The sequence below is a fragment of the Agromyces sp. PvR057 genome, from assembly GCF_040547485.1.
In the GTDB taxonomy this organism is placed as follows: Bacteria; Actinomycetota; Actinomycetes; order Actinomycetales; family Microbacteriaceae; genus Agromyces.
On sequence record NZ_JBEPPT010000001.1, the window covers coordinates 737459 to 792479 of the forward strand.

A 55021-nucleotide genomic window follows, 5' to 3' on the forward strand; every position below is an offset into this window, starting at 1 on the left:
CTGGCGGTTCGTCGACGCGTCGGCCGGTCTCCGCACAGCCGACGGCCGCTTTCTCGAGGGGATGTCCTACGACGGACTGCACCCGACGGAGCAGGGCGCGCAAGTGCTCGGCGAGGGGATCGCGGCGGTGCTGCCCGGGTCGTGAGTTCGGATGGGCGTCGCCGTCATCCCCGCGGTGCAGCGCAGGGCTCGGCCGACGACCCGAGGACCGCCGAACGCAGCACCGGTCCCAGCGCATGCAGGACCGTCGTCGTCGCGTCGCCGGTTCCGCCGTCGCCGTTGCCGAGGATCGCGAAGACCGCTCCGGTCGCCGGGTAGTACGCGAGGTTCGAGCCGTACCCGGGCTCGGCGCCGGCGTGGGTGACGCTGATGACGCACCCGGTCTCGACGTCGAGCTCGAGACCCGTGCCGAGGCCGTACGCAGCACTGGCCTGGCCCGGGATCGACGCGACATCCGCGTACCGCGCAGCCTGCAACTCGGGGGTCACGCCCGCCCCCTCGCCGAGGGCCTCGCCCCACGCGTGGAGATCGTCGAGGGTCGACACCATGGCGCCGCCGGCCCAACTCTCGCCGTTCGACCAGTCGACGGTGTCGACCGGGTCGCCGAGGTCGGGGCAGAAGCTGGAGTACCCGTGGGTCAGCGGGGCGGCGACCTTGCCGTCGGGCGCGAAACGGCTGCGGTCCATGCCGAACGGCTCGGTGATGCGGTCGTGGATGAGCGTCGCGAGGTCCTCGCCCGTGACCTGCTCGAGGATGCCGCCGAGGAGGAAGTAGTTCGTGTTGGCGTACTCGAAGCCCTCACCTGGAGCGAAGTCCGCGCGGGGCGTCGCCGCGCCGACCGCGATGAGCTCATCGGATGTCGGGATGGCGTGCGGCGCACTGCAGATGCGGTCGACCTGAGCCCGGCCGGCCTCGCCGGTGCCGCTCGAGTGGTTCAGCAGCATCCGCACCGTGATGGCGGATGCCTCGGGGAACTCGGGATACCAGCGGTCGAGGGTGTCGTCGAGGCTCACGTCGAATTCCGGCTCGCCGATCACCTGCAGCATGACCGTCGAGACGATCGTCTTGGTGATGCTGCCGATCTTCTGCTGGTTCTCGCGGCTGATCGGCTCGCCGGTCTCGACGTCGGCCACGCCCCGCTCGGACACCCATTCGTCTTCGCCTGGGATCCACACCCCCACGATGACACCCGGCATCCCGGATGCCTCGAATCCCTCGTCGAGCGCGGCCTCGAGCTGGGCGCGCAGTGCCGAGTCGATGGCCGGGGCGGATGCCGCGGGCTCGGCCGTCTCGCTGACGCTCGACGCCGTGGCGGCGCATCCGCTGAGCACGAGGGTCGTGACGGCCGCGACGGCTGCGACCGCCCATTCGGATCTCCGCATGATCAGCCTCTCGGCGTCGCGCAAGGTGCAGTTCTGGAGCCCCGTGCCCCAGTCGCGACCCTACGCCCGGGGGTGAGCGCCGCTGCCGAACCGGGACTGCCCCACTTCAGGGGGCGGCATTCCCGAGGATCCCGCCGCTCGTTCGAGTGAGCAGGATGTCCGCAGCGGCTGGGATGCCCCCGCGACGCGGCTAGCATCCTCTGGTGCCTCTTGAGATCCGCTCCACGCCCACCGTTCGCGACCCCCAGTGGGCTGACGCGTTCGAGAGCGCTCGCAACAGCCCTCGGGCGGTGCTCGGGTGGGGGTGGCGAGAGAAGCCCGTGAACGCCGTCGCCGACCCGCGCTACGACGGCCCGCTCGAGCCGCTCGACGCTTCCCAGTTGCGCGACGAGCTTCGCGCCCGAGCGGCCGCTGGGGAGGTCGGTCAGCTGGTCCTGTCGGGCGTGCATCTCACCGGGCAGCTCGACCTGCTCGACGTCAGGCTGGGCCACGATCTCACGTTCATCAACGTTCGCTTCGAGAACCCGCCCGCGTTCGTCGGCCTCACGGGCACGAGCGTTCACTTCGACAACTGCTGGATTCCGAGCGCCAACTTCGACGGCGCCACCTTGAGTCGCGGGCTGTACGTCAGCGCATCGTGGATCATCGGCACGATCCAGACCGTGCGCGCCGAGCTCGGCGAACTCCGCATCAGCGACTGCACGTGGTACGACGAACACCTCGACCCGGAGTGCGCCGACCGCGGTATCGAGCTCAGCAGTGCGCGCATCGCGGGACGGTCGCGGATCGAGGGATGCCGCAGCACCGGCCGGATCGTCGCGAACACCACCCGATTCGAGTCGGGTATCGATCTCGTCGACCTCGAGGTCTCCTGCTGCCGCGGCCCGGTCTGCACGACGCCGAGGCACGCCGCGATCGAGATGGGTGGGATCAACGCCGCGTACCTCTACGTCGCCCTGGTGTTCGCCGACGGCGAGTGCCGCTTCCCCGGTGCGAGGATCACCGAGTCGCTCGTCATCCAGGAGCTCTCGATCGAGCGGGAGCGTTACGACCCGACCTCCGGGTACGGCATCGCACGTGAGCTCGACGAGCAGTTGGATGCTCCGTGCACGCTCGACCTCAGGGAGTCGCGTGTCGATGGCCGCGCCGAGTTCGTCGACACCATCGCCCCGACGATCGACCTCTCGCGGGCTCGAGTGAGTTCGGCGCGGTTCGAGTCGGTCACCGTCGCCGGTGATCGGCCGAGCGAGGGTTCGCTCGTGGCCACCGAGGTCGAGGTCGAGAAGGCGCTGGTGCTGACCATGACGAGCGTCCGCGGCACGCTCGACCTGTCCCAGGGCAGGATCGGCGGCGACCTCCAGCTGTCGCTCGACGAGCACCGGTCGATCGGCAGCCTGCGCCTCGCTGACGCGCACATCGCAGGCGACATCCGCATCAGCGACGCGCGCGTGCAGCGCGGAGTCGACGCATCCGCCGCCGCCATCGCGGGTGCATTCGACCTGACCGAATTCACGACGATCGGCGCCGATGACGACGGCGTGGCCCTGAAGCTCGACGAAGCCGTCGTCGGCACCCTGCGGCTCGGCGATCTCGGGAACGTGACCGGCGAGGTTCGGCTGCATCGGGCGGAGGTGGGCCTGCTCGACGCCCGCACACCCGTGAACGGGCGGCTCGCCTCGAGGCAGCTCACGGTCGAGGTGCTCGACGGGTCGATCGCCGAAGACGTCGATCATGCGAGGGAATGGCTGGATGCCGCGACGGTCGACGCTCGACCGAAGACCGGGGAGTTCTGGATCCAGCCCTGGGTCGCCATCGCCGATGCGTTCGAACGTTCGGGGAGGGACTCGGGCGGGCGACGGCTGCGGTTCGAGGCGACCGATCGGCTCTACGCCCGGCGGCGCTGGCTCTTCTCCCGAACGGTCTGGCGTTGGGTGACGAAGGTGACGATCGGCCACGGGTACTACTCCCAGTTCGCGATCCTCTGGCTGGTCGCGCTCTGGCTCGGTGCGACGCTGCTCACGGCCGTCGCGGCCCCGATGTTCACGCCGACCGACCACGACGTGGCAGTGCCGACCGCGAGCACTCGGACGGTGACTGCCGTCTCGACACCGGTGCCGGAGGGATACCCGGCATTCTTCGCCCCGCTCTACGCGGTCGACGTGGTGCTCTCGCCGATCGGCACCGGGCAGGCGGAGGCGTGGCGGCCAAGCGGCCCCTGGTGGTTCGACGCCACGCTCACGCTGATCAAGCTGATGTCATGGGGCCTGCTCGGCCTCTTCATCACCGGTGTGTCGGGTTTGCTCGGCCGGCGGTAGTCGGGAGCAGGCTCCGCGAACTCAGCGCAGGTGGGCGAGCTTCGCCGGGTTGCCGATGCCGTGGATGACCGAGATCCGGTCGCCGGCGAACTCGAGGGCGAGCACCGAGACGATCCGGCCGCGGCGGCGCGCGATGATGCCGGGCTCGGCGTTCACCTCGGCGACCTCGAAGGCCAGGCCCATGCCGCCGACGTTGGCGATCAGCTGCCGGGCGACCAGCTCTGCGCCGACCGTCACTCCGGTCGGGGCATCCGGGAAGATGCCGCCCGAGTCGAAGTGGCCGCGGGCGTCTGCGGCGAGGGCCGTGACGAGCCCGTCGAGGTCGCCGTCGGTCGCGGCCGCTGCGAACCGCTCGGACAGGCGGCGGGCGACCGCAGGCTCGACGGTGTAGCGGGCCTCGCCCTGCGCCGTGATCCGCCTGCGTGCGCGCGACGCGGACTGCCGCGCACTCGCCGGGCTCACGCCGAGGATCTCCGCCACGCGGCCGAAGTCGAGGTCGAAGACGTCGTGCAGCAGGAACGCCGTGCGCTCGGCAGGTGACAGCTGCTCGAGCACGACGAGCAGCGCCATCCGCACGGAGTCGTCGAGGGTGACGCGATCCTCGGGGAGGGTCCGCTCATCGGTGACGATCGGCTCCGGGAGCCACGGCCCGACGTAGGCGCGGCGGGAGTGCTCGTGCGCACGCAGCCGATCGATCGAGAGCCGGGACGCAACCGTGATGAGCCACGCGCGCGGGTCGTCGAGCGGCTCGTCGCCGCGGGCGAGCAGCCGCACGTACGTCTCCTGCGTCACGTCCTCCGCATCGGCGACGGAGCCGAGCACCCGGTACGCGACGTCGCGGACGACGTACCGGTGGGCGGTCCAGAGCTCGGCGAAATCGGTCATGTCAAGAGAGACGATCCACCCGGGTCGAGTGTGACGGCAAGTGTGAATGTCATCCAGATGGTCACGATCCCGATCCCTCAACCGTCCCCTTGGCATGAACGAGAACACGACCTCAGCACGCAGCAGCGCGGATGCCGCCGGCGGGCCGCCCCGCCGGCTCGTGAACGCGACCGCGCCCGTTGCCCGCGCCCTGGCCGGGCGCAGGTGGATGCCGGTCTGGGGAGTCATCCGTCATCGTGGACGCAGGAGCGGCACGGCGTACGAGACGCCGATCGCGGTCGTGCCCACGAAGGACGCCGCCATCGTGATGATCGGCCTGCCGTGGGGTGCGAAGACCGACTGGGCGCGCAACGTCATCGCGGCCGACGGCGCCTCGCTGCGCTGGAAGGGGCGCGACGTCACGCTGGTGCAACCGCGAATCGTCGATGCGGCCGCGGCGGAACGACTCGCGAAGGGGCCGTTCGGGGCGGTGCTCAAGCGGTTCCCGGCTGCGATCGTGCTCACCCGCGCCTGACCTCGCGTTCGTCCCAGTGGGCCGCTGATCCTCCAAGTGCTCAACCCGAGTGAGCATTCAATCACCAATAATGATCACATATGATTGGAAAGGTCTTGCTATTGACATGATCGATCATGGCTGGCAAGTTCTCCAGTGAACCCGGATCACCTGACCGCAGATGCTCGAGGAGAATGCCGATGTCCAGAACACCCCGCGCCGCGCTCGTCGCCACCATGACGGTGTGCACGCTCGCGTTCATCGCCACGCCCCTGTCGGCGAATGCCGCCGACGGCTCGGCGGGCGACGATCCACTCGCCGACCTGGCGCTCATCCCGCAGCCGTCGCACGTCGCCGCGACGGGCGCGGCGCCCGTCGAGTTCGGCCCAGGCACCGTCATCAAGGTGCACCCCCGTGACGACGGCTCGGCCGCCGTCGGCGAGGGCCTGGCGGAGTTGCTGAGGGACGCCACGGGCTACCCGATCCCCGTCGGCCAGCGGGCCGCCGGGGCGTCCAAGGGGGCGACCATCGAGCTGTCGACCCGCGGCGACGCAGCCCTCGGCGATGAGGGCTACACACTCGAGACCAAGGGCACGCGCATCTCGCTCGAAGCGCACAGCGCCGAGGGACTGTTCCGCGGCGTCACCACCCTGCGACAGCTCCTGCCGCCCGAGATCGAATCGGCCGGGGCATCCGACGTGGCCTGGGCGATCCCCGCGGTCGACATCAGCGACGCGCCGCGCTACGACTACCGGGGTGCGATGCTCGACGTCGGCCGGCGCTTCTATCCGGTCGACGACGTCAAGCGCTTCATCGATCAGATGGCGCTCTACAAGTACAACGCACTCCACCTGCACCTCACCGACGATCAGGGCTGGCGGCTCACCGTCGATGCGCGACCCGAACTCACGCAGGTCGGTGCCTCGACGCAGAGCGGCTGGAAGCCGGGCACCGGCGGCCCCTGGTTCTACACGAAGGCCGACTACCAGGAGATCGTCTCGTACGCCGCCGAGCACTTCATCGAGGTCGTGCCCGAGATCGACGGACCGAGCCACGCGATGGCTGCCAAGGCGTCGATCCCCGAGATCAACTGCGACGGGAAGGCCGTCGCGCCGTACTCCGGGTTCGACGTCGGCCTGCCGACCATCTGCCTCACACCCGAACGCCGTGAGGAGGTGCGCGCCTACCTTCAGGATGTGCTCACGGAAGCCGCGCAACAGAGCTCGTCGAACATCGTGCACATCGGCGGCGACGAGGTGCCGTCGACCACCCAGGAGCAGATGGACTGGTATGTGAAGACCTCGTCGGAGATCCTCGCCGAGCAGGGCAAGCGCGTCATGGGCTGGCACCAGATCGGCGCCTCGCCGCTGCCCGCCGGATCGATCATGCAGTGGTGGGCCGACGCCGGCGACCAGGCCTCGATCGGCACGGCGAACGAACGGCCCGACGTGCGGGAGCTCCGCAACGCGCTCGCGCAGGGAGCGACCGTGGTGGCCTCACCGGCCGACCGCTCGTACCTCGACATGAAGTACGACTCGACGGTGCCCTATGGTCTCAGCTGGGCCGGGCTCGTCGACCTCGAGCGCTCCTACGACTGGGATCCGATCTCGGTGACCTCGAGCCCGGACGGCCGCGTCTCACTCGCGACCGAGGAGCAGATCGAGGGCGTCGAGGCGGCGCTCTGGGCTGATCGCGCATACTACGGCTCGACCAAGCTGCCGACGTCGCTCGACCAGTTCATCCCGGTCTCGCAGTACGCCGACTTCGTGAGCTTCCCGCGCATGCCGGCGATCGCCGAGGTCGGGTGGTCGGCGCCCGAGGTGCGCTCCTTCGACGACTTCGATCGCCGCATCGTCGCCCAGGCCGACCGGTGGGACGAGATGGGCATCGGCTTCTACCGCGCGCCCGACGTGCCCTGGGAGGGGTAGGGCTTCACCTTCACGAGGCGTCACCGGTTCTCCGGTGGCGCCTCGTCGACGACGCGTTCGAGATTCCGGTGGCTGTCGAGCAAACCGGGGTGTTCGGCCAGTGCAGCGGGCCGTTCCGGTTCGAACCGCTGGTGGTCTCGCTCGACGACTGACTCCGGGTGCGGCGAGCCGCGGTGATCTCACCCGCTTTCAGTCTGGAACGGCGACGACTCCCTGCTCGGGCGTGACCGTCACGGTCGATCCGTACTCGGGAGCGACGAGCGTCAGCGAGTACGACAGCCCGTCGGCGCTCGCCGTGTAGGTGCCCGTCGTACCGTCCGGCAGATCGGCGATCACCACACCGGCATCCGTCACCAGCAGTGCGTCGCCCGGCGTGATCGTCATCGCGGCAGGCCGGGGACCGCCCGCTGTCGCCTCATCGAGAGTGGATGCAGCGTGCTCGGCCGCCGCGGTCAGCTCGACCATCTCGGCTCGTGCATCGGCCTGAGCTTGGCTGTTGGCCGCCAGCCCTCGGAACACGGCCGGAAGCACGACCGTGACGCCGAACAGCATGACCGCGGCGACTGTCATCGCGCCGAGGAGCGCGAGCACTGCGGTGCCGCACCCGGAACCGGATCGAGTCGGCGTCGGGCGGGGCCGGGCTGTCTGCGGACGGGCTGCGCGCTGGGGTCGCGGGGCACGCCGCTCAGCGGCGACTTCGTGGAGGATGCGCGCTTCGATGGGCGCGAAATCGGCGAGCAGCGCGGTCGTGTCGGGCTGGCGCGATGGCGCCCTCGAGGTCCAGGTCTCGCGCTTCGTCGCGGCTGCGACGATTCGTGCGATCTGCTCGTCGCTGTAGGCGCGGCGCACCTGCACGGTCGAGAGCAGAGCGGATGCGGGCACCACTCCGATCTGCGCGCTGTCGCTGTGCGGCGGCGCCTTGACCGTCACCGTCGCGCCGACGACCGCGATGATGCCGACGACCTCGACCGAGGTGCCGCTCGCCTTCGTGAGCACCCGTTCGGCTCGGGATGCTTCGTGTGCCGCGTTCGTGAGGTAGTGCTGCTGCTGGTTGTTGACGCGCAGACCGTGCCCGGCGACCCAGACGCGGCCGCCCGGATGGTGTTTCGTGTTGATGGTGAACACGCCCGGCGGGCCGATCAGCACGTGGTCGATATCGCTGCCTTCCGTGCCGACCGGCACGGAGTGGAGCACGGTCCACTCGGGGCCGAGCTGTGCGAGGAGCCCAGCGACGTGGCGTTCGCCCACGAGCCCGGTGTACCAGGAGCGTTGTTCAGGTCGGCGCCCTTGACGCTCGAGGTCGACCAGCTTCTCGATCACCGACTGGCCGGGAACGTTCGCCCGAAGATCAGCAGCGCGCGATGGCGCGTCGCGCGGCAGCGTAGCGGGGAGCGGCAGCACTCCGCCCTCCGACACATACTGCAGCGCATGGGCCGGATCGCGCGGATGCCGGAACTCCGTCCACTCCGTGCCCGACCAGAAGCGCCACACCGCCGCCGACCGCGCGTCGCGGTACCAGCCCCGAGGTGGCGGCGGGGGCGGGGGCGATTCCGACGACGCCGAGCGGAACCCGAGATGCGCCCTGCTCTCACTGACCGCGTCGCCGGATGTCACGCGCTCACGCTACTGACCAGCAGGTCAGCGGCGATGCCCCCAGTGCGTGGGGGAGCGCAGCCGCAGAGACGTGCGGACACGGCACCACCACCACGCGACGGCCGACGACGGATGCCACGCGCCGCACGCCCTTGGACAGCAGCCGTTGCTCGGCGCGGACGACCGAGACGGTCTCACGCGGCATCCGCCCGTCGATCGCCCCGACGACGTACCCTCAGGGAAGGACGCCGGTTCGACGGACGGCGGTTCACCCGTGGTCTACACCTGCCATGACGGATGCCGGTGAGCGAGCTCGAGCCGACACCGGCAGCCGCACAACTGGAGCCCACATGAACACGCCGACACCCGCTCTCCTCAAACTCGGGGTGTTGGTCACCTCGCGCAAGACCGACGAGCGGCGACTGCCGATCCATCCCTCCCACCTCGAGCGGATCGACGCCGACCTGCGCGCGAACATGATCCTCGAGCGCGGCTACGGCGAGCGTTTCGGCTTCTCGGACGAACAGCTCGCTCCGCTGGTGGGGGCGATGGCCACCCGCGAGGCCATCATCGCCGAGGCCGACGTCATCGCACTGCCGAAGCCGCTCGCATCCGACCTCGCCGAATTCCGCGACGGACAGGTGCTGTGGGGCTGGCCGCACTGCGTCCAGGACCGGGACATGACCCAATACGCCATCGACAAGGGCCTCACGCTCATCGCGTGGGAGGCCATGAACCACTGGAAGGCCGACGGCGGGTTCGGGCTGCACGTGTTCCACAAGAACAACGAGATCGCGGGGTACTGCTCCGTGCTGCACGCCCTGCAACTGTGCGGCTCAACAGGGGACTACGGGCGGCGGCTCAACGCGGTGGTGATCGGCTTCGGCGCGACCGCGCGCGGCGCCGTCACCGTGTTGAACGCGCACGGCATCCACGACGTGCGCGTGCTGACCAACCGCGACACGGCTGCCGTCGGCTCCCCGATCCCGTCCGTCGACATCATCCAGTTCGAACACGACCCGGAGGCGCCGTTCGCGAGCACCGTGAACACGGAGGACGGCCCGGTCGCACTCGCCCCGTTCCTCGCCGCGCACGACATCGTCGTCAACTGCACCCTGCAGGATCCGAACGCACCGCTCACCTACCTGCGCACCGAGGACCTCGGGGCCTTCCGCCCCGGCAGCCTCATCGTCGACGTCTCGATCGACGAGGGCATGGGATTCGAATGGGCGCGGCCCACCTCGTTCGCCGACCCGATGTTCACGGTCGGTGATTCGACCAACTACTACGCCGTCGACCACAGCCCGTCGTACCTGTGGAACTCGGCCACGTGGGAGATCAGCGAAGCCCTGATGCCGTTCCTCCGCACCGTGATGGAGGGCCCTGGGGCGTGGGCCGAGTCGGACACCATCAGCCGTGCGATCGAGATCGAGGGCGGTCGCGTGCGCAACGAGGCGATCCTGCAGTTCCAGAGGCGCTCGGCCGAGTACCCGTATCCCGCGCTCGTGTGAGCGTCACCGGGTGATGGCGGCAACCACCGCGGTCGGGTGACAGGATCAGCGGCTGACCCGTAGGTCCTTCCATCCGAACCCGCCAGGTTCGGGCAGGCTCGCACGGATCTGCTCGGCGGTGAACATGCGTCGCGGCAGCAGGTCGTCGGGCACGGATGCCGCGGGCGGCGCGACATCGGTCACGCCCTCGGCGAGCATGCGCACCTGGGCCTTCGCGACGAGCGGTACGGTCATGGTCCACTCGGTGACCTGCGCGAGCGCGTACTGCGCCCACACCGGCCACGGCACCACGACCACGCGACGGCCGACGACGGATGCCACGCGCCGCACGGCCTTCGACAGCAGCAGTTGCTCGGCGCCGACGACCGCGACGGTCTCACGCGGCATCCGCCCGTCGACCGCGGCGACGAGGATGTCGGTGAGGTCGTCGATCGGGATGGGCCGGATCGCCTTCTCGCGGAAGCCGACGGTCGCGAACACCGGCAGGGTCTGCACGGTGTGGCTGAGGTGGTCGATGAGGTGGTCGCCGCGACCGTAGATCATGCCGGCCTTGAGGATCGTGTGGTCGAGGCCCGAGTCGCGGACCAGCTCCTCGGCCGCCCACTTCGACTCGTGGTACGCGGACCCGCAGTCGGGGCGCGCCCGCAGAAAGCTCAGCATGATGACCTTGCGCACCCCGGCGCGCTTGGCCGCCTCGATCACGTTCGCGGTGCCCTCGATGTGCACCCGCTGGTAGGTCTGGTCGCCGATCTCGCGGTTGATGCCCGCGCAGTGCGCGACGACCTCGCACCCCTCGAACGCCCGCGCGAGCGCGTCGACGTCACTGGTGTCGACGCCGGTGCGCCTGGAGATGATGACGGATGCCTCGGGCCCGAGCCGTTCGGCCAGGTGGCGTCCGACGAAGCCGGTGCCGCCGGTGATCGCGGTGCGGGGGTGATTCAAACGGCGTCGAGATCAGTCGGTTCCGCGGCCGTCGCTGGGCGCCGAGCCTCCGCTCGCCGCCGAGCTTGGAGATGGATCCTGATGAACTGGATCTCGATGAAGACGCCCACGGCCGCCACCAGAAAGCCCATGGGCTCCTGGGTGAAACCGATGATGAGGCCCGCGACGATCAGCACGGGGCAGAAGATCATGTTGATCAGAGAACCGGTGGTGCCATACGGGCTGAAACGGGCGTCGGGGTCGATGTTCACGGGACCGAGTATGTCGCCTGTGCGCCCGGAGCGGAAACCGCGAGAGTCAAGCCCGCCCAGATGTCCGCGTCGCGTGATCGCGTTCCGGCTCGCCTGCGCCTGCGCCTGCGGCCGCGCCCGCAGGTGGCAGCAATCGATATGCCGGTTCCGCCTCATCGTGAGGGGAGCTGGCATACCGCCACATGCAGCCGTGGCGGTGGGCGTGCTCGATACGATTCGGCTGTCACGGTTGGCGAGGCTCACGCCCGGAGGGCGCGACGACGCAGGGATCGTCGTGGCAGACATCCGTGCTGGGGCGCGTATCGACGACGTCTCCCTCTACGGCACCATTCCAAGGACGACGTTGACGTATGGGATGACTCTGGGCTCCACCGCGTTCGAGTGGGGCGATCTTGCCCAGTCAAGACGTTGTGTGGGCTCCTCGAGGCGCGGGGGTTGGCAGTAGCGATTTCGTTCCAATGTCACATTGGGATGCCCGATAGTTGATCCGCGATACTGCGATTCATCTGACGGAGCACGGACTTTTCCCGCTCCAGCAAGGCCGTATCGAAGGTCGTTCTGTTTCGATGCATTCGTCGCTCCCACTCTTCAAGTTGCTCCTTGGCGACATTCTCGCGCTGCCAGATATTTGCCAGTTTCACGTGGACTTCCTGGTGGCGGCGGCGAAGCGCATACGGCCAGCCGAATCGATCCGCTTCCACTTCCAGCGGGACGATTTCCATGTAGACGTCTGCCAGGAGAATAAGCCGTTCGATACGGAGGCCCCGCGCATGTCGAATCTCTGCCGCGTACAGTAGGTCGCCCTCATTTGCCAGGCGTTTCAAGCGTCGCATCTTCGACCATGGGACCCTGTCGCCGACGCTCTGGGCTAGGTCATACAGGGCGACGGTGATGAGCTGCCACGCTGGAATGTAGGCAACTAGGAATAGCCCTGCGACTACCCAGAGTAGAACGAAGAAACCCTCCCAGCGTGAAGTCGTGCTGACAGACGTGTTTATGATGGCCGTCATTGCTGCGAACGGCAGTGAAATGACCACGATGCCGTATGCGCCGGCTAGGAACCACCTGCTCGCACGGTGCTTTCTGAACTTCTTTCGCCGCCATCGCGCTACCAGCACCCGCGTCTCAATTACGATCGCTAGCGCGATGATTGGAATGATCTGCGCCACCGCGCTCCAATAGGCGCGACTCTCATCGCCAGTCAACTCCACGTCCGGATGGTATCGGTCTGAGGGCCCTAGCGGGGTGAGGCTCAAAGTGAGTTCGAGCGCACCCATAGATCCAGCCAGATTGTCCAGTAGCGCGCCGACCGCAACGGCGTTTCACAGTAGAGATCAAGGCCCCTTTTGGGGGGGCGGCGCGTCTGTATTGGTCTGGCTAACGTTGCTGTAGGCGACTAGGCAAGCGCCGCCGCAGCCGAGGCTCAAGTATCGCTCGGATCCGGAGCCACGGCGGGAGAATGCGTGTCCTTGGTAGACGACCTTCGTACAGCGAACAAGGTCGAGTTGGCTGAGTGTCTCGCGATGATCGAGACTTCAACGCAGCGATGGTGGCGTGTGCCACATCTTTGGTGGTTCACCGACCACACTGAAAGACATTCCCGGCGTGTAGCTGAATACTGTGAGCTACTGGCGGCCGCTCGTACCTTGCCCGAGGGTATGGAGCTGAACGTAGTCGAGCGGTTCATGTTGGCAGCGGCGGCCTGGTTGCACGACATTGGTATGCAGGCGGCAAGGGCTCCACTCGGAGACGACGAGGCTCTGCAACTACGGAAGCAGCATCCCGAGCGATCGCGTGAGATCATCGAGTCTGGCGGGATCGACACTGGTATTCAGAATGATGCGGCGCTCTCGTACATCGCGCAACTCGCGCAGGCTCATGGAACGGAATACTACCGACCTACTGTGGACAGTCTCCCTGTCACGCGATCTCTCTACGGCATGCCGGTTCGACTTCGTCTGCTTGCGGCGATACTCCTCCTTGCCGATGAGCTGGACCTTCACAACGAGCGAACGCCTACGCCCACGACGAACACCGAGTATGCGCCGCTTACGGCAGCTCATTGGCTGAAACATCAGATAATTTCGGGTGTTCGCCTTTCTGAGGCGGATGGACTGGTGAAACTCACCCTTGAGATCGTGCGACCTGTCAACGTAGATGACGACGCGCTAGCTGAGTTAGTCGAATGGATCACCACAAAGCTCCGTGTGCAGTTCGGCCTCGTTGAGGCTGAGATCTCGCTGGGCTTCAACGGTCACTATGAGTTCGACCGCCAGATCGAGGTCCTAATCGACCCGATCGGCGTTCCGAATAAGCTCGTAAGCAGCGATGTTGAATCCATCATCCGAGCTGAAAATGCCCGATCGGCGCTGATCAACCACGACTCACTTCTCAAGAGTGCCAATAGCGCACTTGCTGAGGGGCGTTCAGTAGCACTCGTTGGACCTCTTGGGCCCTCCCGACATGACACAACGGGACGCGAAGACGTTCTGAACTGCCTGTTCGAGGCAGCGCGCGCTGCTGGCACCTCAGTTGGACGCCATTGGATGCCGGAGGACGGCGTGATTCAGACGGCTGCGGATGTGTTGTTCGCCTGGGCGATTGACCTCAATCTGGATGTCGAGAGCGTGCAGGCCGAGGCTCGTGAGGAGGAGACTAGGGCGACCTTGCTGGGGGCCCTTGTCTCCTACGTGTCTGAGAAAGGGGTCGTTCTCTTGGTGCTGTCAGGCTTCGATGAGCTTCCAAAGGCGTCCCGGGAGTGGCTCGTAGGAGCCGCGCTGCGGCCGCTGGTCGCTGCTGGAGCACAGCTCCTATTAACAACGACCGCCAAAGAAGATATAGACGGCCGCCTTGTTGACTGCGACACTCTTGACGTGGGGTCGGTAGCTGAGGAAGCGCGAGTTCGGTATCTCAACCGCTACATAAATCGTCGATCGGCAGCAGTGGTTGCGCGGGCGTCGGAGACGTACGCAAGCGTAAAAGCGTACGCACTCAATCAGCGCTCAAGCGGACTAGTGATCTGATGGCTGCACGTTCCACTGAATTGTCGCCCGCTCAGGTCGCGGTCAATCTGCTCGGTGTTGTGCCCTACTTTGATATCGCGACCGGCAAAGAGATCGTGCAGCTTGTTGAATCCGAGCTGGATCGCGACGCTTCGGATCAATGGGTGGATGATTTCTTCATTGATCTGCTTGTCAGCGGATCACTTGAACGAGTTCGTAACCTTCACCGAGTTGCCGCGCCTGTACGCGAGCAGGCACTGGAGATAGCCCGCCAGAACTATCCGGAACTCGCTATCAAGACCGTTGATATTTTTGTCCGCAGGTCAGAAGCCGAGCTAGGCCTCGCGATCGCAGCGGTGTTGGGGTACCGGGCGCGGACAGTTCTTATCCAGGCGATCGATTCTGCCTCCCACCCAGCCGATCAAGTTAAATTCGATTCCCTCATCGAAACCGTGCACAGGTCCAAGCGACTTGGCCGCGGAACAGACTCACAATCTGCGCTTGAACTCTTGAGGGCCTATGGGGCTGCGGATCGGCAACTAGCCTTCATGGAAGGGCTGGCCCATTGGCAGGCGGGTGAGCGAGCGGAGGCAGCTCGCCATTTTCGACACGTGCTCGAGTTCGACACGGTAGATAAGGCTGAAGCAATTGCAGCGCATCTCTTGGGTGTTCGTCAGCATGAACTCCGAAACACCGACGACGCTTTGAAACTTTTTGAGCGCGCTGAATGGGTCGGGCGTGAAATCTCTGATTTCCGCGGCCTCGCCATCACTACTACCTCGCATGCAAGGGCGGTGCGAGATCTTGGCGAGCTGAATCGCGATCGAACCTTGCTCGAGCGTTCGATTGAGCTCTTCCAGAGCGCTCGCGTGGTGCTGTCCGAGCAAGCCTCAAGCGATGGTCTCGACGTGTTGAACTCTTTGTCGCGCATAGACATAGGAGAAGCGCAAGCGATATTTCTTCTTGGCGACTACGAACGCGCGATCGCGCTTGGCCGATTGGCGGTGCAGCGAAGGCATCTGCGGAGCGATGAAGAAGCCTGGGCGCGAATCGTGCTTGCCGGTATGTTGCGCGACACGAACGAGCTTGGCGAGGCGCGATCGGTTCTTGCCCCGGCACTAGACGATCGCGATGGCCGGTCGGACCATATCTCTGCCGTGCTGTTCAACGTGGCCGCGAGTATCGCGCGACGAGCTGATCTTGACGCCGAAGCTCTAAAGCTCGCGCGTCGGAGCGTTGAGATCGGCGAACAAATTGGTGACTCGTCTCATGTCGCTCAGGCACTCGTTACGCAGGCGCTGATTCAAATCGACCTGCTGACCTGGACGGACGCTATAAACGGACCGGAGGTCCGAGCTATCAGAAGCATGTTGTACCGCGCTCGAGCTATTTTCTACGAGGGCCGCAATGCTACTGGGCTATCGATGGTCGAAGACGCGTTTGGGCGCCTGCCGTAGATGTATTAGCCAATCGGGAATGCGTCGGGAATACGCCAGCCCCCTCCGCGTTGAACTTGAGCGTACGCCACTCAAGTTCCAGGAGGATTGGTGCCCGAAGACTTCAACCCCGAAGCCGGTGCGAGCTCGTTCGACGAGTTTCTGAGCCGGTATCTCGCGGGTGAGCAGGCTCGCCAGGCTCGGTCGATCGACCTCAGCCGGTTCCTGACCGCCCGCACGCAAGGCATCCTGCAGAAGGCAGGACGCTTCGCGCTCGAGCGCGGCCAGACCGAGCTCGACGCCCTGCACATCCTGCGCGTGATCGTCGAGGACGACAGCGTGAAGCAGGCCGTCGCCCGCATCGGCGTCGCCCCCGAGCGGCTCATCACCGCGACCGAGGCACGCCTGCCCGCGGCATCCGATGTCGCCGACATCAACGCGGCCACGATCACGCCGAGCGCCAGTCGCGCGCTGTTCCACAGCTACCAGGTGGCGCGTTCGGCCGGCTCGACCTACATCGACCCCGAGCACCTCTTCTTCGCGCTCGTGCTGGGGCAGGACGCCCCCGCCGGCCAGGTGCTGGCGCGCGCCGGCGTCACCGCCGAGGCCCTCACGCAGGGGATGCGCGAGACGGTCGAGGCCGGGTTCGACGGTGACGAGGCCGAGCAGTACGGCGCGAACGGCGCCGGCACAGAGGCATCCGCGACCCCGATGCTCGACAAGTTCGGCACCGATCTCACGGCGCTCGCCGAGAACGGCGAGCTCGACCCCGTGATCGGGCGCGTCGACGAGATCGAGCAGACCATCGAGATCCTCAGCCGCCGCACGAAGAACAACCCCGTGCTGATCGGCGAGGCCGGCGTCGGCAAGACGGCGATCGTCGAGGGCCTCGCCCGCGCGATCGTCGAGGAGTCGGTGCCAGAGGCCCTGCTCGAGAAGCGCGTCATCTCGCTCGACCTGCCCGGCATGCTCGCCGGCACCCGCTACCGCGGCGACTTCGAGGAGCGCCTCACCAAGACCATGGAGGAGATCGCCGCACACAAGGGCGAACTCATCATCTTCATCGATGAGATCCACACGGTCGTCGGTGCGGGCGGCTCGGGCGACGGCGGAACCGACGCCGGAAACATCCTGAAGCCCCGCCTCGCACGCGGCGACCTGCACCTCGTGGGCGCGACCACGCTCAAGGAGTACCGCACCATCGAGAAGGACCCCGCCCTCGAGCGTCGGTTCCAGCCGGTTCGCGTCGGCGAGCCCTCCATCGAAGACGCCGTGCTCATCCTGCAGGGGCTGCGCTCGGCATACGAGGAGCACCACGGCGTCGAGTACACGGATGCCGCGCTGCGGGCGTCCGTCGAGCTCTCGGCCAGGTACCTCACCGACCGCGTGCTGCCCGACAAGGCCATCGACCTCATCGACCAGGCCGGGGCGCGGCTGCGTCTCAAGCTCGGCATGAAGACGGATGTCTCCGCGCTCATCGCGCGACTCGCCGACCTCGAGGCCGACAAGAACGCCGCCGTGAGCGCCGAGCACTATGAAGAGGCCTCGCGCATCCGCGACGAGATCTCGAAGGTGCAGGCCAAGCTCGACGAGGCGAGCGCGAACGGGCGTGCCGTGACATCCGCCGACGCAGCTGACCGCTCGACGATCATCGACGAGCCCGAGATCGCCGCGGTGATCTCGCGGGCCACCGGCATTCCGGTGAACCGCCTCACGGAGACCGAGCGCGAGCGCCTCGGTGACCTCGAGGGCGAGCTGCACGCGCGCGTCATCGGCCAGGACGACGCGGTCACCGCGGTCGCGAAGGCCGTGCGTCGCAGCCGCACCGGCATGGGCGACTCGCGTCGACCGGTCGGATCGTTCCTGTTCCTCGGCCCGACGGGCGTCGGCAAGACGGAGCTGGCGCGTGCGCTGGCCGACCGGCTGTTCGACGACGAGGGTGCGATCATCCGCTTCGACATGAGCGAGTTCGGCGAGCGGCACACGGTGTCGCGCCTCGTCGGCGCCCCTCCCGGATACGTCGGGTACGACGAGGCCGGGCAGCTCACCGAGCGCGTGCGGCGCAACCCGTACTCGATCGTGCTGTTCGACGAGATCGAGAAGGCGCACCCCGACGTGTTCAACCTGCTGCTGCAGGTGCTCGACGACGGACGCCTGACCGACGGCCAGGGCCGAACGGTCGACTTCCGCAACACGGTGATCGTGATGACCTCGAACCTCGGTTCGGAGTTCCTCGCGTCGCGCTCCGGTGCGCTCGGGTTCGTCGCGTCGACGGATGGCTCGGGCTTCAGCTCTGCCGCCGACGTGCGCAACCGCGTCATGGGCAAGGTGCGCGAGGCCATGCGCCCCGAGTTCCTGAACCGCATCGACGAGATCGTGCTGTTCCAGAAGCTCGGTGCATCTGAGCTGTCGCAGATCGTGCGCCTCATGCTCGGTGCGACCTCCGCTCGCCTCGCGGCCCGCGAGGTCGAGTTCGAGGTGACGGATGCCGCGGTCGCGCTGCTTGCAGAACGCGGCTACGAGCCCGAGTACGGCGCCCGGCCCCTGCGTCGCGTGATCCAGCGGGAGGTCGACGACCGCATCGCGGACCTCTTCGTCTCGGGCGCGCTCGGCGACGGCGAGGGCGTGCGGGTGGACGCCGCGAACGGCGAGTTCGTGATCGTGCCTGTGCCCCGGGCGACGGTGACGGTGCCGCTGGCGGCCTAGCCGCGGCATCCGCTCGATCGGAATCCCGCTCGTGCGGTGGAATCCCTTCCCCCAAGGGATTCCACCGCACGGGCGGGATTCCTGCGTTTCCGCGACGTGCGGCGCCCGGGCCTGGCCAGGATGAGCCCAGCGGGCGGGCCCGCGCTCAGTTCGCCGTCACGAGAGGATGTCGGCGTGGCGGTGCACGATCTTCCAGCCGTCGGCCTCGTGGCGGTACACCTGGGTCGACCGCAGGGTGAAGGCGCGCGGCACCCCGTCGACCGAGGTCTCGATGCGCTCGTAGCCGGTGGTGTACGCGAAGTCGTCGGTCACGTCGTACGAGAGCAGGTCGAACTCGTACGCGAGGCACGACGAGAACGTCGAGGCGAGCACCTCGAACTCCTCGACCAGCTGCGTGCGCCCGACCGCGGTGCGCCACGCCCCGAGCGCGCTGACCGGCTCCTGCGTCGACCAGATGGCCCGGCGCGGGCCGTCGTCGCCGTCGAGCATGGCGCGTTCGGCGGCCACGACTTCGATGTTCACCCAGGCCAGGAACTCATAGGGATCAGTCATGGTCTCAGGATGGCGGGACTCGAGGTCGGGCACAATCATCCGCGCGGGGCGGCGTGGCCTCCTCGGAGGATCCACCGTCCGCCGTATCCGCCGCTCGGCGTACCGGCGCGGCACCGCATCGAGACCCGGCGCCGCGACGACGTTCCGGGTCACCACTGAGGCGGGCGCGCTGCCGGCGGCGAAGGCTGGCCCGATGAGCGGAACTCGTTCCGACGCCCATGACGACCCCGGCGCTACCGCCGAGGCCGACAACGACCGACCGACGTTCGACCTGCGAGCGCGGGGCGTCGAGACGGTCGTGCTCGTGGCATCCGTCGTCGTGCTCCGCCTGTTGGGCGTGCTGCTCATGGTGGCCTCGTCGTCTGGGCTCGACTCGTTCGACGCGTTCATCCCGCTCGTCGCCATGGTCGTCGACCCGAACGTGCTCGTGTGGATCGCGCTCGCCGCGGCCGTGCAGTTCGGGTTGCGGTCGATGGGCCGGCCGGGGCGATGGGCGCTGATCGTGCTCGCCGCGCCCGTCGCGGTCGTGGTCGTGAACGCCGTGCGAAGCATCCCGAGTCTCGGTGCCGCCGGCCTCGGCGCGCTGTTCGGCAACCCCGTCGCCTGGATCGACGCCGGGATCCTCACCCTCCTGGTGGCGCTCGGCATCGCGTTCACCGCGGCCGCGCTCGGCGGGGAACGGCGCACGTCTTCGCGGATCGCGGGTGTGCTGCTCGCCCTCGGCGGACTGCTCACGCTGCTGCTCGTCTGGCAGTGGATCGCGGCCAACCTCGTCATCTGGGCCAGCCGACCCACGCCGACGCCCGAGCAGGAGAACCTCTTCCTCGTCACGGCAGCGGTCACGCTCGGCGCGTTGGTCGGCGCCATCGTGTTCGCCGCACTCAGTCGTCGCCGAGGGCTCATCGTCGCCTCGTGCATCGTCGGATGCCTCGGCCTGGTCATCACGCTCGCCGTGCCGGTGCCGACCGACCGGTTCGCCCCGGAGCCGCCGCCCGCGCCGACCGAGCCCGCCGAGCCGGGTGGCGGCCACTCGTGCATGAGCCCCGGCGACCCGAACTGCGTCGGAGGCTGACGACCCGCCTCGGCCGATCGATCCGGGGCCGGGCGTACTGTGGGGCCGGGGGAGTCGCATGGTCGGCAGGGCGAGGGAGCACCGGGCGCTCGATGGCGTGCGCGTCGATCGCGTGAGCGCCGACATCCACTTCGCGCATACGGAACACGTGAACTGGGTGATCTACTCGGGCCCCGACGGCGTCACGCTCGTCGACTCGGGTTACGCGGGCCAGCGCGTGCTGCTCGAGGCATCCCTCGGCGCGGTCGGGGTCGGGCCGGCGGATGTCGCAGCCATCCTCATCACCCATGGCCACGCCGATCACCTCGGCGGGGCCGCGTGGCTCGCGGAGGAGTTCGGCACGCCCGTGCACGCACACCCGTTCGAGCTCGCGAACGTGCGACGCGACATCCTGGAGCAGGCGGGCACGGGCGGCGTGCTGCGCAACGCGTGGCGGCCGGGCGTCGTGCCGTGGGCGCTGGCGATCGTGCCGCTGCTCAACGGTCGCGCGGACCTCGGGGTGCCGAGCGCGACGGCACCGCCCATGCGGGGCGAGCGCATCGACGTGCCGGGGCAGCCGCGCATGCGACTCGTCGACGGGCACACCAGCGGTCACGCCGTGTTCGAGTTCGACGACGAGGGCGTGCTCGTCGTCGGCGACGCGCTCGTCACCCGCCACCGCACGTCACCACTGCTCGGGCCGCAGCTGCTCGCATCGATGTTCCACCACGACGCCGGGCGGGCGCGGGAGTCGGCGGGCGCCGTCGGGTCGTCGACGGCCCGCTTCGTGCTGCCCGGGCACGGCGAGGCCTGGATCGGGCCCGCGAGCGCGGCCGCCGAAGCGGCGCTCGACGCCGGCGCGCCCTGGTGAGCTGAGCCACCTTCGCGTGCCTCGGGCTCGCGATCAGGGTGCGATCAGGGTGCGATCCGGGCGGAGTTCAGTGCTGATCCGGATGTCGCGCGTCATGATCCGGGGCATTCTGCATCTCTAGGGGTGAGGGGCGAATGCCACCGCTCGCGACTGAGGAAGGACCCGCGCCATGACGACCCACCTGGAATACGTGACCGGATCGCTCGGCGAGCGCACCGCGCTGCCGTGCGTCTGCGGGCGGGTCGCGGATCACCAGCGTCTGGGATCGACCGGGCTCGTCGCGGCATCCGATGGGCTGCCCCTCGGGGGTTTGCCTTCGGCCGGGCACTCGGCCGGACACCGGCGCCGTGCCGCCTCGCTGCGGCCCCAGACGGCTCGCGCCGGGCGCGGGCGGCACGCCGCCTGACCGGGGTGCTGCTCGTCGCGGCGGCGTTCAGCCCGCGAGCCCGTGCCAGAAGGCGCGAATCGCGGTGGCGAGCGCCTCGGGCTGCTCGAGGGGGACCAGCGTGCGCGCTCCTTCGATCGTCAGCACCTGTGCGTTCGGCGTGAGGGATGCGGCCCGCTCGGCGTCGGCGGGGCTCCAGTCGCCGCGGTCGTCGGAGGCGACGAACAGGCTGGGCACGCGGATGTCGGGGAGCCGGTCGGTCACGTCGATGCGGTCGAGGATGAATGAGCGCAGGGCGAGGCTCATGCTCCTGCGTGAGGGGCGCTGCAGGCTGTCGAGCACGACTCGGCGCAGGTGCGGCGTGGCGGCGGACCGCTCCGTCAGCATCGCCTCGACGATGGCGGCGCGCACGGGCCCGACGGGCCCGGCCAGTTCCAACAGCGGCTTGAGGACTTGGATCTTACGACGGAGGCCGGGCGCGATCGCCTCGGTCGGGGAACTGATCGCGATCAGGCTGCGCAGGCGAGCGGGATCGGTCGCGAGGTTCAGTCCGACATGCCCGCCGAAGGCGTTGCCGACCCAGTCGACCGGACCCCCGGTGTCGAGTGCGTCGAGCGCGTCGCGCGCGGCATCCGCTGCCCCGGCGATCGTGCTGCGACGCTCGAGCGGATCGCTGGAGCCCAGCCCGGGCGGGTCGATCAGCACGAAGCGGCGGGGTTCGTCGTCGGCGTCTGCGAGCAGCGGCACGAGGTCGTCCCACGTGTGGCTGTCGACGAACATCGACGACCAGAGGATCGTCGTTCGCCCCGATCCGATGATGCGAGCGTGCAGCCCGCCGAGTCGGGTCGGGATGCGCTCGGTGTGTTCCGTCAGCGTGTTCATTTTTTGATGTTAGCTTAACTAACATGAATCGTCGACCCTACCGGATGACCGCACGCGCGGAGGCCGCCGAGCTCACCGGGCAGCGGATCATCGATGCCATGCTCGCGCGCCTCGTGACGACGCCCTACGAGCAGATCCGGCTCGAGGACGTGGCCGACGACGCCGGCGTGACCGGCCAGACGGTGATCCGTCGCTTCGGCAGCAAGTCCGCGCTCATGAACGCCACCGTCGAGCGCGAGCTGGGGAGCATCGCCGCCGCCCGCGAGGCGGCGAAGGGAGCCTCGCCCGACGAGACCGTTCGAGCCCTGGTCGAGCACTACGAGCGGTATGGCGCGCTCATCCTCAAGACCTATTCCGAGGCTCCGCAGGTGCCGGGGCTGCCGGAGCTCACCGCCCGCGGCCGGGCGTACCACGTCGACTGGTGCCGCCGGGCGTTCGCCCTGCCTCCGTCGCTCGACGTCGCGGACCGCACGCGCCGGCTGGCGCAGATCATCGCGATCTGCGACGCCACGACCTGGCGCATCCTGCGCTTCGACGGCGGGCTCGACGTGGACGACACGGAGCGCGCGCTTGGCGAACTGCTGGCGCCGCTGCTCGCCGAGGGCGGCGCCTGAGCGCACATCGAGCGACCGGGCGCCCGGCCGGATCTCAGACGGTGTCGGCGTGCCGGTGCACCACGCGCCATCCGTCCGCCTCGTGGCGGTAGACCTGCGTCGCGCGCAGGGTGAAGGTGCGGGGCTCGCCGTTGATCGAGGCCGAGACGCGCTCGTAGCCCACGGTGTACGCCAGGTCGCCGACCAGGTCGAAGGCGATCAGGTCGAACGCGTAGTTCGTGCAGTTCGAGAAGGTCGCCGCGAGCGCCTCGAACGCCTCGACCAGCTCGGCGCGGTTCATGGCGTTGCGCCATGCGCCCAGCACGCTGATCGGCTCCTCGCTCGACCAGATCGTGCGACGTGGGCCGTCGTCGCCGTCGAACATGGCCCGCTCGGCCCGCACGAACTCGCTCTGCACCCAGACCAGGAACTCTTCACGGTCGTTCATGGATCTCAGGATCCTCCGGTCGGCGGCCGCGCACAATCACCGGGCTCGCCCGTGCCGGGACCCGAGCTCGCGATGGGCGCTGAACAGCCGCCCGCGGCATCCGTCATCAGACCGAGCGGAGCAGCGCCCAGACCGCGGTGACCGTGCCGACGCCGGTGCCCACCGCGACCCGTGCGCCCTTCGCACGCCCGAGTCGCACGAGGCCGGTCGCACCCAGCGCGCCGATGCCCACGAGCGTGCCCCAGGCGACCGGAGGAAGACCGACGAACCGGCTCAGCCAATCGAACGGTGCGGACGGATCGACCGTCTCCTTCCATTCGCGGGGCGGTCCATCGGACTCGGCTTCGTACGGCTTCGGGCTCGTGCCGGTCACGAGGAATTCGGCCACGCGACCCAACTGGTCGTCGATCGCGAGCGGGGCGCCGTGCCCGCCCTTCACCGTGCGCGTCTCGTCGATCGCCCACGGTGCGGTGTTCTCGAACCCGGAGAGCCCCGCCGTGCCGACGTCGACGCTGCCGAGACCACGCAGCCACGAGCACAACAGGCCGACCGGCACGTCGGTGACGCCGCGGTCGCTTCGCACGCGGCCGTCCTGCCAACCCGTGCCGCCTCGGCTCCCGACCTGGCGGTTGCGGAACAGTCGGTCCCAGTCGAAACGCCGGGGCAGTACCGTGCCGGCGAGGTAGATCGTGTCGAACCGCATCGAGGGCACGCGTTCGAGCGACTGCGCCATCATGTACGTGCCGTTCGAATGCCCGGCGAACCGGAACTGGTTCGGGTCGCGGCTCGCATAGGCATCGCCGTAGATCCTGAGGAACTCGTGCACCTTGCGGCGGCGCGTTCCGGGCAGCGCGAACTCCAACGCCGTGAAGTAGCCCGTGTCGGGGCTGATGATCGTGGCCTTCGGCGACCGGCTCGCGACCTCGGTGCCGAGCTTCTGCACCCACGTTCGAAGCGCCGCCGCGCGGATCCCGTGCAGGATGAACACCGTCGGCCCATCGGCCGGCGGGGTCGCCGTCAGGGTCGTCTCGTCGTCGCGGCCGACGATCGCCGTGCGCAACTGCTCGTACCGCCGCTCGGGGTCCCGAGCCGTGTCGAGCCGGATGAGCCCGGCATGATCGGCGCCCGGGATCTCGTACACCTGCGCGCCCGGCATGAACCGTTGATCGAGGATGTCGGAGTGCGTGACGAGCGAGTCCGCCGTGCCGAGCACCTGTACGACCTTCGGCCGCGCGGCTCCGGTACCCGGCTGGAACGCGTCGAGCCAGCGCAGGCGGAGGTCGGTGATCCAGTACCCGCCCGCCTGCACCTTCTCGATCGTGAAGTCCGCGAACGGCGTCGCGAGCTCGTAGGCGATGCGCCAGGTCAGCGGATTGCCGGGGGCCTCCTTGCGGTATCCCGAGTTCGGGCTGCCGAGGAGCACGATCCGGCGCACGAGCGAGGGCCAGCGGTGGGCGGGCGCGCGCTCGTCGGCATCGTCGACATCCGTCCGAGGGTCACCCTTCACGGCGGATGTCGCGTCGCGGCCGAATGCGGCCGGCGATCCGTCGGGGCCGGCTGAGGTGTCGGTCGGGGCCGTGGCATCCGCCGCATCGAGCAGGTACGCGGCGCGCGCGAGGACGCCGCCGAAGCTGTGGCCGGCGATGAGGATGCTGTCGGGCGGCTCGACGTCCTCCGACAGTTCGCCCGCCCATTCGCGGATCTGCGCGGCGAGGGTTCGCACCACCGAGTCGAGGTCGACGCGGGAGGTCGCCGTGAGGTTGTGCTCGAACACCTCGACGCGCCAGTTCGGCGCGAGGTCCCGCCGTAGTCGTCGCACCAGCTCGTCCCACGAGGGCCGGTTGCGACTGCGCGGCGGCAGGCCCGGAATGAAGACGAGCAGGCCGTGCTGGACGTCGCGGATCTCGGCGCTGGTCATGCCCGGCTCCTCTCGGCCGAGGCGGATCGAGATCGGCGAAGAATGCGGAGCTTCGCGTCTCGAGGTCTGCTCAGGTTCCGGGGCTCATGGTATTCCCACGCGTTGCATCGGCGCACCCCCGCATGAGAGGGGTGCGACGGGCCGCCACGCCGCCGGACGTGGCAGGCTCAGGCGCGCCGACGCGCAAGCAGCGTCGAGTCGTGCACGTCCACCGTCTCGCCGTCGCGGACCATCGTTCGCGGGCGCTGCTCGACCACGACGGGCTCGAAGTCGTCGGGCAGGGCCGGCAGCAGATCCTCGGCGAGGAGCATCGCGGAACGGTGGCTCTCGCTCAGATGGGTGAACGTCGCCGAGGGGGCGTGGCCGACGACGAGGAGGGAGCCGCCGGGCGCGACGGCCTCGGCGAGCCGGCGCGTCACGTCGCCGCCCTCGCCGCAGCCGACGTCGAGCGCGGTTCCCGGGGCGAGGCCCGACGCCTCGGCGACGAGCTGCGCGTTCGGGTTGCCGCTCCAGACCGACTGGTCGCCGGCGTACCGTTCCTCCCAGCTCGGCGCCTCGAACATCGACGCGGCGTCGTCATGCCGGTGTGCTGCTGCAGTCATGTCTCGAGCTACGGATCGGGGTCGACGCTGGCACGTTCGCTTGCCGTTCCGGCAACGAGGCCGCGCGCTACCAGCCAGACGAGCCGGGCACGCCCTTGAACGGGCCGACGACGTTCGACGTGATCCAGCCGCCGTAGAAGCCGCCGGGCTGCGGCACGACGGGCTCGCCGTCGACCGTGCAGCCGTCGACGAGACCGGCGTAGACCGCCATCCGACCGGTGAGCGCCTCGTATCCGGGCGACGGGGACGGGTACTCCCAGCCGGCGCGAGCGGCGGTACGCGACCCGACGTGGAGGTCGTAGTAGCGGGCGGAGCCCTTGAACTCGCAGAACGACGAGCCGCCCGTCGGCGCGACGGTGCTCGGCACGAACTCCTCGATGGGCAGGTAGTACACGGGCGGATGGCTCGTCTCGAGCACGCGCAGCACATCGCGTGTCCGCACGATGGTCGTGCCGGCGAGGACGATCGCCACCTGCACGTCGACGGCCTCGATCCGGGGTGGTCGCGGGTAGTCCCACACGGACTCCTGGCCGGGCCCCGTCGGCAGGGGCGCCGGATGCTGCAGCCCGACCCGCCGTCGGCTCGGGTACGTCGCGAGATCGCCTGCGGCTGCCATGGTGTGCTCCCGGTGTGATCGTGGGTGTGATCGTGATGGGTCCCTCACGGTACGCCGGTCGTCCGCGAGCGGCACGGGAATGACGGGATTGCCAGCGTTCGTTCACCCTGCGGACACACGCCGGTGCGTGCGCGCGGGAGAAGGCCGCTCGACGTGGGCTCAGCGCGCGCGGTTCCGGCCCGGGCCCTGGCGGTTCGCCGGTTTCGGGCCTTGAATGGGGTGGTGAGCCGCGTCGGAGCATGACCGCAGGCATCCGAACGGGCGACGGACTCGAGGTCCGCGTCACGGGGGGCGTCGTCCGCGGGGTGCGCGAGGGTGCGCTGCTCGCGTGGCGGGGCATGCCGTACGCGGCCCCGCCGAAGGGCGCGCTGCGGTTCCGGGCACCGGTTCCGGTGCGGGCGTGGAGCGGTATCCGCGCGGCGGGGGAGTTCGGCGCGATGGCCCCGCAGGCCCGGGTCGTGCGACTGGCGCGCCCGGTGACCGTGCTCGCGCAGACCGACGAGGACTGCCTGACGGTCAACGTCGCCGCGCCCGAGCGCGAGGCGGGGGCGCCCGCACTGCCGGTCATGGTGTTCGTGCACGGCGGCGGCTACAGCGCGGGCTCGTCGCGCGACTTCTCGGGCCAGGGCGAGAGCTTCGTGCGCAGCGGGCGGGTCGTCTACGTGAGCTTCAACTACCGGCTCGGCGCGCTCGGCTACCTCGACTTCACCCGGTACAGCACCGGTCGTCGCGCATTCGACGCCAATCTCGGGCTGCGCGACCAGGTCGCCGTGCTCCGCTGGGTGCGTCGGAACATCGCCGCGTTCGGCGGCGATCCCTCCCGGGTCACGATCTTCGGCGAGTCGGCCGGAGGCAACGCGATCACGACGCTCATGACGATGCCGACGGCGCGCGGGCTCTTCGCCGGTGCCATCGCGCAGAGCCCGCCGCCCGACGCGGTCTACCCGCGCGAACTCGCGGCGCGATGGGCCGCCGAGTACCTCGCGCTCCTGCGCGAGGAGGTGCGGGAGGTCGCACCGGATCGCGTCGTCGCACCGCCGGACCGGCTCCTCGCGGATGCCGCCGCAGACGACCTCGTCGCGGCATCCGTCGCCCTGCAGGTGCGAACGCCCGACCTGTATCCCGGCGCCTTCTGCTTCGCCCCGGTCATCGACGGGTCGGTCGTGCCAGAGCGCCCGTTCGTCGCGTTCCGCGACGGTCGTGCGCACCGCGTGCCGCTCATCATCGGCACGAACGACCGCGAGGGGTCGATCTTCCGGGGCCGCGTCGACATCCTGCCGCGCACGCCGAGCCGCATCGCCGACCTGTTCGCCCGAGCGCCAGGGCACGCGCGGCAGGCGATGCGCGACGTGTGGCCCGACCTCCCGGCGCGACGTTCGGCGGCGGACTTCGGCGGCGACTTCGGCTTCTGGTACCCGAGCACCCGGGTGGCCGACACCGGGTCGCGGCACGCGCCCGTCTGGTCGTACCGGTTCGACTTCGCACCGCGGCTGCTCAAGCTCGTCGGACTCGACGCGACCCACGGCGTCGAGATGTTCGCCCTCTTCGATCGCACCGACGTGCCGCTCGCCCGCGTCATCACGTCGCTCGGCGGCTACGAGGAGTACGCGGCCGCGGGCGAGCGGATGCGGCGGCTCTGGCTGCACTTCGTCGAGCACGGAGACCCCGGGCCGACCTGGCCCCGCTACGACGAACCGGCCAGGTCGACGCTCGTGATCGACGCCACGGACCGCATCGAGTCGGACCCGCGAGCCGCGCGCCGCCGGGCCTGGGATGCGTTCGCGCCGGCGCTCGCCGGATGACCGACCGCAGGTCGGGGAGGCGCCCGCGCCGTATCGAGACCGACGGCGCCGCCGATCCATCAGGAATCGAGAAGCCGGATGCCGCGTGCGAGCGTAGCTTCTGAAGCATGGACACCATCGACCACACCATCACGACCATCGACTCGATCACGATCGAGGCCGCCGATCCCGATGCGGCCGCGCGGTTCTACGCCGACGCCTTCGAGCTCGGCCCGCAGGTGCGCACCGTCGCCTCGGATGCCCCGACGAGCGGCTTCCGCGGCTTCACGCTGTCGCTCGTCGTGGCGCAGCCCGCCGACGTGCAGGCGCTGTTCTCGGCGGCCATCGCGGCCGGCGCGACGCAGCTGAAGCCCATGGAGAAGTCCCTCTGGGGGTTCGGCGGCGTCGTGCAGGCGCCCGACGGCGCCATCTGGAACCTCGCGACCTCGAACAAGAAGGACACCGGGCCGGCGACGAAGGCGTTCGAGAACCTCGTGCTGCTGCTCGGCGCCGACGACGTGTCGGCCAGCAAGCGGTTCTACACCGCGCGCGGGCTCGAGGTGGGCAAGAGCTTCGGCAGCTACGTGGACTTCTCGACCGGGCAGAGCCCCGTCGGCCTCGGCCTCTACAAGCGCCGCGCCCTCGCCAAGCAGGCCGGCGTCGACGCCGACGGATCGGGCTCGCACCGCATCCGCGTCAACTCCGACGGCGGGGCGTTCACCGACCCCGACGGCTTCGTCTGGGATGCCGCGGCCGGCTGACGGCCGGCCGCGGCATCCGCCCACCACTGGTGCGACGTTCCCGGTGAGGGGAGCTTCGCACCACGGCGAGTCAGCTGATCCACCCGGTCCAGCCCGGCACGCGCAGGTCGACCCACGTGAGCCGGTGGTCGCTGCTCGGGAACGGGTAGACGCCGGTGAGCCGCGACAACGGGTCGGACTGCACGGGCCAGAACACCCCGGCATCCTGCACCTTCAGCAGCCCGCGCGACGGCAGCACGTAGTCGGCGCGCAGGTTGCCCGGCGCGGTGTCGGCGAAGTCGGCGGTGTCGTGACTGGGGTCGCCGGCGTGGGTCGCGTTCGCGCCTCCCTGCAGGGCGGATGCCTCGACGGCCCCGTCGGAGGTCGGCAGCGGGTCGGTGATGCGGCGGTTGTCGAGCAACTGGTCGATGGCCTGGTCGACGGAGTCGCCGTCGAGCGGATCGGCGTTCTGGTCGCCGAGGATCACGAACGGCTGCGTGATGCCGAGACCGCCGCGGCGGCCCTGGTCGTCGACGATGTACCGCCCCTTGCCGGGCGAGACGTAGTCCGACCAGAAGCGGATCTCGTCGTGGTTGCGCCGGCCGTTGCGGTCCTCTGGACCGTCGAACGTCGGGGGAGTCGGGTGCGACGCGAGCACGTGCACCGTCGAGCGGCCGACCTTGACGGGCACGTCCCAGTGCGACTTGCTCGACAGGCGCACGACCGCGAGCTCCTCTGGCGTGAACCAGTCGTTCGCGGCCGGCGTGGCCGGGTCGTCGGGCAGCAGCGCGCCCGGCATGTCCTTCCAGAGGAAGTTCTGGAACGTGCGCACCTGCTCGGTGACGATCGGGAACTTCGAGAGCACGACCATGCCGTACTGGCCCTCGAACAGGCCGAAGCCGAGGGCGTCGTCGCCGCCGCCCACCGCGCCGTCGTTGTTCAGGTCGAAGCCGCTCGGGATGCCCGTGTTCGACGGCGCGACGAACGCGTAGGGGTACTCCACGGGGTCGGCGCCGCCCTGCGACACCTGCAGGTAATTTTCGCGGAACAGGTCGGCGGCGCGGCCGTCGGGCACGTAGTCGAACTCGTTCAGCAGCACGATGTCGGGGTTCGCGCGCTGGATCACCTCGGCGACGGTCTGCGCCTGCACGTCGTCGCCGGTCGAGAGGTCGGCCTCGAGTTCGCCCGCCGTCGCGCGGTTGAGCGAGAGGTTGTAGGTGGCGATGCGCAGGTCGGTCGAGCCTCGCTGCAGGAGCTCGGTGATCTTCGAGTGACGGTCGCCCGACGGATCGCCGGACGGATCGCCGGATGCCGCGGCCGGCGCCGCGACCGCGGGGGCCGCGCCGAGCGCGAGGGCGGCGACGGTGCCGAACGCCGCGGCGGCGAGGGGGAGGGTGTGACGGCGTCTGATCATGCGCGTGATCCTTCATCGGAGGTGTTCGAGACGGGATGACACCACCACGCTATGTCCGATGACCCCCATCCGGGGGTGTTCATCCGAGATTCCCGTGGAGTTCATGCGGTCGTCGGCGGTCGCTGGTGCGCTGGGCTCGGCCGCCCGGTCAGTCCGATCGCCGGCCGTTCACCCATACGTTTCGAGAGGAATCCCCATGCAGTTCCATCTCACCGGGCGGCGCGCGGCGCTGTCCGCCGCGGCCGTGCTCGGCGCCGGCGCGATCGTCGCGACATCCGCGTTCACGGCGACCGCGGCGTCGCAGCCGTCGCCCGACCAGACCGGCGGCGCGGTGCGCCACAACACGACCGGATTCGGCGACGCCGTGAACCTCGCCAAGTCGCTGCTGCCCACGCCGGCCCGCAACGTCATCCTGCTCATCGGCGACGGCATGGGCGACAGCGAGATCACGATCGCCCGCAACTACCTCGTCGGCGCCGGCGGGCAGCTCGCCGGCATCGACGCCCTGCCCGTCACCGGGCAGTACACGACGTACTCGCTCTACAAGGACGGCGACCCCCTCGCGGGCAAGCCCGACTACACGCCCGACTCGGCGGCGACCGGCACCGGCTGGGCCACCGGCACGAAGACGTACGACAACGCCGTCTCGGTCGACATCCACGGGGCCGCGCAGAAGACCCTGCTCGAGCTCGCCAAGGCGAACGGGCTCCGCACCGGTGACGTCACGACCTCCGAGATCCAGGATGCGACGCCCGCCGTGCAGGTCGCGCATGTCGCCGCCCGCAGCTGCTACGGGCCTGACAGCGCCTCGTGCGGTGCTGACGCGCTCGTGAACGGCGGAGCCGGCTCGATCTCGGAGCAGTTGCTCGACACCCGCCCCGACGTGACCCTCGGCGGCGGCGCGGCGACCTTCGCCCAGACGGCGAAGGCCGGCGAGTGGTCCGGGCTCACGCTCCTCGACCAGGCGACGAACCGCGGGTACAACGTCGTCACCGACGGCGCGGGCCTCAACGGCCTCACGAAGGCGAGCCAGGAGGCTCCGGTGCTCGGGCTCTTCGCGGCCGGAAACCTGCCGACCCGGTTCGCGCCGACCGTCGCCGCCGTGGGCGGATCGGGCGCCGCGACCGGCGAGGTGTGCCAGCCCAACCCCGCCTACCTCGGGGTATCCGGGGTCACGCTGAAGGCGATGACCGAGAAGTCGATCGACCTGCTGAACGACAAGAAGGACAAGAAGGGCTTCTTCCTGCAGGTCGAGGGTGCCTCGATCGACAAGCGCGACCACGCGGCCGACGCCTGCGGGCAGATCGGCGAGACGCAGGACTTCGACGAGGCCGTGCAGGCCGCCCTCGCATTCGCGAAGAAGGATCGGAACACGCTCGTCATCGTCACCGCCGACCACGCCCACTCCTCGCAGATCGTCGACGGCGCGACCCCCGGGCTCGGCACGACGCTCACGACGGCCGACGGAACGCCGCTGCGCATCTCGTACGGCACCTCGGCCGAGGGCGGCTCGCAGCAGCACACCGGCTCGCAGCTCCGCGTCGCCGCCTACGGCCCGAGCGCGGTCGGCGTGCTCGGCCTGACCGACCAGACCGACACGTTCTTCACGATCGCGAACGCGCTCAAGCTGAAGACGGATGTCGCGGTGAGCTGGCCGTTGCCGAAGGGCGACCAGGCCGCCAAGCCGTGGGACGAGCGCCGCACGAACTGAGCAGCACCGATCGGATGCCCCGCCTGCGACACGCAGTCGGGGCATTCGCGCACCTGGCCGCGCCGGCGCACCCCGACGCCGACCCGTGGAGCGCCCGGTCCCCCCAGGTGCACCGGGCGTTCGCACGGGTCGGCGGACCCCGCCCGCCGGTTCGACGGATGGGTCCCGAAAGAGAGACGTCGGGGCGACGAGAATGTGACATCGCGATCCGGTACTCTCGCGATCGGCGGCCCCGGCGCCCGTTCCGGGGCGCCCGAGCCTTCCCCGGCGGCCCGCGCCGGCACGAACGACGAACGACGAACGAAACGACGAATGAGTGGAGGACCCATGCAGGCCGAGGCATCGGAGGCGACCCCGGGGGCCGCGGTCGGCGTGCTCCACGCGATGCTCACCGAGCAGCCGCACCGCCTGCGACGCCGTGCGGTGAGCCTCGGACTCCGTCGCGAAGACGCCGAGGACGCCGCGCAGGCGGCGGCCGTCGCGGCGCTCGAGCACATCGATGCCGTCCGCTGCGCCGAAGAGCCCGTGATCTGCGCGTGGGTCGACACGATCGCCCGCCGCGTCGTCGCCGACGCGTACCGGCGAGACCGCCGCGAACGCGCGTTCCTCGCGTCGGGCGAGCTCGTCGCCGAGACATCCGGTGCTGGCGACGGCGCGACCGCCGGGACCGTGGCGAGTGCGGAGGCCGAGTGGGAGCGCCGGGAGATCGTGAGGGCGACCGCCCGCGCCGTCCAGGGGCTCCCCGAGGCGCTGCGTCAGGTCGTCGAGCTCCGGTACGGCCACGGCCATGCGACCAAGCGCATCGCCGAGGACCTCGGGCTCTCGGATGCGGCCGTCCGGCAGCGGCTCAGCCGGGCGCGTGCCGTGCTCGCCGTCGGCATGGGCGGCACTCCGCTCTGACGCCGCGGGTGCCGCTCCGCGAGCGCTGCACGTGCGAGCGTGCCCCTAGGTGAGCGCGCCGGGGCCGCGCACGGGCACGACGTCGGCGGGGGAGTGCTCGACGCCCGACGCGTCGACGAAGGCGAGTCGCACGGGCTCGCCGGTCGTGCGCGAGGTGTAGACCGACGCAGGGCCGAAGCCCGTCGGGCGGAACTCGTCGCCCCAGCCGACCATGGCCGCGAGGACGGGGGTCAGTGCGCGGCCGGCGTCGGTGAGCACGTACTCGTCGCGTTCGCGCTCGCCCTCGTCGCGGTAGGGGCGGCGCTCGAGCACGCCGGCCTCGATGAGGCGCGCGAGGCGGTCGGCGAGGATGTCGGGTGCGATGCCGAGCCTGGTGCGGAACTCGGCGAACCGGGTGCGCCCCCACATCGCCTCGCGCACGATGAGCAGCGACCACTTCTGGCCGAGCACGTCGAGGGTGCGCGCGATCGAGCAGCGCTGCAGCGAGGGGGCGGGCGTCGTCATGCCGCGATTCTAGCAAGCTGACTAGGAGATTCGTACCCAGACTGCTAACTTGGTGATTCCAACTCAGAAGGAGACCCGCATGACCTTGGGCAGACGAGGCAGCTTCCTCACTGCGGCCGCCGTCGCGGGCCTGGCCCTCTGGGCGAGCGGCGCCCCGACCGTGGTCTATCCGCTCTACGCCGCCGAATGGAACGTGCCGCCGACGGTGACCACCGCCATCTTCGCGATCTACCCGATCGTGCTGGTGCCCGTGCTCATCGTCTTCGGCAACCTCTCCGACGTGATCGGGCGTCGCGCGGTGATCCTCATGGGCCTCGCCGCACTCGGCCTCGGCTCGATCGCGTTCGGCGTCGCGCCCGACCTCACCTGGGTCTTCATCGGGCGGGCGCTCATGGGGGTCGGCGTCGGCCTCGCACTCAGTCCCGCCACCGCGGCGATGGTCGAGTTCGGCGGACCCCACGGCGCGACCCGCGCCAGTTCGGCCACGACCGCGGCGACCGCGACCGGACTCGCGCTCTCGACGATCCTCGGCGGGCTGCTCGTGCAGTACGCCCCCGCGCCCATGCACCTCAGCTTCTGGGTGCTCACGGGCGTCACGGTCGTCGTCGCCGGATTCACGGCAGCGCTGCCCAGGCACACCCGCGACGAGGCATCCGGCCCCTGGCGACCCCGACTGCCCCGGATGCCGCGTGCAGGGCGCCGCCCGTTCGTCGCCGGAACCCTCGGCATCACGGCCGCCTACGCGATGGGCGCGATCTTCCTCGCGCTCGGGGCGCAGATCGCGCGCGAACTCGTGCGCAGCGACAACGCCTTCGTCGACGGTGCGATCATCGCGCTCTCCGCGATCGTCATCGGCGCGGTCGCGATCCTCTTCCGGCGGATGCCGCCGCGCGCCGCGGTGACCATCGGACCCGCGCTCGCCATGGCCGGCCTCGGCCTGCTCGTCGTCGCCGGGGCCGAGCACTCGCTGCCCGCGTTCATCGCCGCGTCGATCGTCGCGGGCGCCGGCTACAGCTTCATGTTCGCTGGCGGTCTCGGCCTCATCACGACGACCGCGCCCGCGCACGAGCGGGCCGCCGTGATCTCGGCCGCGTACGTCGTCGGCTACCTCGTGCAGGCGCTCACGGCGCTCGGCCTCGGCGCGCTCGCCACCGCAGCGGGCCTGCAGGTCGCCCTCGAGATCGGCACGCCGCTGATCCTCATGATCGGGGTCGCCGCACTCGTCGTCGCGAACCTCGGCCGACGCGCTCCGGTCGCCGCGCGCACAACGCGCACAATGGGTGCATGACCACCGAACGAGAGCACGAGAACTCCGGCGCAGGCCGGGCACCGGGCGTCCGACAGCTGCGGCTCGTCGTCGAGGCCGAAGACCTCGAACAGGCGCTCGCCTTCTACCGCGACGTGCTCGGCATGCCCGAGCAGGAGGCGTACGAGGGTGACGAGGGCGCGCGGGTCGTGATCCTCGACGCGGGGCGGGCGACCCTCGAGCTGTCGAATCCGGCGCAGGTGCGGTTCATCGACCGGGTGGAGGCCGAGGGGCAGCGCAGCGACCGGCTGCGCGTCGCCCTCGAGGTCGACGACAGTGCGGCGACCACGGCCGACCTCGTCGAGGCGGGTGCCGAGCTCATCGCCGAGCCCCGCGAGACGCCGTGGCGTTCGGTCAACTCGCGGCTGCGAGGGCCGGCCGGGCTCCAGTTGACGCTGTTCCAGGAGCTCGACGGCTGACGTCCCCCGGGCGAGCGAACCTACCGACGGGCCTCGGTCGCCCAGATCGCGAGCTCGACGCGATTGCGGGCGCCGATCTTCGCCATGATGCTCGCGATGTGCGTCTTCACGGTGCTGAGCGAGATGTGCAGCTCCCGCCCGATCTCGGTGTTGCCGAGGCCCCTGGCGACCGCGGCGGCCACCTCCTGCTCGCGGTCGGTCAGCGGCGTCGCCGGCGCCGGCCGAGGCTCGTGCGCGGTGCCCGCGAACGCCTCGATGAGGCGCACCGTCACGTTCGGGTCGATGAGCGCGTCGCCCCGCGCGGCCGCGTGCACGGCCTCGCGCAGCAGCGTGGCCCCGGCGTTCTTCAGCAGGAACCCGCGCGCGCCCGCGCGCAGCGCCGCGTAGACGTACTCGTCGAGGTCGAACGTCGTGATCACGACCACGGGCATCGGGTCGGCGACGCCCGGCCCCGCGAGCTCGCGCGTGGCCGCGATGCCGTCGGCCACCGGCATCCGGATGTCGAAGAGGCACACGTCGGGGCGCAGCGCGCGCGCCATCGCCACGGCCTCGCCGCCGTCGGCCGCCTCGCCGACGACCTCGATGTCTGGCTGCGCGTCGAGGATCATGCGCAGCCCGGTGCGCACCAACTCCTGGTCGTCGGCGATGAGCACGCGCACGGTCATGCCGTTCCTCCAGTCCAGGCGGCGCGCGGCAGCACGGCCGCCACCCGCCAGCCGATGCCGTCGAGTCCGGACGGGCCCGCCTCGCAGGTGCCGCCGAGCAGCGTCGCACGCTCGATCATGCCCGTGATGCCGTAGCCCGGGCTCGCGGATGCCGCGGGCCGGCCGTCGTCGAGCACCTCGAGTCGCACGCCATCGGCGTCGACCCGCACGCGAACGTCCACGCGGGTCGCGTCGCGCGCGTGGCGGCGGGCGTTCGTCACGGCCTCCTGGGCCAGGCGGAACACGGCCGCGCCGACCGCGGGCGGCAGCGCGTCGAGGTCGCCGTCGACCGTCACCCCGACGACGGGCTCGCCCGGTGCGGGGGCGGATGTCGCGAGCCGCCGCAGGTTCCCGGCGCCCGCCGCCGGGCTCAGGTCCGCCGCGGCGCCGTCGGATCCGAGACCGTCGGATCCGAGACCGTCGGATCCGAGACCGTCGGCGGCGAGGCCGTCGGAGCCGTCGCCCGCCGACCGGCCGCCCGCTCCGCCGTCCTGCCGCAGCACGCGCACCATCGAGCGCATCTCGTCGAGGGTCCTCGACGCCTCGACCTCGATGGTCCGCAGCACGCCGGCCGCGGCATCCGGCTGCGTCGCGGCGACCGCGAGGCCCGCCTGCGCCTGGATCGCGATCGCCGACACGTGGTGGGCGACCGTGTCGTGCAGGTCGCGCGCGAGCCGCTCGCGTTCGAGCAGGCGCATGCGGTCGAGCTCACGGACCCTCGCGCCGGCGCGCCAGCGGAACGCCAGGCCGAGCGACCAGGTCGTGACCACGACGGCGAGGCTGCCGATCACGTCGCCGGGGGTCGGCGCGTCCGTCGCGAGCGTCACCGCCCAGCCGGCGAGCACGAGCGCGCCGCCGCCGAGCATCGCGCGCCCGGATCCCCAGCGCATGACCGCGTAGACGAGCAGCAGCACGTACGCGGTCGTGAACAGCTGCGGATCGCCTCCGGAGACCGCCCCGAACACCGTGCTCGCGCCGAACGCGACGGCGAGCATCGTGAACGGGCGGTCGCGACGCCAGAGCAGCGTCGGAACGAGCACGACGAGCACGATCGCCCAGGCCCAACGCCACGGCACCTCGGGCCGCAGCGCCGCTTCGACGACGATGAGCGGGGCGAGCACGCCGACGAGCACCCAGTCGCGCCACACGCGCCGAGGCGGCGGAGGAACCGCGGCCGGCGCGTTCCACAGCGACCGCACGGGGCTCGTCATGCCCTCATGATAGGTGCGCGGCATCCGGCGCCGACCGCTCGACGGCTCGCCGTCCCGAGGCGGTGCGCGGACCGAACACGCCTCGCCGCGCTCGCCCGCGGATGACGAGCTCGGCGACCGCCAGGTTGATCGCCCACCCGAGCGCCATGAGCACGGTGTACGCGACCTCGCCCGGTTCGCCCATGATGAGCGCCCACGGCAGGATCGTGAGCACCTGCGTGCCGGCGCCGAGCCCGATGGCGTAGGCACGGGTCATCCACGCGCTGTGCGCCGCCACGTCGCCGCGCCGGATCGCGAGGAACGCCACGACGATCGCGGCCGCCATCGCGGGGGCGAGCACCACGCGGATCACCAGGAGCGCGACGCCGCTGTTCGTCGGCAGCTCGTAGGCCACGGCCATCCAGAGCCCGGATGCCGCGGACACGAGCCCTGCGGGCGCGACGACCCGCCCGGCCAGCCGATGCCAGCGTCGCCGCCGCAGCGACGGCGCGAACTGCAGTGCGCCGAGCAGCAGGAACACCGTCGACCCGATGATGTGCGCGACCACCGGAACCGGGGAGTCGAAGAAGCGGGCGTTCTCGGCGGTGACCGCGGCTCCCGTGCCGAGCTGCGCGAGCCGGCTGGTGCCGGCCGCCATCGGCACGAGCGTGAGGGCGATGAGCCCGGCCGGGGCGAGCCACTCGGGCCGGGGACGGCGCCGGCGCCGATCGCCGCTCGTGCGGGACGGCTCGGCGGAGGGTGGAGCGATGCGCGGGGTCTCGGTCATGCGTCGATGCTCGTCTGCGGCGCGCACGGACGCATCGGTCGTCGGGCTCGATGCGACTCGGCCGATCGGCCGACCCGTCAGTGCCGTCGGGAAGGCACCGGAGCGGAAGACCGCACCCGGCGGGCGGCCACTGCCAGCACTCCACCGACGAGCAGCATCAGCGCAGCGGGGAGGGCGGCGAGGGCCGAGGTTCCGGTGGCGGGCAGCCCGGTCGCGCCGGTCGTCGGCCCGGCGGGGGCCGCGGGGGCCGCGGGGGCCGCGGGGGAGCCGGGGCCGCCCGGCTCGACCGGCGGCTCGACGGGCGGTTCGGTCGGCGGGTCGACCGGGGCGGGGGCGACCTCCACGAGGATGCTCGACCGGGCGAGCGTGCCGTTCGCGTCGAGCACGGTGTACGGCACCACCGGGGTCAGTCCCGAGAAGGCCTCGGCCGGCGTGAACGTGACCGTGCCGCTCACGGCGTCGACGACGAAGGTGCCGATGCCGTCGAGCGAGAGCGTGCGTCCGTCCTCCGAGAGCGCTCCGGGGTCGATGCCGCCGGGCACCTCGAGTCGCACCGAACCCGGCACGAGGGGGGCGGGCGCGCCGCCGTCGGCCTCGTTGCCGCTCACGTCGTTGGCGAGCACGTCGATGACGATCGGTTCGCCGTGCGGCGCCGTCACGTTGTCGACACCCGCGACCGGGGTCACGGGCGTGACCGAGATCGTGAGCACCGCACCCGCCGAGGTGCCGTTCGCGTCGGTGACGGTGTACGGCACGGGCGTCGCCTCGCCGACGAAGGTCGGAACGGGCACGAAGCCGATCACGCCGGTCACGGCGTCGACCGTGTACTCGCCCTCGCCGGGCACGACGAGCGATCGGCCGTCGGCGCCGAGCGTGGTGCCCGCGGGGGCCTCGGCCGGCACGTCGAGGCGCACGCTCGTCGGGTCGAGGGCGACCGCGGCGGCCCCCGGCAGGTCGTTGCCGAGCACATCGACCGAGATGCCGGTCGCATGGGGCGTGATCGCGGCATCCGGCGATGGGATCGGCACCACGGGGGTGACCGTGATCGAGATGACGGAGGTCGCGACGGTGCCGTTCGCGTCGGCCACGGTGTACGGCACGGGCGTCGCCGGCCCGGTGAACGAGGGGATCGGCGCGAACTCGACCTCGCCCGTCGCGGCCACCGTGTAGGTGCCCTCGCCGGCGATGGTCAGCACGCCGTCGGGCGAGAGCGAGGATCCTGCCGGAGCGTCCGCCGGAAGCTGGAGCGCGACCGTGTCGGCGCGCAGCGGCACGGCGGCCGTTCCGGGTGCGTCGTTCGCGAGGGGCTGCACCACGAGGGTGGCGCCCTGATCGGTGGTCGAGGCGTCGGGGCCGGCCGACGGCGTGACCGGGGTCACGTGCACGATGATCGTCGCGCTCGCCGTGCGGCCCTCGGTGTCGAGCACCGAGTACGGCGCCGGCGTCGCCGTTCCGACGAACGCGGGGTCGGGGGTGAACGTGGCGAGGTCCGCGCCGGGCTCGAGGGTGTACGTGCCCTCGCCGCCGATCACGAGCGTGCGGCCGTCGTCGGAGAGGCTCGAACCGGGCGGCGGTGAGAGCGGGAGCGCGAACCTGATGGACTCGGGCAGGAAGGTCGCCGTCGCCGTCGACGGGGCGTCGTTGGTGGTGAGGGGGCCGGACACCGGGGTTCCCTGCGGCGTGAAGATCTCGTCGATCGTTCCGACGGCCTCTTCGGCGGGGCTCACGGTGACGATGATGTTCGCGGTCGCGATGGTGCCGTTCACGTCGGCCACGGCGTACGGCACGGTCGTCGCGACGCCGGTGAACGTCGGATCCGGAGCGAACGTCACCCAGGCGTCCTCGCCGATCGCGTACGAGCCCTCACCCGCGATGACGAGCGTCCTGCCGTCCGGGCCGAGCTCCGAGCCCGGCGGTGCGTCGGGCGGCAGCACGAACACGAGCGTGGCGGGCACGAGCGGCACCGACGGGTCGCCCGCCAGGTCGTTGAAGAGGGGCTCGAATCGCTGGGGCAGGCCCGCCGGCGTCGCGCGCGGGTCGTCGGCGGCCAGCGGAGTGACCGCGGTGACCTCGACGGCGACGGCCGCCGTGGCGAGGCCGCCCCGGCTGTCGGCGACCGAGTACGGGATCGCCGTGGTCGTGCCCGTGAAGGCCGGTTCTGGGGCGAACAGGGCCACGCCGTCGGCGTCGACCGACCAGGTTCCCTCGCCCGGCACGGTGAGCTGCCGGCCGTCGTCCGACAGCACGGTGCCCGACGGCGCACCGGGCGGCACGGCGAACCGCACGCTGTCCGCGACGAGCGGGAACGCCTCGGATCCGGGCAGGTCGTTGCCGAGCAGCGGATGGCTCACCGCGATGCCCTGCAGCGTCGAGGCCGCATCGACCTCGGCGATCGGCGGGGGCGGCGTGACGAACGGGAAGTCGATGCCCGCGGCATCCGATTCGGTGAGCGAGAAGGTGCGGTCCGGCAGCGGGGCGATGCCGGGCGGCGGGGAGACCACGGCGCGGTAGGGCCCCGTGGCGACGAGCGAGGGCAGGCTCCAGGCGCCGGATGCCCCGGACACGGCCGTGCCGACCACGGCGCCCGCGTCGTCGAACACCGTGACCGTCGCACCAGCGAGCGGGGTGTCGTCGAGCGTCACCGTGCCACCGGCCGCGAACGTCTTCGCGACGAACCAGGTCTGGTAGATCGGGAACCCGCTGCGCCACCGGTACGACATCGTGAGCGAGACGATCGGCACGGTCGGCTCGAACCAGGCGGTCGCCCCGTCGGTGTCGGCCGCGCGGGCGTTGCCGAGGAGCAGGCCGGTCGTGCCCCCGTCGGTCCACGACGGGCGGTCGTTCAGGTTCGCCGCGTCGCATGACGGGCCGCCCGTGCGGTGGCAGGAGTTGTAGGACTCCTGGTAGCCGAGGCCGGCGACCGGGATCTGGGCGCCGTCGGCGGCGGTCGCCGAGATCGTCACCTCGTCGGCGTCGATGTCGCCCAGCGCGAAGGCCCAGCCGGCGCTCGGGGTCGGTGAGGCGAAGGTGTAGGTCGTGACCCCCGGCGACGCGGCGTTGTTGGCCGCCGGACGCTGGTTCAGGTAGGTGCGATCGCGGCTCGATCCGTAGACGACGCCGACGGGCGTGCTCGCGGCCTGCCAGGTCGAGGCGCCGCTGACCACCGTCGCCGCGCTCGAGGTCGAGGTGAACGTCGTCGCCGGGAAGTTGCCCGGCATGGCGACGGCACCCGTGAACGGCGCCGAGGGCGAGACGGTGAAGGTGCCCCACGTGTCGACCTCGGCGGCGCTCGCCGAGCCGAGGCCCGTCGTCGTCAGCGCCGCCGCCGCGAGCAGCGCCGTGGTGGCCGTGATGACGCGCGCGGGGCGCCGACGTGTCGTCGATCGGCGGGAGCGCGCGCCCCAGACCATGTGGTCCCCCCTCCACTCGGCCCTGCGAGGGTATGTCGAAGTGGGGCGCGCCACAAGGCCCGCGGATGCCGCAGCGAGAGCCCGCGCGGTCAGTCGCCGCCGTGCAGGTCGACCACGAGGCGCGTGATGTCGCGCACGAGGTCGAGGGGCAGCGGCTTCGAGTACGGCAGGTTCACCGTGTCCTTCGCCGCGCGCCACGGTGCAATGCGCTCCTCGAGCTCGCCGTCGGTGTGCGGTACGGGATAGAGGCCGATGTGCTTCTTCCAGCCCGCGAAGTGCAGCCAGTACCGGCCCTGGATCGCGACGCCCGGGATGTCGTAGCGGAGCTTCTCCTCGGCATCGGGCAGCACCTCGTGGATCGCCGCGCGCACCGCGGCGAGGCGTTCGGCGGGTTCGCCCTCGAACGTGGCGAGGTACTCGTCGACCGTGGTGGGCTTGGACGGGGTGTCGTTCATGCGATGTCCTCCACTCTCAGGCCGCCGCGCCAGCCGGCGCCGACGGGAACGCGCGTTGCGCTGATGCGCCCGGTGCGGGCGAACTCGACCCAGGCCGAGCGCAGCGCGGCGCCCGCCTCGACGAGGGTGCTCGCCCCGTCGGGTGCGAGCAGGGCCGCGCGCGACCACGCGGCCTCGTTCGGGAACAGCAGCGGCAGCTCGATCGCGTGTGCGGCACCGAGCGGGCTGCCGTCGGGCCGGCCGTCGAAGACGCCGACCTGCACCGAGGCGCCGCCCCGGGCGAGCAGCTTGGCGAATCGGCGACCGTCGCGGGAGTACACGGCCCTCGTCGTGGCGTTCACGACCACGCGGCGGGCGAGCGCGCCGATGAGGGGCACGCGGAACAGCCGCTCGAGCCTCGGCACGGTGCCGAGGTAGAACATCGTCTCGTCGGTGGTCCACGTGACGAGCACCTCGAGTCCGGGCGCGCGGCGCGTCCAGGCAGTGGGGACGTCGGCCTCGACGGGCAGCGGCGCGTGGCCGTACTCGGTGCCGAAGGCCATGCTCGATCGCAGTCCGAACCCGGTGCCGGCCTGCTTCGCGACGAGTTGCCTGGCGCCGAGTTCGTCGGCCGTGGCATCCGCCGGGATCTCGCCGATGGCGGCGCGCATCTTCGCCTGCATCTCGTCGCGGTCGGTGCGGATGCCGAAAGGGGCGCTCTGCAGCACGGCCCGCGTGATGAGTCCGTCGGTGCCGTCGGCCGCGAGCACGTGCGCGAGCGCGTCGGCACCGGAGGACTGCCCGAACACGGTGACCTGCTCGGGGTCGCCGCCGAAGCCCGCGACATGCTCGCGCACCCAGCGGAGCGCGGTGATCACGTCGAGCAGGCCGAGGTTGCCTGGTCGTGCCCTGCCTGGTGCGCTGCCTGGTGCGCCGTCGGCCGAGGCGACGGTGCCGGCCGAGCCATCGCCGATGAAGCCGAGCAGTCCGAGCCGGAACGTCGGCGCGACGACGAGCACGCCGTGCTCGCGCGCCAGGGCCGACGGATCGAAGCCCGGCAGGTCGCCCGCGTTCGAGACGTGCGCGCCGCCGTGGATCCACACCATCACGGGCAGCGGCCGCTCGACGACGGCGGGGCGGGTGATCGTGACGCGCAGGCAGTCCTCGTCGAACGTGGCGCCCTCGAGCGGTTCGCCGAGCACGGCGGCACTCGGGCTCGGCGGCTGCGGGCACGCGATCGTCGTGAACTGCAGGTCGGCGCAGGACACCGGGTCGGGCTCGACGGGCTCGGCGACCGCGAACCGCTCGGCTCGGCCGTAGCGGATGTTGCGGATGCGCTGGACGCCGTCGTCCTCGACGGCGAGGAACGCGCCCCACGGCGTCTCGACGGTGGCGAGGTCGGGAAGCCGGGGCGCCCGCTCGGAGAGGTCGGTCATCGCACGATTCTGCCGCAGGAGGGTGGTTCGCGGCCATCATCTCGAGCGATCGATTCGACCGCTCGGACGTGACGAGCTGCGGGCGCGAGGGCGGCCCCCGGCTCAGGCGGTTTCCGCGCGCGGGTCGGTCTCCTGCCGGACGCGGGTCGGTCGGCCGCAGCTCGCGTGCGGGTGCTGCGGGGTCAGGCGACGTCGGCCGCGTCGGCGGGGTCGCCCGTGCTCACGACGTCGGCCGCGGCATCCGCGTACTCGGTGTCGACGAGGATCGGCAGGTGATCGCTCGAGCCGCGCGGCAGCGTCTCGACCTTGCGGATCGTGAAGCCCGCCGAGGTCGCGAGGTCGAAGTGCCCGCGGAAGAACTTGTAGCGCGTGTAGGTGCGGCTGTCGCTGAGCGTCAGGTCGTAGCCGGCCTCGCGCACCTTCTCGGCCAGGTTGTCCTTGAAGATCGGGTAGTTGTAGTCGCCGACCATGAGGGTCGGCAGGTTCGGCCCGAGCAGCTGCAGTTCGCCGAGCGCGGCCTTGATCTGGTGGCGGCGCAACGAGTTCAGCGCGGTGAGCGGGGCCGCGTGGAACGACGCCACGATCGCCTCGCGCCCGTGGACGCGGTCGAACACCCGGGCGCCGAGCAGGCGCTCGTGCGCCGGACGCAGCACGCGATCGTGCATCGACTTCTTCAGGGCGACCGTGCGGAGGCTGCGCACCTCGATGCGGTCGGGCCGGTAGTAGACCGCCAGGCCGAGTCGGCTGCCCACGGTCGAGTGCGCGAGGCGAAGCCGCCCGACGTGCTCGGCGAGGTCGAGGGTGTCGCACTCCTGCAGGCAGACGACGTCGGGCGAGTACCGCTCGTCGAGCGCCGCGAGTTCGGAGATCGCGCGATGCTTGCGGAGGTTGTAGCTGATCACCAGCATCCGATCAGAATATGGCCTCGGCGTGGGTTTCAGCTGGGGGTTGCATGGCATTTCACGGCGTGTTCACGGGTGCGCCGGAGTGGCAGGATGGCAGGTATGCTGCGTCGCGAGGTCGGGAACCGGTCATGAGCGAGGTCGCCGATGCCCGCGCCGAGCTGCGCGCCCTCTGCGAACGGGGCATCACGTGGCACACCGACGTTCCGCGTTGGGCGACGGATGCCGCAGACCATCGCCCGGCCGCGGTGCTCGTGCTCTTCGGGGTGCTCGACGCCCTGCCCGCGAGGGCCGGAGGGACGGCACGCGGTGCCGGCACCGCACCCGTCGCGCGCGACCTCGACGTGCTGCTGCTGCGCCGGGCGGCGACCCTCGGCAGCCACCCGGGGCAGATCGCGTTCCCCGGCGGGCGCATCGAGGAGGCCGACGACGGCCCCGTCGGCGGGGCGCTGCGCGAGGCCGCCGAGGAGACCGGCGTCGACCCCGCCGACGTCGAGCCGCTCGGCACGCTCGCGCCGCTGCCGGTGCCGGTGAGCAACCACCTCGTGACCCCGGTGCCGGCCTGGTGGACGAGGCCGTCGCGGGTCGCGGCGGTCGATCACGACGAGTCGGTCGAGGTGTTCCGGGTGCCGGTGGCCGACCTGCTCCACCCGGCGAACCGAGGCAGCACCGAGATGCCGTTCGGCGGACGGGTCTACCGCGGCGCCGCCTTCACGGTCGGCGGCCGCGTGGTGTGGGGCTTCACCGCGCTGGTGCTCGCGCGCATGTTCGACGAGCTCGGCTGGACCGAGCCGTGGAACGAGGACCGCATCGTCGAACGCGACGACCTGTCGCAGTGACTGCGCGAACGAGAGGACGAAGTCGGATGAGAGTCGCCGTCGCCGGAGGAACCGGGACCGTCGGACGCCACGTGGTGGCAGCCGCTCGCGAACGCGGGCACGAGGTGGTCGTGCTGACCCGCTCGAACGGCGTCGACCTGATCGGCGGCACCGGAGTCCGGGCGGCGCTCGAGGGCGTCGACGCCGTCATCGACACGTCGAACACGAACACCATGTCGGCGGGCGGCGCGACCGCGTTCTTCAGGTTCGTGACGAAGACCCTGCTCGACGCCGAGCAGGCGGCCGGCGTCGGGCATCACGTCGTGCTCTCGATCGTGGGTGTCGACCGCGGGTCGTACGGCTACTACGCCGGCAAGGTCGCCCAGGAGCACGCGGTCGAGGTGGGCGCCGTGCCGTTCACGATCATGCGGGCGTCGCAGTTCCACGAGTTCGCCGGGCAGATGCTGCGGGCCTTCTCGGTCGCCGGCGTGCATCTCGCGCCGCGGTTCCCGTCGCAGCCGGTCGCCGCGCGCGAGGTGGGGGAGCGGCTCGTCACGCTCGCCGAGCGGGGCGCGTCGGGTCGCAGCGCGGACTTCGCCGGTCCGCAGCGCGAGGACATCGGCGACATGGTGCTCCGCCTCGCCCGGGCTCGCGGCCTTCGCGGCCCCGTCGTGCCGGTGACCATGCCCGGCCCGCAGTTCGCCGCCATGCGTCGGGGCGAGACGCTGCCCGGCCCCGATGCGGTGCTCGGCACGCAGACGTTCGAGGCCTGGCTACGAACCTCCGACGCCGCTGCCTCCGACGCCGCCTCCGACGCCGCCGCTCGCAGCTGAGGCCGGCGCGAGCCTGACCATCCAACGGGCGGGCTCGGCGAGCGGCTCGAAGCCGAACTTCGCGTAGAGGCCGTGCGCGTCGGCGGTCGCGAGCATCGTGCGGCGCAGGCCGAGCGGCTCGAGGTCCGCGACGACCCCCTCGATGAGCCCGACACCGACGCCGTTGCCGCGCACCGACGGATCGACGTACACGTCGCACAGCCAGGCGAACGTCACGCCGTCGGTCACGACCCGCGCGTAGGCGACCTGCGCGCCGGATGCCTCGTCGAAGACGCCGTAGTTGCGCGACCCGTCGATCGCGGCATCCTGTCGCTCGCGCGGCCGCCCGAGCGCCCAGTACGCGTCGGTCGAGAGCCAGTGGTGCACACGCTCGCGGTCGAGCTCGTCTCGGTCGGTGGAGAAGCGGTATCCGGGCTGCATCCCACCATCATCGGGCATGGGCCCGCGGCATCCGCCCGCTACTTCGACATGTCGAAGCCCGTGACCGCCTCGCCGGCGGGCGAGTACACGAGCAGCATCGCCCCGTTCGGGAACACCCGGGGCGGCTGCGCCAACGAGAACGCGGCCGGGACGCCGAAGTCGCCGTCGAAGAGCCGCTTGCCCGAGCCGAGCGCGACGGGGTAGACGTACAGGTTCAGCCGGTCGACGAGGCCCGCCGCGAGGAGCGACCTGGCGAGGTCGCCGCTGCCGACGACGTGGATGTCCTCGAACCGGTCCTTGAGCGGCCGCACCTGCTCGACGTCCGCGAGGGCCGTGGTGCCCTCCCAGCCGGGATCCGCGAGCGTGCGCGAGACGACGAACTTCGGCATCGCGTTGAACTTCACGGCGATCGGCTCGTCGCCACGGTACGGCCAGTACGCGCTGAAGATGTCGTAGGTGCGGCGGCCGAGCAGCAGGGCGTCCATGCGGTCGATGCCCTCGCCGATCGCGGCGCCGTTCTCCTCGTCGAGGTAGCGACCCTGCCAGCCGCCGAGCGCGAAGCCGCTCGATTCGTCCTCCTCGGGCCCGCCCGGCCCCTGGTAGACCCCGTCGAGGGTGATGAACAGGTCGACCGAGATGATGCCCATGGCGTGCTTCCTCGCATTCCGGTGATGGCCGACGCCCGGCGGGGCTCCGGCGCGTCCATCATAGGAAACGCATCGTCCATCCACAGGGGGTTGCGGGAAGCCCGGGTCACACTGGCGCCAGCCGCCCGGACACCGACCGGGCCAGGCCGGAAGGAGCAGCACATGGCGACGGACCCCAGGTGGATCGACGAGCACGGCGACGAGATCGACGAGGACCACCGCGGCCTCGTCTACGACATCCGCACGCTCGTCGACCGCAGGCGCGCACTCGGCATCTTCGGCGGCGTCGGGCTCACCGCGCTGCTCGCGGCGTGCTCGGCCGACCGGCCCGAGCAGACGGCGAGCGCGTCGCCGAGCGCGTCGGCCTCGGCATCCGCGACCCCGGCGCCCTCCGCGTCGGCCACAGCCTCCGGCCCGCTCGACGAGGTACCCGACGAGACCGGTGGGCCCTACCCCGGCGACGGCTCGAACGGCGTCAACGTGCTCGACGACTCGGGCATCGTGCGCAGCGACATCCGCTCGTCGTTCGGGTCGTCGTCGACGGTCGCGCAGGGCGTGCCGCTCACGATCGCGCTCACGGTGCGGGATGCCGCGACGGGCAGTGCGCTCGTCGGCGCCGGCGTGTACCTCTGGCACTGCGACCGCGACGGCGGCTACTCGCTCTACTCCAACGGGGTCGAGAACGAGAACTACCTGCGAGGGGTTCAGCAGACCGACGCGGCCGGCACGGTGACCTTCACCTCGATCTATCCGGCCTGCTACTCGGGCCGGTGGCCGCACATCCACTTCGAGGTCTACTCCGACGTCGCGACCGCCGTCGCGAGCGGCCCGATCGTGAAGACCTCGCAGATCGCGCTGCCGGAGGAGACGAACGCCGTCGTCTACGCCACCTCCGGCTACGAGCGGAGCGTGCGCAACGCGTCGCAGGTCAGCCTCTCGAGCGACAACGTGTTCAGCGACGACGGGGGCATCCACCAGATCGCGAACATGTCGGGCTCGGTCGCGGGCGGGTACGCGGCGGCGCTCACGATCGGGGTGTGACCCGGGTCTGCGCCGGTTGCCTCCGGGCGGCGAGCGACGGGCGGATGCCTCGAGCCGGCGTCAGCGCGCGCGGAACCGCCGCACGGCCTCCGTCGCGACCTCGTGGTCGATGACGTCGGGTTCGCCGGAGACCGTGATCGTGCCCACGAGCTCGCCGGCGACCCGGATCGGCAGGGAGCCGCCGTGAGCCCGCAGCGCGTCGTGGTCGACGTCGTCGCGCTCGCCGAAGGGCGTGCCGGCCTCCTCATGGCGACGCCGCACGAGCAGCGACGGCTCGCCGAACCGCTCGACCACGGCGGCCTTGCCGGCCAGCCACTCGTCGTTGTCCGGCCCGGTGTCGCGCAGCTTCGCCTGGAACACGACGTCGCCGCGCAGCACGACGCGCACCGCGAGGTTGAGGCGCCGCTGGCGGATCACCTCGATGGCCGTCACCCCGAGGTCGACCGCGTCGTCGTTGACGAACGCGTCGACGTCGAGGTGAGGCTGGGCCTCGAGGTCGGCGACGGTGAAGACGGGAAGTTCGGACATGTCGACTCCTCAGGGGCGGGTCCGCTCAGAGTAGTCGGGGCGGCACCCGTCGGGCGAGCGGATGTCGTTGAACGTCCGCTGTGCCGCGCGGGCCGTGCTCGGCCGGGCGGCCAGGCGGCCGGGCGTCGGGTGGTCGGGCGTCGGTGGTCGGTGGTCGGTGTCGGTGGTCGGTGCGAGACTGGCCCCGTGCTGCTCGACGAGCTCGTCACCACCGTCCAGACCGTCACCGCCACGCGCTCGCGACTGGCGAAGATCGAGGCGCTCGCCGAGCTGCTGGCGAGGCTCGAGCCCGACGAGATCGTGCCGGCCGTCGGCCTGCTCGTCGGCAAGCCGCGACAGGGGCGGCTCGGCGTGGGGTGGCGCGGCGTCGCGTCCGCCACCTCGGCGACGGAGCCCGCGGCCGAGGCCACGCTCACCGTCTCCGGGCTCGACGCCGCGTTCGAGCGGCTCGCCGCGGCATCCGGCACCGGCTCGAACCTCGACCGCACGCGCGAACTGCACGACCTGCTCGCCTCGGCGACCGCCGATGAGCAGGACTTCATCGCCAGGGCGCTGCTCGGCGAGATGCGCACGGGCGCGCTCGAGGGCGTGCTCGCCGACGCGGTCGCGAAGGCGGCCGACCGCCCGGCCGCGAGCGTGCGCCGCGCGGCGATGCTGCAGGGCGACCTCGGCGCCACCGCCCTGCTCGCGCTGACCGGCACGGCCGCCGACCTCGACGAGGTCGGACTCGTGGTCGGGCGCCCGGTGCTGCCCATGCTCGCGGCGACCGCGCCGACCGCCGCGGCGGCCGTCGAGACCACGGGCGAGGCCTCGGTCGAGTACAAGCTCGACGGTGCGCGCATCCAGGTGCACCGCCGAGGCGACGAGGTGCGCGTGTACACCCGCAACCTCGCCGACGTGACCCGCCGGTTGCCAGAGGTCGTCGACGTGGTGCGCTCGCTGCCCGTGCGCGACGTGATCCTCGACGGCGAGACGCTCGCGCTCGACGAAGACGGCGGGCCGCGTCCGTTCCAAGAGACGATGTCGCGCTTCGGTGCCGATGCCGCGCGCGAGACGCTGCTGCATCCGTGGTTCTTCGACGTGCTGCACATCGACGGGCGCGACCTCCTCGACGAGCCGCTGTCGACGCGCATCGCCGAACTCGCGCGCATCGCGCCGGCGCACCGCATCCCCGGCGAGATCACCGCCGACCCCGAGGTCGCCGAACGGGTCTCCCGCGAGGCGCTCGCCGCGGGCCAGGAGGGCGTCGTCGTGAAGGCGATCGACGCGACGTACGCCGCCGGTCGCCGTGGCGCGAGCTGGATCAAGGTCAAGCCCGTGCACACGTACGACCTCGTGGTGCTCGCCTGCGAGTGGGGCTCGGGCCGGCGCACCGGCCTGCTGTCGAACCTGCACCTCGGCGCGCTCGATCCCACCGGCGAGTTCGGCGAACCGGGTGCGTTCGTCATGGTCGGCAAGACGTTCAAGGGCCTCACCGACGAGCTGCTGCGCTGGCAGACCGAGCGGTTCCCCGAGATCGAGACGCGTCGCACCGCGAACACGGTGTTCGTCGAGCCCGTCACCGTCGTCGAGATCGCGATCGACGGCGTGCAGCGCTCGAGCCGCTATCCCGGCGGCATCGCGCTGCGATTCGCGCGCGTCAAGCGCTATCGCGACGACAAGCCCCCCGCCGAGGCCGACACCATCCAGACGCTTCGCGCCCTGCTGCGCGCCTGACCTCCGTGGCGGCGGCGACGCTCCGGGCGTAGCCTGTGGCCGTATCGGCGGGGCCGCCATCCGGCGATGGCGCCGCGCCCGGCAGAACCTGGGGGAGATCATGGCAAGCCTCGTCGTGCATTTCGAGATCCACGCGTCTGAGCCGCAGAAGCTCATCGACTTCTACTCCGAACTGCTCGGCTGGCGGTTCACGCAGTTCGGCGACATCCCGTACTGGTCGATCGACACCGGTGAGGGCGCGATCGGCAACGCGACCGGCGAGCCCGGATTCGGCATCAACGGCGGCCTCACGCAGCGGCTCGGCCCGAAGCCAGAGGTCGGGGCGCCGGTCACGGGGGCGAACTTCGTCGTGGGCGTCGAGGAGATCGACGCGACGTTCGCGAAGGGCCTCGCGCTCGGCGCCATCGAGGCCCTGCCGCTCGACGACATGCAGGGCATCGGCCGGGTCGGCTACCTGCTCGACCCCGACAACAACGTGTTCGGGCTCATCTCGCCGATCCTCTCCGACGGCACGAGCACGATGGGCCCCGTCGCCGACTGAGCTGCTCGCCGACCGCCGCCGAAGGGGCGCGGCGAGAGGACGACCTCGGGCGATTCCGCGGCTTCGCCACCGCCCGAGGCCGTCCTCTCGACGGCGCGCGGGATGACTCGCGCGGGGTCATCAGGCGGATGTCGGGCGGATGTCGGGCGCGGGCACGGGCGCCGGATCACGGTCCGGCAACGACCGCCAGGCACGCGCCCGTGCGCAGGATCCGCTCAGCCGCCCGCTCATATGCTGGAGGTCATGCTCGCGCTCATTCGCCACGGTCAGACCGACTGGAACTTCGCCGGACGACTGCAGGGACGAACCGACATCCCGCTCAACGCCGTGGGCCGAGCGCAGGCCCGCGCCGCGGCATCCGCGTTCTCCGGCGGCATGTGGCAGGCGGTCGTGAGCTCGCCGCTCGGGCGCGCGCGCGAGACCGCCGAGATCCTGGCCGACGCGCTCGATCTGCCCCTCGGCGGCACGTACGACGAACTCCTCGAGCAGGAGTACGGCGAGGGCGAGGGCGAGACGCTCACCGACCTCGCGGTGCGCTGGCCCGATCGGGCGATCCCGGGCAAGGAGCCCGACGACGAGGTCGGTCCGCGTGGGCTGCGGGGCCTCGAGCGCATCAGGCGCGACCACGGCGGCGCACCCGTGCTCGCGGTCGCGCACGGCGCCCTCATCCGGTTCACGCTCTCGAGCATCTCGGGCCACAACCCCCGTCACTACCCGCGCCTCGACAACCTCTCGAGTTCGCACGTCCGGTTCGAGGATGCCGCGTGGCGCGTGCACTCCGTCGGTGGCATCGACTTCGCCGAGGCCTCCCTCGACATCGAGCGGCGCGGGGCCGAGGTCGAGCGCGCCGCATAACCCTCGCGCGTCGACCGTGTTTCGGTTCGGAGACGGAACGCGCGCCGAGGGTCGGAGGGCCGCGCGACCGACGTAGACTCCGAAAATGGAGCCACCGGTCAGCACGACTCTGGTCGTGGTCGGCGACGAGGCGTCGCAGGCCATCCGCTCGCTCGAGCGCTTTCCGAACGTGCAGGCGGCGAGCCTCGCGGATGCCTCAGACGCCGAGGTCGTGCGCTGGTCGGCCGGAACGAGTGCGCCCTACGTCGTGCACGACCACGATCCGCTCGGCCACGTGGCGGCGGCGTGGGTGGAGTTCTTCGACGACCTGTCGACCTTCGGGGTGCTCGAGCTCGAGATCGAGCGGGCGCTCGACGCCGCCGGCCGGCGCGAGATGAGCGTGCCCGACTACTACGTCGTGCTGCATCCCGAGGGGTTGCCGGTCACGTGGAAGCACTGGTGGCTCGGCGTGCTCGCCGCGGAGTCGCCGACGCGCGTCATCCCGTGGCCGTCGGCGGACGCCTCGCTTGCGGCGCTGCTCAGGCGGCTGCCGACCGGGCGAGCCTGGCCCGAGGTGCAGTCCTGGCTGCCGCGCGTGCCCATGTCGGTGCCCGACCTGGTGGGGCTGCGTGGGCCGGAGACGCGTCCGGACGCCGCGTAGCCGGTCGTCGGCCTGATCTGCGGAGGTCACGAGCTCGCGGAGATCCCGGATGTCCCCGGCGACGCCGATGCCCGCCCCGGCTCGGCCGGTGCGGGCATCGTGTGGTGCGTCGCGCGAGTGCAGCTGCGGCATCCGCTCACGCGTCGGCGGGGGTGGGGGCGTCGGCCGTGGCCTTCACCTCGTGCTCGAGCGCCCAGGTGAGGGCGTACTCGGCGACCTCTTCCCAGCCCTCCTGCGAGACGATGCGGTGCGTGCGGCCCGCGAACTCCTTGTACTCGACGACCGAGGGGCTGCCGGTGGCGTGGTACTTCTTCACGATGGCCTTGCCGATGGCCGGCGGCACGACGTGGTCGATCTCGCCGGTGATGACGAGCAGCGGGGCGCGGTCGGCCCGTGCGTAGTCGACGTGGCTGACGCCGCCCTTCTCGTTGAAGGCGCCCGCGACGCCCTCGAAGAAGACCCTGTTGTACGAGTTCACCGCGAAGTCCTCCCAGATGGCGTCGGACTCGGCCCGCGAGAGGTCGTTGCCGAAGGTGAAGTGGAAGTGGCCCTTCGAGATCGGCTTGGCGCCGTTCTTGTCGAACGGGTTGGCGAGGATCGGGAACCCGGTGCGCAGCGTCGACGGCGGCAGGGTCGTGATGCCCGCGGGCTGGCCGGGGGTGACGCCGATGTAGGCGACGCCGAGGTCGCGGTCGGCGAGCATCTGGGTGAGCAGGCCGCCGAAGGAGTGGCCCATGATGATCGGCTTCTGGGGGAGTGCCCGGATGATGCGCTCGTAGTGGTCGGCGATCTGCTTCAGGCCGACGCCCTTGAGGGCCTCGGGGTTCGAGCGGATGTCGGCGACCTCGCGGTCGTCGATGCCGGGCCATCCCGGGCGGATCACCTGGTGGCCGCGGGCCTCGAAGTACTCGGCCCAGGTGTTCCAGCTCTTGGGGGTCATCCAGAGGCCGTGGACGAGGACGATGGGGGTCTTGTCGGTGGTGGTCATGATGCCTTCTCCTGTGGGTCGAACTGACTGAGATGTAAGTAGAACGAGTGGTCTACTTCCTGATGGATCTCAAGATAGACCCGATTCACAGCCGCTGTCAAGCAAAAAGAGAAAGATCGTTCTATCATTTACTTCATGGCAACACGAACCACATCTGCAGGCACCTCCGTCGCACGCGAGAAGCTCGTCGCCGCGGCATCCGACCTCTTCTATCGCGAGGGCATCCACGCCGTGGGCGTCGACCGCATCATCGGCGAGGCCGGCGTCACCCGCGCCACGTTCTACCGCCACTTCCCGGGCAAGGAGGACCTCGTCGAGGCGTACCTCGACGTCGAGGACGCGAACATCCGCGGTGCGTTCGAGCGCGCGGGCGAGGTGACCGACGACCCGGACCAGCTGCTCGAGCTCGTCATCGAGGGCCTGGCCGACGACGTCGCCCGGCTGCACACGCGCGGCTGCCCGTTCATCAACGCGGCGGCCGAGTACCCCGAGGCCGACAGCGGTGTGCGCGTCGCGGTGGGGGAGCACCGCGACTGGTTCCGCGGCACGCTCGAGGCGCTGCTCACGGCGGCGGGCAATCCCGATCCCGCGATCGCGGCCGGCCAGCTCGTGCTGGTGCGCGACGCCGCGATGGTCGGCGGCTACCTCGACGGATGGGAGCGGGTGCGCCCGGCGTTCGTCGACGCCGCCCGGCGGGCGGCGGGTCTCGCAGCCTGAGGCGAGCGGATGCCGCGGCCCGGCGCCGTGGCGATCTGTTGCGGCTCGACTCGCACCGCTCAGGTCGCAGCGCTATCGTCGAGGCATCCGTCTCGTCGCCCCGTCGCGACGCGATCGTGATCGCCCCCGTCCCGACCGGCCCGAATGGGTCGCTCGTGTCTGCCCTCCGGAAGGACTCCACCGCGCGATGACCGAGACCGCCTCGAAGACCTCGCGCGCCGTCGAGTGGGTGAAGGCGCGTCGCCGTCTCGTCGGCTGGACCACGCTCATCGCCGTCGTCGCGGTGGTCGTGGTCGTGCTGCTCGCCCGGTGGCTGCGCCAGAGCCCGGCCGGCGAGGAGTTCATCACGACCTACCCGGGCATCGTGCCGCCGCCGGAGGGCACGCCCGTCGGCATCCCGGCCTGGCTGGGCTGGCAGCACTTCCTGAACGTGTTCTTCCTGGTGCTCATCGTGCGCACGGGGTTCCAGCTGCGCTCGAAGCAGCGTCCGCCCGGGTTCTTCACGCGCGACAACACGCGCTGGCCGCGCACCAGGCGGGCTCCGCGCCGCCTCGGCATCTTCCTCTGGCTGCACCTCTGGCTCGACGCGTTCTGGGTGCTGAACGGCGTGCTGTACCTCGTGCTGCTCTTCGCGACCGGCCAGTGGCTGCGCATCGTGCCGACCGACTGGGCGGTCGTGCCGAACGCGCTCTCGGCCGCGCTGCAGTACGCGTCGCTCGAGTGGCCGACCGAGAACTCGTGGGTCGTCTACAACTCGCTGCAGCAGCTCGCCTACTTCGCGATCGTGTTCGTCGCGGCGCCGCTCGCGATCCTCACCGGTCTCAGGCTGTCGTCGGTCTGGCCCCCAGAGGGCCGCCTCGCGCGCGCCGTGCCCGAGCGCCTCGCGCGCGCCGTGCACTACCCGGTGATGCTCTTCTTCATCGCGTTCACGTTCGTGCACGTCGTGCTCGTCTTCACGACGGGGGCGTTGCGCAAGCTCAACCAGATGTACGCGGCGCGCGACGCCGACGACTGGGTCGGGTTCGTCGTGTTCGCGGCATCCGTCGTCGTGATCGCGGTCGCCTGGGTGCTCGCGAAGCCGCCGCTGCTCAAGCGCATCGCGGCCAAGGGCGGAACGGTGCGGGGCTGACGCGGTCGGTGCCTGCGGGTATCGTGCCGGGCGTGGAGCTCATCACGAACGACCGCCTCGACGACCTCGAACGCGAGCTCATCGGCCGGGTGCGCGGTCGCGTGCTCGAGATCGGCGCCGGCGACGGCGAGAACTTCGGGGCCTTCCA

General features: G+C 70.8%; 54 protein-coding genes (2 of these 54 cut by a window edge). 28 read left to right on the plus strand and 26 right to left on the minus strand.

Annotated features, from left to right (window positions below; genetic code table 11):
• Positions 1-145, plus strand: partial view of an SGNH/GDSL hydrolase family protein gene (locus ABIC29_RS03300; protein ID WP_354242705.1) — the 3' end only. 569 nt of this gene lie to the left of the window's left edge; 145 of the gene's 714 nt are visible here — the last part of the coding sequence; its start codon lies off the left edge, out of view; its stop codon occupies positions 143-145.
• A 19-nt stretch (positions 146-164) separates the two neighbouring features.
• Here ABIC29_RS03300 and ABIC29_RS03305 read toward each other — a convergent pair whose 3' ends face one another.
• Positions 165-1382 (minus strand): serine hydrolase domain-containing protein, encoded by a 1218-nt coding sequence (locus tag ABIC29_RS03305; RefSeq protein WP_354242708.1) that lies wholly within the window; start codon positions 1380-1382, stop codon positions 165-167.
• A gap of 203 nt (positions 1383-1585) precedes the next feature.
• Between ABIC29_RS03305 and ABIC29_RS03310 the strand changes: the two genes are divergently transcribed.
• Positions 1586-3697: a hypothetical protein gene (locus ABIC29_RS03310; protein WP_354242710.1), complete on the plus strand. Its 2112-nt coding sequence runs from the start codon at positions 1586-1588 to the stop codon at positions 3695-3697.
• Positions 3698-3718: 21 nt separating this feature from the next.
• On the opposite strand, the gene ABIC29_RS03315 is transcribed toward ABIC29_RS03310, so the two are convergent.
• Positions 3719-4582, minus strand: coding sequence for a sigma-70 family RNA polymerase sigma factor (locus tag ABIC29_RS03315; protein WP_158551748.1), 864 nt, complete (start codon positions 4580-4582; stop codon positions 3719-3721).
• Positions 4583-4676: 94 nt separating this feature from the next.
• Here ABIC29_RS03315 and ABIC29_RS03320 point away from each other — a divergent pair, with 94 nt between their 5' ends.
• Together ABIC29_RS03320 and ABIC29_RS03325 are read left to right on the plus strand one after the other, a co-directional pair.
• Positions 4677-5096 carry a nitroreductase family deazaflavin-dependent oxidoreductase gene (locus ABIC29_RS03320; RefSeq protein ID WP_354242713.1) on the plus strand — a complete coding sequence of 140 codons (420 nt, stop codon included), beginning with the start codon at positions 4677-4679 and terminating at the stop codon, positions 5094-5096.
• A gap of 179 nt (positions 5097-5275) precedes the next feature.
• A complete protein-coding gene (locus tag ABIC29_RS03325; RefSeq protein WP_354242716.1) occupies positions 5276-7003 on the plus strand; it encodes a beta-N-acetylhexosaminidase in 1728 nt (575 codons plus the stop codon).
• A gap of 189 nt (positions 7004-7192) precedes the next feature.
• Here the strand turns inward: ABIC29_RS03325 and ABIC29_RS03330 are convergent, their stop codons facing one another.
• Both ABIC29_RS03330 and ABIC29_RS03335 read right to left on the minus strand, forming a co-directional pair.
• On the minus strand, positions 7193-8251 hold the full coding sequence (locus ABIC29_RS03330; protein ID WP_354242719.1) for a nuclease-related domain-containing protein: 1059 nt from the start codon (positions 8249-8251) through the stop codon (positions 7193-7195).
• Positions 8252-8621: 370 nt separating this feature from the next.
• Positions 8622-8801: a hypothetical protein gene (locus ABIC29_RS03335; protein WP_158551751.1), complete on the minus strand. Its 180-nt coding sequence runs from the start codon at positions 8799-8801 to the stop codon at positions 8622-8624.
• Between the two features lie 145 nt (positions 8802-8946).
• On the opposite strand from ABIC29_RS03335, the gene ABIC29_RS03340 reads away from it, so the two are divergent.
• A complete protein-coding gene (locus ABIC29_RS03340) occupies positions 8947-10107 on the plus strand; it encodes a N(5)-(carboxyethyl)ornithine synthase (RefSeq protein WP_354242722.1) in 1161 nt (386 codons plus the stop codon).
• Positions 10108-10152: 45 nt separating this feature from the next.
• On the opposite strand, the gene ABIC29_RS03345 is transcribed toward ABIC29_RS03340, so the two are convergent.
• From ABIC29_RS03345 to ABIC29_RS03355, 3 genes are all read right to left on the minus strand, one after another.
• Positions 10153-11049, minus strand: a complete 897-nt coding sequence (locus tag ABIC29_RS03345) for an SDR family oxidoreductase (protein WP_354242725.1) — start codon at positions 11047-11049, stop codon at positions 10153-10155.
• Complete coding sequence (locus tag ABIC29_RS03350; protein ID WP_354242727.1) at positions 11046-11300, minus strand: hypothetical protein; 255 nt, start codon at positions 11298-11300, stop codon at positions 11046-11048. The genes ABIC29_RS03345 and ABIC29_RS03350 overlap by 4 nt, the downstream gene beginning before the upstream one ends.
• A 461-nt stretch (positions 11301-11761) precedes the next feature.
• Positions 11762-12511, minus strand: coding sequence for a hypothetical protein (locus tag ABIC29_RS03355; protein WP_354242729.1), 750 nt, complete (start codon positions 12509-12511; stop codon positions 11762-11764).
• A 312-nt stretch (positions 12512-12823) separates the two neighbouring features.
• On the opposite strand from ABIC29_RS03355, the gene ABIC29_RS03360 reads away from it, so the two are divergent.
• The 3 genes from ABIC29_RS03360 (at position 12824) to ABIC29_RS03370 (ending at position 18444) form a co-directional block, all read left to right on the plus strand.
• Complete coding sequence (locus ABIC29_RS03360) at positions 12824-14323, plus strand: HD domain-containing protein (RefSeq protein WP_354244581.1); 1500 nt, start codon at positions 12824-12826, stop codon at positions 14321-14323.
• Positions 14323-15759 carry a tetratricopeptide repeat protein gene (locus tag ABIC29_RS03365; RefSeq protein WP_354242732.1) on the plus strand — a complete coding sequence of 479 codons (1437 nt, stop codon included), beginning with the start codon at positions 14323-14325 and terminating at the stop codon, positions 15757-15759. Before ABIC29_RS03360 ends, ABIC29_RS03365 begins: the two co-directional genes overlap by 1 nt.
• 90 nt (positions 15760-15849) lie before the next feature.
• Positions 15850-18444, plus strand: a complete 2595-nt coding sequence (locus ABIC29_RS03370; RefSeq protein ID WP_354242735.1) for an ATP-dependent Clp protease ATP-binding subunit — start codon at positions 15850-15852, stop codon at positions 18442-18444.
• 156 nt (positions 18445-18600) lie between these two features.
• On the opposite strand, the gene ABIC29_RS03375 is transcribed toward ABIC29_RS03370, so the two are convergent.
• Positions 18601-18996 (minus strand): nuclear transport factor 2 family protein, encoded by a 396-nt coding sequence (locus tag ABIC29_RS03375; RefSeq protein WP_354242738.1) that lies wholly within the window; start codon positions 18994-18996, stop codon positions 18601-18603.
• A 193-nt stretch (positions 18997-19189) separates the two neighbouring features.
• On the opposite strand from ABIC29_RS03375, the gene ABIC29_RS03380 reads away from it, so the two are divergent.
• From ABIC29_RS03380 to ABIC29_RS03390, 3 genes are all read left to right on the plus strand, one after another.
• Positions 19190-20068: a hypothetical protein gene (locus ABIC29_RS03380; RefSeq protein WP_354242741.1), complete on the plus strand. Its 879-nt coding sequence runs from the start codon at positions 19190-19192 to the stop codon at positions 20066-20068.
• Positions 20069-20126: 58 nt separating this feature from the next.
• Positions 20127-20918 carry an MBL fold metallo-hydrolase gene (locus ABIC29_RS03385; protein WP_116080843.1) on the plus strand — a complete coding sequence of 264 codons (792 nt, stop codon included), beginning with the start codon at positions 20127-20129 and terminating at the stop codon, positions 20916-20918.
• A 169-nt stretch (positions 20919-21087) separates the two neighbouring features.
• Positions 21088-21324, plus strand: coding sequence for a hypothetical protein (locus ABIC29_RS03390; protein ID WP_147309119.1), 237 nt, complete (start codon positions 21088-21090; stop codon positions 21322-21324).
• Between the two features lie 27 nt (positions 21325-21351).
• Here ABIC29_RS03390 and ABIC29_RS03395 read toward each other — a convergent pair whose 3' ends face one another.
• The gene (locus tag ABIC29_RS03395) at positions 21352-22185 is read right to left on the minus strand and encodes an alpha/beta fold hydrolase (protein ID WP_116080844.1); all 834 of its coding nucleotides are present in this window, start codon (positions 22183-22185) and stop codon (positions 21352-21354) included.
• 23 nt (positions 22186-22208) lie between these two features.
• Here ABIC29_RS03395 and ABIC29_RS03400 point away from each other — a divergent pair, with 23 nt between their 5' ends.
• Positions 22209-22799, plus strand: a complete 591-nt coding sequence (locus ABIC29_RS03400; RefSeq protein ID WP_354242746.1) for a TetR/AcrR family transcriptional regulator — start codon at positions 22209-22211, stop codon at positions 22797-22799.
• 34 nt (positions 22800-22833) lie between these two features.
• Here ABIC29_RS03400 and ABIC29_RS03405 read toward each other — a convergent pair whose 3' ends face one another.
• From ABIC29_RS03405 to ABIC29_RS03420, 4 genes are all read right to left on the minus strand, one after another.
• The gene (locus ABIC29_RS03405) at positions 22834-23226 is read right to left on the minus strand and encodes a nuclear transport factor 2 family protein (protein ID WP_116080846.1); all 393 of its coding nucleotides are present in this window, start codon (positions 23224-23226) and stop codon (positions 22834-22836) included.
• A gap of 106 nt (positions 23227-23332) precedes the next feature.
• Positions 23333-25144: an alpha/beta fold hydrolase gene (locus tag ABIC29_RS03410; RefSeq protein WP_116080847.1), complete on the minus strand. Its 1812-nt coding sequence runs from the start codon at positions 25142-25144 to the stop codon at positions 23333-23335.
• Positions 25145-25311: 167 nt separating this feature from the next.
• On the minus strand, positions 25312-25746 hold the full coding sequence (locus tag ABIC29_RS03415; RefSeq protein WP_116080848.1) for a hypothetical protein: 435 nt from the start codon (positions 25744-25746) through the stop codon (positions 25312-25314).
• A gap of 67 nt (positions 25747-25813) precedes the next feature.
• Positions 25814-26311, minus strand: a complete 498-nt coding sequence (locus tag ABIC29_RS03420; RefSeq protein ID WP_116082304.1) for a DUF427 domain-containing protein — start codon at positions 26309-26311, stop codon at positions 25814-25816.
• 290 nt (positions 26312-26601) lie between these two features.
• Here ABIC29_RS03420 and ABIC29_RS03425 point away from each other — a divergent pair, with 290 nt between their 5' ends.
• Together ABIC29_RS03425 and ABIC29_RS03430 are read left to right on the plus strand one after the other, a co-directional pair.
• Entirely contained in the window at positions 26602-28164 is a 1563-nt protein-coding gene (locus ABIC29_RS03425) for a carboxylesterase/lipase family protein (RefSeq protein ID WP_354242751.1), read from the plus strand.
• Between the two features lie 107 nt (positions 28165-28271).
• A complete protein-coding gene (locus ABIC29_RS03430; RefSeq protein WP_354242753.1) occupies positions 28272-28904 on the plus strand; it encodes a VOC family protein in 633 nt (210 codons plus the stop codon).
• Positions 28905-28974: 70 nt separating this feature from the next.
• Here the strand turns inward: ABIC29_RS03430 and ABIC29_RS03435 are convergent, their stop codons facing one another.
• Entirely contained in the window at positions 28975-30297 is a 1323-nt protein-coding gene (locus ABIC29_RS03435; RefSeq protein ID WP_116080850.1) for an endonuclease/exonuclease/phosphatase family protein, read from the minus strand.
• Between the two features lie 196 nt (positions 30298-30493).
• On the opposite strand from ABIC29_RS03435, the gene phoA reads away from it, so the two are divergent.
• Both phoA and ABIC29_RS03445 read left to right on the plus strand, forming a co-directional pair.
• Positions 30494-32008, plus strand: a complete 1515-nt coding sequence (gene phoA, locus ABIC29_RS03440; RefSeq protein ID WP_354242756.1) for an alkaline phosphatase — start codon at positions 30494-30496, stop codon at positions 32006-32008.
• Positions 32009-32320: 312 nt separating this feature from the next.
• Positions 32321-32908, plus strand: coding sequence for an RNA polymerase sigma factor (locus ABIC29_RS03445; protein WP_354242758.1), 588 nt, complete (start codon positions 32321-32323; stop codon positions 32906-32908).
• 45 nt (positions 32909-32953) lie between these two features.
• On the opposite strand, the gene ABIC29_RS03450 is transcribed toward ABIC29_RS03445, so the two are convergent.
• Entirely contained in the window at positions 32954-33412 is a 459-nt protein-coding gene (locus ABIC29_RS03450) for a winged helix-turn-helix transcriptional regulator (RefSeq protein ID WP_116080853.1), read from the minus strand.
• A 79-nt stretch (positions 33413-33491) separates the two neighbouring features.
• On the opposite strand from ABIC29_RS03450, the gene ABIC29_RS03455 reads away from it, so the two are divergent.
• Together ABIC29_RS03455 and ABIC29_RS03460 are read left to right on the plus strand one after the other, a co-directional pair.
• Positions 33492-34700 (plus strand): MFS transporter, encoded by a 1209-nt coding sequence (locus ABIC29_RS03455; protein WP_354242761.1) that lies wholly within the window; start codon positions 33492-33494, stop codon positions 34698-34700.
• Complete coding sequence (locus ABIC29_RS03460; RefSeq protein ID WP_354242763.1) at positions 34697-35137, plus strand: VOC family protein; 441 nt, start codon at positions 34697-34699, stop codon at positions 35135-35137. Before ABIC29_RS03455 ends, ABIC29_RS03460 begins: the two co-directional genes overlap by 4 nt.
• Positions 35138-35157: 20 nt before the next feature.
• Here ABIC29_RS03460 and ABIC29_RS03465 read toward each other — a convergent pair whose 3' ends face one another.
• The 7 genes from ABIC29_RS03465 to ABIC29_RS03495 form a co-directional block, all read right to left on the minus strand.
• Positions 35158-35802 (minus strand): response regulator, encoded by a 645-nt coding sequence (locus ABIC29_RS03465; RefSeq protein ID WP_116080856.1) that lies wholly within the window; start codon positions 35800-35802, stop codon positions 35158-35160.
• Entirely contained in the window at positions 35799-37052 is a 1254-nt protein-coding gene (locus ABIC29_RS03470; RefSeq protein WP_354242766.1) for a sensor histidine kinase, read from the minus strand. Before ABIC29_RS03470 ends, ABIC29_RS03465 begins: the two co-directional genes overlap by 4 nt.
• 4 nt (positions 37053-37056) lie before the next feature.
• Positions 37057-37818 carry a DUF2306 domain-containing protein gene (locus ABIC29_RS03475; RefSeq protein WP_354242769.1) on the minus strand — a complete coding sequence of 254 codons (762 nt, stop codon included), beginning with the start codon at positions 37816-37818 and terminating at the stop codon, positions 37057-37059.
• A gap of 77 nt (positions 37819-37895) precedes the next feature.
• Positions 37896-41228: an Ig-like domain-containing protein gene (locus ABIC29_RS03480; protein WP_354242772.1), complete on the minus strand. Its 3333-nt coding sequence runs from the start codon at positions 41226-41228 to the stop codon at positions 37896-37898.
• 89 nt (positions 41229-41317) lie between these two features.
• Positions 41318-41683 (minus strand): iron chaperone, encoded by a 366-nt coding sequence (locus ABIC29_RS03485; protein ID WP_116080859.1) that lies wholly within the window; start codon positions 41681-41683, stop codon positions 41318-41320.
• Complete coding sequence (locus ABIC29_RS03490) at positions 41680-43098, minus strand: carboxylesterase family protein (protein ID WP_116080860.1); 1419 nt, start codon at positions 43096-43098, stop codon at positions 41680-41682. Before ABIC29_RS03490 ends, ABIC29_RS03485 begins: the two co-directional genes overlap by 4 nt.
• Positions 43099-43280: 182 nt before the next feature.
• The gene (locus tag ABIC29_RS03495) at positions 43281-44006 is read right to left on the minus strand and encodes an endonuclease/exonuclease/phosphatase family protein (protein WP_116080861.1); all 726 of its coding nucleotides are present in this window, start codon (positions 44004-44006) and stop codon (positions 43281-43283) included.
• Positions 44007-44131: 125 nt separating this feature from the next.
• Here ABIC29_RS03495 and ABIC29_RS03500 point away from each other — a divergent pair, with 125 nt between their 5' ends.
• On the plus strand, positions 44132-44839 hold the full coding sequence (locus ABIC29_RS03500) for an NUDIX hydrolase (RefSeq protein WP_354242776.1): 708 nt from the start codon (positions 44132-44134) through the stop codon (positions 44837-44839).
• Between the two features lie 26 nt (positions 44840-44865).
• Positions 44866-45651, plus strand: a complete 786-nt coding sequence (locus ABIC29_RS03505) for an SDR family oxidoreductase (RefSeq protein WP_116080863.1) — start codon at positions 44866-44868, stop codon at positions 45649-45651.
• On the opposite strand, the gene ABIC29_RS03510 is transcribed toward ABIC29_RS03505, so the two are convergent.
• Positions 45592-46089 (minus strand): GNAT family N-acetyltransferase, encoded by a 498-nt coding sequence (locus tag ABIC29_RS03510; RefSeq protein ID WP_116080864.1) that lies wholly within the window; start codon positions 46087-46089, stop codon positions 45592-45594. The genes ABIC29_RS03505 and ABIC29_RS03510 overlap by 60 nt on opposite strands.
• A gap of 20 nt (positions 46090-46109) precedes the next feature.
• On the minus strand, positions 46110-46718 hold the full coding sequence (locus ABIC29_RS03515) for a dihydrofolate reductase family protein (protein ID WP_354242780.1): 609 nt from the start codon (positions 46716-46718) through the stop codon (positions 46110-46112).
• Between the two features lie 162 nt (positions 46719-46880).
• Between ABIC29_RS03515 and ABIC29_RS03520 the strand changes: the two genes are divergently transcribed.
• A complete protein-coding gene (locus ABIC29_RS03520; RefSeq protein WP_354242783.1) occupies positions 46881-47759 on the plus strand; it encodes an intradiol ring-cleavage dioxygenase in 879 nt (292 codons plus the stop codon).
• A gap of 60 nt (positions 47760-47819) precedes the next feature.
• Here ABIC29_RS03520 and ABIC29_RS03525 read toward each other — a convergent pair whose 3' ends face one another.
• Positions 47820-48287, minus strand: coding sequence for a heme-degrading domain-containing protein (locus ABIC29_RS03525; protein ID WP_116080867.1), 468 nt, complete (start codon positions 48285-48287; stop codon positions 47820-47822).
• 186 nt (positions 48288-48473) lie between these two features.
• Here ABIC29_RS03525 and ABIC29_RS03530 point away from each other — a divergent pair, with 186 nt between their 5' ends.
• From ABIC29_RS03530 to ABIC29_RS03545, 4 genes are all read left to right on the plus strand, one after another.
• The gene (locus ABIC29_RS03530; RefSeq protein WP_354242787.1) at positions 48474-50003 is read left to right on the plus strand and encodes an ATP-dependent DNA ligase; all 1530 of its coding nucleotides are present in this window, start codon (positions 48474-48476) and stop codon (positions 50001-50003) included.
• A 100-nt stretch (positions 50004-50103) separates the two neighbouring features.
• Complete coding sequence (locus ABIC29_RS03535) at positions 50104-50544, plus strand: VOC family protein (RefSeq protein ID WP_116080869.1); 441 nt, start codon at positions 50104-50106, stop codon at positions 50542-50544.
• Positions 50545-50787: 243 nt separating this feature from the next.
• Positions 50788-51399: a histidine phosphatase family protein gene (locus ABIC29_RS03540; protein ID WP_354242790.1), complete on the plus strand. Its 612-nt coding sequence runs from the start codon at positions 50788-50790 to the stop codon at positions 51397-51399.
• 85 nt (positions 51400-51484) lie between these two features.
• Positions 51485-52039, plus strand: coding sequence for a hypothetical protein (locus ABIC29_RS03545; protein WP_147309120.1), 555 nt, complete (start codon positions 51485-51487; stop codon positions 52037-52039).
• Between the two features lie 136 nt (positions 52040-52175).
• On the opposite strand, the gene ABIC29_RS03550 is transcribed toward ABIC29_RS03545, so the two are convergent.
• Positions 52176-53027 (minus strand): alpha/beta hydrolase, encoded by an 852-nt coding sequence (locus tag ABIC29_RS03550; RefSeq protein WP_354242793.1) that lies wholly within the window; start codon positions 53025-53027, stop codon positions 52176-52178.
• 135 nt (positions 53028-53162) lie between these two features.
• On the opposite strand from ABIC29_RS03550, the gene ABIC29_RS03555 reads away from it, so the two are divergent.
• The 3 genes from ABIC29_RS03555 to ABIC29_RS03565 form a co-directional block, all read left to right on the plus strand.
• The gene (locus ABIC29_RS03555; RefSeq protein WP_354242796.1) at positions 53163-53744 is read left to right on the plus strand and encodes a TetR/AcrR family transcriptional regulator; all 582 of its coding nucleotides are present in this window, start codon (positions 53163-53165) and stop codon (positions 53742-53744) included.
• A 187-nt stretch (positions 53745-53931) separates the two neighbouring features.
• Entirely contained in the window at positions 53932-54873 is a 942-nt protein-coding gene (locus ABIC29_RS03560; RefSeq protein WP_354242798.1) for a cytochrome b/b6 domain-containing protein, read from the plus strand.
• 32 nt (positions 54874-54905) lie between these two features.
• Positions 54906-55021, plus strand: the beginning of a protein-coding gene (locus ABIC29_RS03565; protein ID WP_199471315.1) for a class I SAM-dependent methyltransferase. It continues 475 nt past the right edge of the window; the window shows 116 of its 591 coding nt (coding positions 1-116); the start codon lies at positions 54906-54908; the stop codon falls past the right edge of the window.

Excerpts from the sequence above, each read along its gene's own strand:
- ABIC29_RS03545 (WP_147309120.1), top strand. The coding sequence starts at position 51,485 with ATGGAGCCACCGGTCAGCACGACTCTGGTCGTGGTCGGCGACGAGGCG.
- ABIC29_RS03535 (WP_116080869.1), top strand. The coding sequence starts at position 50,104 with ATGGCAAGCCTCGTCGTGCATTTCGAGATCCACGCGTCTGAGCCGCAG.
- ABIC29_RS03505 (WP_116080863.1), top strand. The coding sequence starts at position 44,866 with ATGAGAGTCGCCGTCGCCGGAGGAACCGGGACCGTCGGACGCCACGTG.
- ABIC29_RS03515 (WP_354242780.1), bottom strand. The coding sequence starts at position 46,718 with ATGGGCATCATCTCGGTCGACCTGTTCATCACCCTCGACGGGGTCTAC.
- ABIC29_RS03525 (WP_116080867.1), bottom strand. The coding sequence starts at position 48,287 with ATGTCCGAACTTCCCGTCTTCACCGTCGCCGACCTCGAGGCCCAGCCT.
- ABIC29_RS03335 (WP_158551751.1), bottom strand. The coding sequence starts at position 8,801 with ATGCCGCGTGAGACCGTCTCGGTCGTCCGCGCCGAGCAACGGCTGCTG.
- ABIC29_RS03560 (WP_354242798.1), top strand. The coding sequence starts at position 53,932 with ATGACCGAGACCGCCTCGAAGACCTCGCGCGCCGTCGAGTGGGTGAAG.
- ABIC29_RS03340 (WP_354242722.1), top strand. The coding sequence starts at position 8,947 with ATGAACACGCCGACACCCGCTCTCCTCAAACTCGGGGTGTTGGTCACC.
- ABIC29_RS03390 (WP_147309119.1), top strand. The coding sequence starts at position 21,088 with ATGACGACCCACCTGGAATACGTGACCGGATCGCTCGGCGAGCGCACC.
- ABIC29_RS03470 (WP_354242766.1), bottom strand. The coding sequence starts at position 37,052 with ATGACGAGCCCCGTGCGGTCGCTGTGGAACGCGCCGGCCGCGGTTCCT.
- ABIC29_RS03485 (WP_116080859.1), bottom strand. The coding sequence starts at position 41,683 with ATGAACGACACCCCGTCCAAGCCCACCACGGTCGACGAGTACCTCGCC.
- ABIC29_RS03410 (WP_116080847.1), bottom strand. The coding sequence starts at position 25,144 with ATGACCAGCGCCGAGATCCGCGACGTCCAGCACGGCCTGCTCGTCTTC.
- ABIC29_RS03325 (WP_354242716.1), top strand. The coding sequence starts at position 5,276 with ATGTCCAGAACACCCCGCGCCGCGCTCGTCGCCACCATGACGGTGTGC.
- ABIC29_RS03385 (WP_116080843.1), top strand. The coding sequence starts at position 20,127 with ATGGTCGGCAGGGCGAGGGAGCACCGGGCGCTCGATGGCGTGCGCGTC.
- ABIC29_RS03320 (WP_354242713.1), top strand. The coding sequence starts at position 4,677 with ATGAACGAGAACACGACCTCAGCACGCAGCAGCGCGGATGCCGCCGGC.
- ABIC29_RS03555 (WP_354242796.1), top strand. The coding sequence starts at position 53,163 with ATGGCAACACGAACCACATCTGCAGGCACCTCCGTCGCACGCGAGAAG.
- ABIC29_RS03500 (WP_354242776.1), top strand. The coding sequence starts at position 44,132 with ATGAGCGAGGTCGCCGATGCCCGCGCCGAGCTGCGCGCCCTCTGCGAA.
- ABIC29_RS03315 (WP_158551748.1), bottom strand. The coding sequence starts at position 4,582 with ATGACCGATTTCGCCGAGCTCTGGACCGCCCACCGGTACGTCGTCCGC.
- ABIC29_RS03435 (WP_116080850.1), bottom strand. The coding sequence starts at position 30,297 with ATGATCAGACGCCGTCACACCCTCCCCCTCGCCGCCGCGGCGTTCGGC.
- ABIC29_RS03405 (WP_116080846.1), bottom strand. The coding sequence starts at position 23,226 with ATGAACGACCGTGAAGAGTTCCTGGTCTGGGTGCAGAGCGAGTTCGTG.
- ABIC29_RS03455 (WP_354242761.1), top strand. The coding sequence starts at position 33,492 with ATGACCTTGGGCAGACGAGGCAGCTTCCTCACTGCGGCCGCCGTCGCG.
- phoA (WP_354242756.1), top strand. The coding sequence starts at position 30,494 with ATGCAGTTCCATCTCACCGGGCGGCGCGCGGCGCTGTCCGCCGCGGCC.
- ABIC29_RS03540 (WP_354242790.1), top strand. The coding sequence starts at position 50,788 with ATGCTCGCGCTCATTCGCCACGGTCAGACCGACTGGAACTTCGCCGGA.
- ABIC29_RS03380 (WP_354242741.1), top strand. The coding sequence starts at position 19,190 with ATGAGCGGAACTCGTTCCGACGCCCATGACGACCCCGGCGCTACCGCC.
- ABIC29_RS03400 (WP_354242746.1), top strand. The coding sequence starts at position 22,209 with ATGAATCGTCGACCCTACCGGATGACCGCACGCGCGGAGGCCGCCGAG.
- ABIC29_RS03450 (WP_116080853.1), bottom strand. The coding sequence starts at position 33,412 with ATGACGACGCCCGCCCCCTCGCTGCAGCGCTGCTCGATCGCGCGCACC.
- ABIC29_RS03460 (WP_354242763.1), top strand. The coding sequence starts at position 34,697 with ATGACCACCGAACGAGAGCACGAGAACTCCGGCGCAGGCCGGGCACCG.
- ABIC29_RS03480 (WP_354242772.1), bottom strand. The coding sequence starts at position 41,228 with ATGGTCTGGGGCGCGCGCTCCCGCCGATCGACGACACGTCGGCGCCCC.
- ABIC29_RS03475 (WP_354242769.1), bottom strand. The coding sequence starts at position 37,818 with ATGACCGAGACCCCGCGCATCGCTCCACCCTCCGCCGAGCCGTCCCGC.
- ABIC29_RS03490 (WP_116080860.1), bottom strand. The coding sequence starts at position 43,098 with ATGACCGACCTCTCCGAGCGGGCGCCCCGGCTTCCCGACCTCGCCACC.
- ABIC29_RS03430 (WP_354242753.1), top strand. The coding sequence starts at position 28,272 with ATGGACACCATCGACCACACCATCACGACCATCGACTCGATCACGATC.
- ABIC29_RS03465 (WP_116080856.1), bottom strand. The coding sequence starts at position 35,802 with ATGACCGTGCGCGTGCTCATCGCCGACGACCAGGAGTTGGTGCGCACC.
- ABIC29_RS03415 (WP_116080848.1), bottom strand. The coding sequence starts at position 25,746 with ATGACTGCAGCAGCACACCGGCATGACGACGCCGCGTCGATGTTCGAG.
- ABIC29_RS03365 (WP_354242732.1), top strand. The coding sequence starts at position 14,323 with ATGGCTGCACGTTCCACTGAATTGTCGCCCGCTCAGGTCGCGGTCAAT.
- ABIC29_RS03305 (WP_354242708.1), bottom strand. The coding sequence starts at position 1,382 with ATGCGGAGATCCGAATGGGCGGTCGCAGCCGTCGCGGCCGTCACGACC.
- ABIC29_RS03425 (WP_354242751.1), top strand. The coding sequence starts at position 26,602 with ATGACCGCAGGCATCCGAACGGGCGACGGACTCGAGGTCCGCGTCACG.
- ABIC29_RS03520 (WP_354242783.1), top strand. The coding sequence starts at position 46,881 with ATGGCGACGGACCCCAGGTGGATCGACGAGCACGGCGACGAGATCGAC.
- ABIC29_RS03375 (WP_354242738.1), bottom strand. The coding sequence starts at position 18,996 with ATGACTGATCCCTATGAGTTCCTGGCCTGGGTGAACATCGAAGTCGTG.
- ABIC29_RS03445 (WP_354242758.1), top strand. The coding sequence starts at position 32,321 with ATGAGTGGAGGACCCATGCAGGCCGAGGCATCGGAGGCGACCCCGGGG.
- ABIC29_RS03550 (WP_354242793.1), bottom strand. The coding sequence starts at position 53,027 with ATGACCACCACCGACAAGACCCCCATCGTCCTCGTCCACGGCCTCTGG.
- ABIC29_RS03395 (WP_116080844.1), bottom strand. The coding sequence starts at position 22,185 with ATGAACACGCTGACGGAACACACCGAGCGCATCCCGACCCGACTCGGC.
- ABIC29_RS03495 (WP_116080861.1), bottom strand. The coding sequence starts at position 44,006 with ATGCTGGTGATCAGCTACAACCTCCGCAAGCATCGCGCGATCTCCGAA.
- ABIC29_RS03360 (WP_354244581.1), top strand. The coding sequence starts at position 12,824 with ATGATCGAGACTTCAACGCAGCGATGGTGGCGTGTGCCACATCTTTGG.
- ABIC29_RS03510 (WP_116080864.1), bottom strand. The coding sequence starts at position 46,089 with ATGCCCGATGATGGTGGGATGCAGCCCGGATACCGCTTCTCCACCGAC.